Raw genomic sequence first — 51,883 nt, 5'->3', positions numbered from 1 at the left:
GACCACCTCCAACCCCGTGGAGTCGATGATCTCGATCGCCCGAACCACCAACCGCAACGTGTCCCGCTGGCGCGACGGGCACATGGTGCTGCGCTGGACCGCGGCCGGCATGCTCAACGCCGAACGATCCTTCCGCCGCATCAAGGGCTACAAACACATGCCACAGCTCGTCGCCGCCCTCCACCGACACACCCACCCCGACACCACCGACCACACAGAAACTGTCGGTGCCGTCGCCTAGAGTTCACCGTGGATCGTCACCCAAGTTCCACACAACTCGGGACATGCTCGGACCGGGGTACGGGAGTGGCTTGATAGTCGTCGTTGGTTAGGTTCAAGCCATGCGGATTGTTGCGGTGCTGGCCGTTGAGGGTGCGGTCGGGTTGGAGTTGGCTGGGGCTTGCCAGGTGTTCGCGGCGGCGTACGATCCGATCAGTGGCGAGCCGTTGTACGACGTGCGCGTGTGCGGCAGCTCAGCCGGTACTACGGTGCGCGCGCATCGGCTGGAGATCTTCCGTGCGCAGGCGCCGTACCGATTCGAGGACGCGTTGGACGCCGACACCCTGATCGTGCCGGCGTCGTACACGGCATCGGCCGAGGTGCTCGCCACCGTGCGCGAGGCGCATCGCCGGGGCATCCGGATCGCGGCGATCTGCACAGGTGCCTTCACGCTTGCCGCCGCCGGGTTGCTCGACGGTCGCCCGGCCGCGACGCATTGGGCGCATGCGGAGGAACTGGCTCGCCGCTACCCCAAGGTCGAGGTGGCCACCGACGTGCTCTACCTCGACGACGGCGACTTGCTCACCTCCGCCGGAGTGACCGCCGGGCTGGATCTCTGCCTCCATCTGGTCCGTCAGGATCACGGTTCCGCGGTCGCGGCCACTGTCGCGCGCCGGCTCGTGATGGCGCCTCATCGCGACGGCGGGCAGGCGCAGTTCCTGACCGCGCCCGCCATCGCCGGCGAGGGTTCGCTGGAGCCCGTGATGCGCTGGATGCAAGAGCACCTCACCGAACCCCTGACCCTCGCCTCGATCGCCGGCCACGCCTCGATGAGCACCCGCACCCTCAGCCGCCAGTTCCGTGCCCAGACCGGCAGCACGCCACTGCAATGGGTCATCCGCCTGCGCATCAGCCGCGCCCAGGAGCTTCTGGAGACCACCGATCTCACCATCGACCAGATAGCAACAGCCAGCGGCTTCGGCAGCCCCCTCCTCCTCCGCCAGCACTTCACCAAAGCGCTGGCCACCACCCCGACGGCGTACCGGAGAACCTTCGCCCCGATTGGCTGACCCTGTCGGGAAAAGCTAGGCGCTCTTGAGGATTCCGCCGTCGATCAGATAGTCGGCACCCATGATGCTGCCCGCGCGGGGTGAACAGAGTTGCACGACCAGGTCGGCGACCTCGCCGGCCTCGATCAGGCGACCCGTCAGCATCCCCACCTGCCCGGGCAACGCCGCCAGCAACTGCTCCTGCGGTACGCCGAACTTTCGCGCGAGCTGGCCGCCGTACCCCTCCGGGTGCTCCCAGAGTGCCGTGCGCACCGGCCCCGGTGAGACAGTGTTGACCCGCACGCCCTGCGGTCCGAACTCCTCAGCCAAGGCCTTGCCGAGGGCGGTCAGCGCGGCCTTCGCCGTCGTGTAGGCGACCGGCCCGCTGGACGGGATCCGCGCGCCGTTCGACGAGATGTTGACGATCGCGCCGCGCTGCCGGATCAGGCTCGGCAGCGCCGCCCGGGTGGTCTTCACGGTCGCGAAGAAGTTCACCCCGAAGATCTGCCGCCAGACCTCGTCGTCGACCCCGAGGAACCCGGCCGTCGCGTCACCGTCACCACCCCCGACGTTGTTCACCAGCAGGTCGAGCTCGCCAAATTCCTGGCCGGCCGCCGCGACCAAGCGCTCCGGTCCGTCCGGCTCGGTCAGGTCCACCGGTACTACGAACGCGCCCGTCTCCTTCAGCGCCGGAGTACTGGTCCGGGCCGCGGCGACGACCCGGACGCCTTCCTCGACGAGCCGCTCGACCACAGCCAGGCCGATCCCCCGGCTGGCACCGGTGACGAGCGCGGTCTTGTCCTTCAACTGGAGATCCATCAGCGATAAGCCTCTTACTAGTTGCATCTACTCTGACCCTCAAACCGTACTATCGGCATCACTGATGTTGCAAGTAGTGGAAAATGAGCGACGGTGGAGTAATCTTTGAGCCATGAACGACGTCAGCATCCGTCCCCTGCGCGCGGACGCCGAGCGGACCGTGCGGACGATCCTGGAAGCGGCCGAGCGGACCCTCGCCCGCAATCCGGCGGCCACGATGGAGGAGATCGCCGCGGCGGCCGGGGTGGCCCGGACCACCGTGCACCGGCGCTTCACCACTCGCGAAGCGCTGATCACCTCGCTCGCGGTCTGGGCCAGCCGGCAACTCGAAGCCGCCGTCGACGAGGCCCGGCCCGACACCACGCCACCTCTGGTCGCGCTCTACCAGGCGACCGCGAACGTGCTCCGGGTGAAGATCTCCTGGGGCTTCTCGATGAACACGACGCTTGCCAAGGGCAACGAAGTCGACGAGATCCAGACCCGGGTGGTCGCCTCTTGCGACCGGCTCTTCCGCCGCCTGCAGGAGACCGGCGTACTGCGCGCCGACGTCGACCCAGTCTGGGCCCGCCGGGTGTACTACGCCCTGATCCACGAGGCCTGCCAGGACGTCAGCGCCGGCCGGCTGACCGAGTCCGGCACCGATACGATCGCCACCGTGCTGATCGACACGCTGCTCCGCGGCGTCGGCACCTCGGCCGCCCAGCTCTGAGCTCTGAGGTGACGGCGACCCGCTGGGACGAGGAGCGAAGGGTTACCTAAGCCGCATAGGGTCGGGGGCATGACGGAGCCGGTGCTGGAGATCCCGTTCGCCGATGCGTTCCAGTTCGATCCATCGCCGACTTTCGCGGAGTTGCGCGAAGGGCGGCCGGTGGCGCGGGTGCGGACGTTGGCGGGGGCCGAGGTCTGGTTGGTGACCCGGTACGACGACGTGCGGATGGTGCTCGCCGATCCGCGGTTCTCGCGGGCCGCCGTGGTGAAGCAAGGGGCGCCGCGGGTCGCGCTGGCCAAGCCGATGCCGAACAGCCTGACCACGACCGACCCGCCCGAGCACACCCGGCTGCGCAAGCTGGTGTCGTCGACGTTCGCGCACCGGCGGATCGAGCGGACCCGGCCGTGGGTCGCGGAGCTGTCGGCGCAACTGGCCGACGACGTCGCGAAGGCCGGCGACGGCGCCGACATCCGCGAACTCGTCGCGCTGCCGCTGCCGATCCAGGTGATCTGCCAACTGCTCGGCGTCCCGTACGCCGATCGCGAGCAGTTCCGCGAGTGGACCGAACTCGGTTACAGCATGCGGATGGCGGAGAAGGATCTCGTCGAGCAAGCGATGACCGACCTGACGGCGTACATCGACGCGCTCGTCACCCGCAAGCTGGCCGACAGCAGCAAGCCCGCCGAGGACTTGCTGGACGAACTCGTCCGGGCCCGCGAGGAAGGCGACCGGCTCAGCCATGACGAGCTGATCTCGTTCGGCGTCAACCTGCTGGTGGCCGGCCACGAGACCTCGGCGAACCAGATCTCCAGCTGCGTCGCGACCTTGCTGCGCTGGCCGGAGAACTGGGCCCGGCTGGTCGACAACCACGACCTGGTGCCGCCGGCGATCGAGGAGCTGCTGCGCTTCAACCGTTTCAGCGAGGTCGGTCAGTTGCGGGTCGCGGTCGAGGACATCGAGCTGCACGGCGTACAGATCAAGGCGGGTGAGGGCGTGATGGCCGCGCTGAACTCCGCGAACCGCGATCCGCGCGAGTACGAGAACCCCGACGAGCTGCAGCTCGATCGCAAGGACAACAAACATCTGTCCTTCGGGTTCGGCCCGCACTTCTGCCTCGGCGCGCAGCTCGCCCGCATCGAATTGCAGGAGTCACTGCTCGCCCTGCTGCGCCGCTTCCCGAAGCTGAGCCTCGCCAAGCCCGCCGAGGAACTCCAGTGGCGCCGCGTCCTGGTGAGCGGCCTCGCCGAGCTCCCGGTCATCCTCGGCTAGGCATGACCCTAACCATTGTGTTCATTCGCCCCCTTTTCACCCTCGGCGGCAGCTCTTCAGCGAGCCGCCGCAGTCGAAGAGGGTGAAAAGGGGGCGAATGAGCACGGGGAATGGGTCAGCTTTGCGAGTTGGCGACCAGGGTGAGGTTGCTGGTGCCGTGCTCTGCGTCGTACTCCGCCAGCAGGCGCGCGGCGTCGGTCTCGTTCGACGCGATCGCAGAGGCTAGCGTGGCGGCTGTCCGCGGACGGTCTTCCGGCCAGTCGGAGAGCAGCGCCCAAGCACGCATGCGCTTCTTCTCCAGGTCGCCGCTACTGCCGTTCGACGACTTCGGCCTCGGCGCCGGACGCGAAGGCGCCGGCGCTGTCCGCGCAGTGACCTCGCGAGCGACGACGGTCGGCTCCTCGACCTTGATGGGTTCCGTCGTCACGACGGGCTCCTCGACGACCGGCACCGGCGCAGCTGACTGCGGCACGGACTTGCGCACGGTCTTCGGCTTGCTCGTCGCAGCGGGCTTCGACGCAGCCGGCTTCGGCGCTGCAGGGGCCGGCTTGGCCACAGCAGGCTTCGGCTGTACTACGCGCCGCTGGTCGACAGCCGGCGGCGCCTCGTCCACCGGGTGCTGGACGAACGGCGAGTCAGGACGGGGCTTGGCCACAACCGGCTGCTGGGCAGCTGCTTCGGCCGCGGCAGTCTCGACGTCGACAACCTCGGCCTCGTCCGCTTCTTCCGTACTGCGGTCGTAGGGCAGGTAGTCGACCGCCATCAGCTCGCCGGTCATCGCCTCGCCCCACTGCTCGTCGTCGCGCAGCGGAACGCCACCCGTCGGACGAACCTGCTGGGCCGGCAACTGCTGGACGGGGATGTGCTGCACCGGCGGCGGTGTCGTGCCCTCGACGACCCAGACCGCGGCGCGCAGATCCGTCCGCTCCTCCTTCGCCGGCTCCGGCTCGGGCGGCGGCGGTGGGGAGATCGCGAGCGTCAGCTTGTTGGTGATGACCTCGTAGTTGATCCGGTCCTCGAGCATCCCGGCCAGCCGGTCCGCGTCGTACGTCGTCTCGGCGATCTTCGCGAGCCGCTCGTCCTGGTGCTCGGAACGGATGTACTCGGCAACGGTTCCGGCGATCGCGTCGCGTCGGGCGTTGTTGCGCCGTTGCACGCGAGCCGCGCGAAGGCTCTCGTACAGGCCGAGGCCGTGCTCGAGCGCGATCCCCCGCGCTGCCCAAGTGACCTTGGGCTCGCGGGCCCATTGCACGACGCCGTACACAGGTCCGGTCGTTGCCATCTGACCAGCATTGCGCAGCGCGTCGCGGCGACGGGCCGAGCTGTGGATCAGCCAGAGTACATAGGCGAACGCGGACAGGCCGCCGAAGCCGAAGGCCAGGAAGCGCTCCTCCGGCCGCCAGTGGCCGACCACGTTGAAGACGACCGCGACGACGGCCGCGAACAGTGACATGGCCCGGTAGGCGTAGGCCTGCTCGCCCTTGCGCCGGCGCAGGTCGGCAAGGGCCGCGGTGGCGACGCCACCGAGCTCGATGACAGCCACCGCGGGCGTGACCAGGGCGACCTTGAGAAGCGGCGAGAAGCCTTCCTCCGGCCACGGGATGTGAGTGGCGCCGGCCCAGACCTGACCGACGAGTGCGGCGGCGGCCGCGGTTGCGTAGAAGGCGTAAGCGACTTTGTCAGCACCCGTGAGGGGTACGTTGGCGAGCTCGCCAGTACTGGTGCTGGTGGTGTTCTCCTGCAAGACGTGGTCTCCTGACCGGTTTGGGCTCTCCGGCAGTTCGTCGGTGGTGGTCATGCGATGCCATCCAGGTGGCTGGATGAGGCTACCGGTTCCCGGGCCCTTCAGGGGAGGCGATACCGGAAACGAATCTCTACCGCTCCCCCTACCTCCCCATCAAGCCCTCGCTTCACACCTGCTATTGCAAAATCTGTGGGCCACCGCAGAGAGAACGAAGTAGCGTCGCGCCGGTGATCCCGACCCTCCGCTCACTGCCCGATCCGCGAGCCCTGCGCGACCACCTCACCGAGGTCTACCCCCTCGCCTTCACCGGCTGCACCCTGCTGCGATCGCTGGTCAACGACGTGTACGAACTGACCACCGCCGACGCCCGCTTCATCCTCAAGCTCTACCGCGCGGACGGCCGGCAACCCGCCGAAATCCGTTGGGAGACAGGGCTTTCGACCCAGCTGACCCACCCGTCGACGGCGAGTTGTACCACTCTTTCGGCGAGCTGGTCGCCACCTTCCACGACGCCACCGACGACTTCACCTCACCACCTGCGCGCCGCGGATCAAATCTGGATGAACAGCTCGCTCAGGTTCTTCCCCTCCTTGCGCCCGCGGAGGAAAACCTGCTCCGGGTCCTCGCCGACGCAGTACGGAACAACCTCGCGCAGTACTCCGATGCGTTGAGCAAGGGGATCTGCCATGGCGATGTCAGCCTCGACAATCTCCTCATCACTCGCGACGGCCTCTCGATCCACGACTTCGACCTGTCGGGCGTCGGCTACCGCGCCGCCGACTTCACCGGCGTCGCCAGTACGCCGTACTGGGCCGACTTCCGCGCCGGCTACACGAGTCGCCGCGAACTCCCCGACGCAGACCTCGCCGCCATCCCGTACCTCGCCGTCGTCGCGAGCATCTTCAACCTGCGCTTCCACCTGATCGACAAACCACTGATCCGCGGCACCGAGTCGATCCACGAAGGCTGGGCACAGCGCGAACTCGACAATCTCCGCAAGGCCGCCAACGAACTCCTCTGACGGGGCTGATCGACTTCGTTCGAAAACCGGGTCAGGGCGGAGGGGCGGCGCTAGCTTTCGGGGAGCCGGCGTCGTTGAGGCACCGAACCCTGACAAGGAGCCGCCCATGCGTACTGGCTCTTCGTGCGCTGAGCCTTGCCCGAAAAGACGAGCTGAGAGGACGCCGGGGGCGGCGTCCTCTCAGCTTGCTGTAGTCCAGGGCGCGCCGAGTTCGCTGAACAGCGAGGCGCGGAGCTCCGGCCCATCAATCGCCCCCGTCGAGCGGGCTTCGCAGGCTCCCCCTGACGGTGGGGACGGGGCTTTGATGGGCTGGAGCTCCGGGAAGGCCGGCTGGGCTTCAGCGGCCGGGGAGGTTCTGGTGGACGAAGACCGCCAGCTGGGTTCGGTCCCTGAGGTTGAGCTGCCCCAGGATGCTGGAGATGTGACTCTTGACCGTCCCTTCGGAGATCACCAGGTCCCGGGCGATCTCGCGGTTGCTGGCGCCGACCGCGACCAACTGTAGAACCTCGCGCTCGCGATCGGTGAGGCGCGCGAGCTCGGCGGGCGGCGCCGTCGGCGGTGACTTGTGGGCGGCCGAAGAAAGCGCGGCCACTACCTTGGCCGCGGCCGCCGGCGCCAATTGCAGGACACCACGGCTGGCCAGCCGGACCGCTTCCGCGAGATCCTGGGCCGGCAGATTCTTCAGCAGGTAGCCGGTGGCGCCCACCTGCAACGCCTGGGTGACATGATCATCGTCATCGAAGGTGGAGAGCATCACCACCTTGACGGCCGGCCAGGTACGGACGATCTCCGCCGTCGCCTGGACCCCGTCCAGAACCGGCATCCGGACGTCCATCAACACCACGTCGGGGGCGAGTTCTTCCACCAGGCGCAGTGCCTCGGCGCCGTCAGCGGCAGCGGCCACCACCTCGATGCCGGGCTGCCGCTCCAGAATGGCGGCCAGCCCGTCCCGCATCAGTTCCTGGTCATCGACGATCAGCAACCGGATACTCCCGCTGGTCTCCACTCGGCTCAAGCCTTCCTTGCCTGCGTCCGGGGAATCGTGACCGACATCCGGGTACCTCCTCCTGGTGCTGTCGTCAGCACCAGCCGGCCGCTGACGAGCTCCAACCGCTCCCGGACCCCGCGCAGACCGACTCCAGGACCGGCCGGCGGACCGACACCGTCATCCTCCACCGTCACCGAGGCGGCCTCCTCGGTCAGTTCGACCACCACCCGCGCCTGGCTGGCCCGGGCGTGGCGCTGCACGTTCGTCAGGCCTTCCTGGACGGCCCGGTACAGGGCCAGCAGCTGCTGACGCGAATAGTGTTGCTCATCGCCGGTGACCCGCAGACTGAGGTTGAGCGGCAGGACACGCAGATCGGCCACCATGCCGCGCAGAGTCGGCTCCAGCAGGAAAGGAGCCTCATCCTTCCGCAACGCGCCGACTGAGTGCCGGACGTCGGAGAGGGCCTGATCGGCGAGCCGCTTCGCGTTGGCGACCGCCGCGGACGCGGCCACGGGATCTTCGGCGACCAGCAACTGGGCCTTCTCCAGCTGGACACTGATCACAGTGAGGTGGTGGCCGAGGCTGTCATGGATGTCGCGAGCCAGCCGGTTGCGTTCCTCGATCGTAGCCAGCTCGGCGACGCGCCCCTGGGACTCGACCAGTTGACGATGGGAAGCACCGAGGTCACGCAGCAAGCGCTCGGCCCGCTCCCTGCTGGTTCGCTCGCGCCGAACCAACAGGGCAGTGGCGGTGACCAGCACAACGGCGATCGCGAAGAGCAAGTAGCTGTGCAGCATGTCCGGATCTGTCCGCCACTGAGGCTTGGCGGCGGGGAACCTGACCGTGAACAAGGTCAGGACGACAGCGCTGACCGCGAGACCGGCACGAGATCCCAGCCAGAACACTGCCGGAAACGGCAGCGCGAGATAGAGCATCGAGGCGATGCTCAGACCGTCCAGCTGCGAGACCACCTCGATCATGCCGAGTTGGCCGACGACGGCACCCGCCGCGAGGGCCAGCGGCGGCCGATCGCCGTACCGCCGGCCGATCAGCAACTGCATGATCAGCAGTCCGACCGGGGTGACCACCAGTAGGACGGTTGCCCAGGTCAACGGACCGAGGCTGCGGCTGGTCGCCATCAGCAGGCAGCCGACCCCGACCAGCACGGTCATCCAGGTGGAGGCAGGCAGCAACTGCCGGTGGGTCGACTGACCACCGGCCGACAGGCCGTTCGCCGCTTGCGAGAGCACTTCCCCAGTGGAGCACACCGCTGCCGAGGCCGTCATCAGACATCAGGCCCCACCGGATCCGACTTCCGACCTAGCCCGGAGGTCGTAGTACGGGCGGACGACCGACAGGGCAAGACCGGCCGTTCAGCAGATGCCGGTCCCGTGCCACGGTTCCTAGGCTGCAGGAGTTGGCCGGCCGACAACAGGGCCGGAACCGAGCGGAGGCCTGAGCAAGATGACTGACGACCAGAAAGTGACAGCCGAGACAGCCGAAACCGGCAGACCAGCCCGACGGTACGGCCGGCGGGCCGTGGTCGGCGCGGCGGCGAGCGGTGCCCTGGTGGCCGGCGCCGCAGGCGCCATCGGCGGCCGGCTCACCGCGGATACCGGCCCGCGGATGACCGCGGCCCCGGCGGACGGCGCGAGGTTCGCCGGCAAGGTGGTCCTGATCACCGGCGCCACCTCGGGCATCGGGGCCGCGACCGCGCTCGCCTTCGCGGCCGAGGGCGCCAAGGTCGGGTTCTGCGGGCGGAGGGAGGAGCGCGGCCGCCAGGTGGAGCAGCAGATCCGGGCAGCGGGCCACGAAGCGACCTACCTGCGGGCCGACGTCAGGGTGGAAGACCAGGTACGCCGCTTCGCCGACAGCGTCGCGGAACGCTACGGCCGGCTGGACGTGGTCTTCAGCAATGCTGGTATCCACCAGATCAAACGGCTCCACGAAGTCGCCACAGCCGATTGGGACGACATCCAGAACACCAATGTCCGGGGTGCGTTCTTCACCCTCAAGCACTCGATCCCGCACCTGCTCACAGCAGGCGGAGGCACTGTGGTGGTCACCTCGTCCATCAACGGGCTGGCCGTCCGGCAGGGGTTCGCCGCGTACGGCGCCAGCAAGCACGGTTTGATCGGCCTGGTGCAGGCCGCGGCCCTCGACTACGGCGCCGACGGCATCCGGGTCAATGCCGTCCTGCCTGGCTTCGTCGACACGGAGATGGTCCGCAAGCTCTCCGGCACCGAGAGGCTCCCCGACACCGCCTACCGCGCGGCCGTCGCCGCCGCCGCTCGCTCACGGGCACCTGCCGCCGGCCGGGCCGGCAAACCCGAGGAGATCGCCGCTTTCGTCCTCGACCTCGCCTCCGACCGCTACCCCTTCATGACGGGATCAGCCCAGGTGATCGACGGCGGCGCCTCAGCCTCGCTCCCCTGACCCGGCAACGAACCTCCAGCCCATCAAACGCCCGTGTCGACCGGAGCTCACACGCTCACCCCCTCGCGGTCGCGGCCGGCTTTGATGGGCTGGGGCTCCGGATGGCTGCCGTGACCTGGATGGACCGGTCGACGGCGTGGTTGCAACCGAGGTACTGCGTCATCTATCGAAGCTCCGGCTCTGTTCTCTGCCGATTGGTCCAGGGCGCGCCGAGTTCGCCGAACAGCAACTGCTCCTCGGCGGCCCGCTCGATCCACTTCTCCACTCCGGGCACGACCGGGTGCCGCTCGTCCCCTTCGCCGACCCAATCGGCCTCGATCGCCTGCGGCACCGGGGCTGACCGGATGGCGTCGAGCACACGCGTGAAGGCACCGGTGGAGTCCAAGGGTGCGAGCAACGGCACGCCGTCGAGTCGATGGTCGAGGAGATTGTCCAGCAATTCATCCCGCCCGTACTGCGTACTGGTGGTGCCGTCTGCCGTCGTGAGCTCGAGTTCGTCCGTGGTGTAACTCAGGACGGCGCGACCGGCCGAGCCGTAGACGGTCACTCGGGGCGGTGAGGTCTCGGCCGCGCAGAGCGTGAAGGCGGCGAGGATGGTGGTGCCGCGCGTCGTACGGATCCGGACCGTGGAGGTGTCGTCGGCCTCGATCGGGTTGGCGTGGAAGAGCTCGGTCTCCACGGACTCCACCTGGTTGGCGCGGCCGGAGCCGTCCACCAGCAGAGCCGCCGCGACGGAGTGGGCGAACGGATTCGTCACCGCGCCGTCCACCACCGCGACGCCGTCGAGCATCCGCCGGCCGGCCCACTTCGCTCGCTGCCAGTACGACTGAGTCCGCACCCAGCTGCCCGTTGCGCCGATCCCGCGGATCTCGCCCAAGGTGCCGTCGGCAACGATCGAGGCGAGCGCCAGTACGGCGCCCGAACCGTGTGCCTGAAACCCGATCTGGCAACTCCGCCCAGTCTCGGCGACCACTGCCGTCAGTTGCTCAAACTCAGCCATCGAAGGCGTGGGCGGCTTCTCCAGCAGCACATCAGCCCCCGCCCGCAACACCAACTCCGCCAACGGCACGTGAGTATGAATCGGCGTACAGATGACGACGACATCCACCGCCTCAGCAGCCAGCAGAGCCGGCAGGTCCGAGTAGACGGCAACCTCGGGATGGGTCCAGGTGGTGGGGAGCTGGTCGGGGGCCGGCGGGCGAGGGTCGGCGACGGCGACGAGCTGGCAGCGGCCGGCAATCGTCAGCCGGACGGCCGCCCGCACATGCGAGGCGCCATGGCCATGCACGCCAACAACCGCCACCCGCGGCAGCACGCCGGTTCCTTCAGAGCGGAGGGCACCCCCGGGCGCCGGTTCGGCGCCCGGGGTACTCCCGGTCATCGGCAATCAGTTGCCATCAGCAACACTATTTGATCTCCCCGTTGACCTCGTCGATGAAGGCTTTGGCTGCCTGGTCGGGTTTCTGCCGGCCGAACAGCACCTCGGTGGTGTAGCGCTGGATGATCTTCTCCACCTGGCCACCACCGACCGGCGGGGGCGGCGACGGCTCGCCGAGTTCCTTGACGATCTCCTGGATGAACGCGTGCGACGCGGCGTCGGCCGGCTTCAGCTTCGGTGCGACCTCGGCGCGGATCTCGGTGTTCGGCGGCACGCCACGCTCGGCGAGCAACAGGTTGCCGGCGGCGGTGCTGTTCGCCAGGTAGTTGACGAACTCGGCCGCCTCCTTCGGGTGCTTCGACCGCGACGAGATCGACCAGAACATCGACCCCTTGTAGTACGCGCCGTTCTCAGTCGCCTTGCCGCTGACGCTCGGCAGCCGCAGCAACTTCAACTGCTGCCCGGAAGCCTTGCTCAGGGCGTTCAGCTGGTTGCTCCAGCTGTAGCTCATCGCCAGCTTCCCGGTCGCCATCCCGCCCTGGTCGAGCGGCGCGTTCATATCCTGCGACGTGAACTCCGCCGTCGGCGTCGCCTTGGCATCCCGCATCTTCAGCAGGTTGGTGTAGAACTCGGTCACGCCTTCCGGCGTCACCCCGAGCTTGCCGTCCTTGGTGAACAGCGACTGGCCGTGCTGCCGCGCCCACATGTTCAGGCTCGCGTCGTTGGTTCCGTACGCCCCCGTGCCCCAGCCCTTACCGTTCAGCTTCGTCGTGATCTGGGCCGCGATCTGGGTGTACTGGTCCCAGGTCCAGGTCTTGTCGTCGGGCATCGGCACACCCGCCGCCTTGAAGACGGCCGGGTTCGCGACGATCGTGAACGCGTTGATCCCCGCGTTCAGCCCGTACAGCCCGCCGTCGAACTCGCCGGCGCCCAGGGTGTCCGGCTCGAACTTGTCCGTGCTGAGCCCGTCGGCCTTCTTCAGATCCAGCAGCGCGCCGCGATCGGCGTACTCGCGCAGGTACTTCTCGTCCATCTGGATGATGTCCGGCGCGTCGTTGGCGGCGACCGTGGTGGCGAGCTTGTCCCAGTAGCCGGACCATTCGCCGTACTCACCCTTGATCTTGATCTTCGGGTGTTCCTTCTGGAACGAGTCGATCACCTCCTGGGTGATCTTGTGCCGGGTGTCCGAGCCCCACCAGTTGAACCGGAGGGTGACCTCGCCGTCGGCGTTCGCGCCGCCGCCCGAGTCGCCGCCACAGGCACTGGCGGCTAACAGGCTGGCGGCGATCGCAATGGCGGCCACCGCCCGGAATCGCCGGCGCGACCCCCTACTTGACACTGTTCGAATGAGCGGCCTCATGGTGTGCACCTTTCAGGGGTTACTTGATGCCGGTGGTGGCGATGCCCTTGACCAGGAAGCGCTGGCCGAGCAGGAAGGCGAGGAAGACCGGGACCAGGGAGACGACCGACATCGCGAACATCGAGCCCCAGTTGGTGCTCGCGGTGGCGTCGACGAACGATCGCAGCGCGACCGGCACGGTGTACATCTTCGGATCGGTCAGGTAGATCAGCTGGCTGAAGAAGTCGTTCCAGGTCCAGATGAACGTGAAGATCGTGGTGGTCGCGAGGGCCGGCACCATCAGCGGCAGGATCACCCGCAGGAAGATCCCGGTCTTGCTGCAGCCGTCGATCCGCGCCGCCTCGTCGAGTTCGCGCGGGATGCCGCGGATGAACTGCACCATCAAGAAGACGAAGAACGCGTCGGTGGCCAGCAGCTTCGGCACGACCAGCGGCAGGAACGTGTTGATCCAGCCCGCCTGCGAGAACAGGATGTACTGCGGCACGATCACCACGTGGATCGGCAGCATGATCGTCACGAGCATGATCGCGAACCAGAACTTCTTGCCGGCGAACTCCAGCCGGGCGAACGCGTACGCCGCCATCGAGCAGGACACCAGGTTGCCCAGGATCGCGCCGAACACCACCGCCGCGGAGTTCAGCAGATAGCGCGTGAACGGTTCGGTCAGCGCGTTCCAGCCGACCCGGTAGTTGCTGATCTGCAGGTCGCGGATCAGGATGCCGGGCTCGCGGAAGATCTCGTCGCCGGGCCGCAGCGAGCTGACCACCATCCAGATCACCGGGTAGAGCATCACCAGCGCGGCGGCCGCCAGGGCACCATGGATGAGCAGTGGCTTCACCCGCTTCCACCCGTACGCCGTACTGCGGCTGGCCGGGAGCGTGCGGCCGATGGTTTCAGTCGTCATAGAACACCCAGTACTTCGAGGCGACGAAGTTCGCCGCGGTGAGGACGGCGATGATCACCAGCAGGAACCACGCCATCGCCGACGCGTAGCCCATGTCGAAGTTGCCGAAGCCGCGGTCGTACAGATAGAGCGTGTAGAACATCGTCGAGTCGGACGGCCCGCCGGTGCCGCCGGAGACGACGAAGGCCTGGGTGAACGACTGGAACGCGTGGATGATCTGCAGCACCAGGTTGAAGAAGATGATCGGCGTCAGCATCGGCAGTGTGATGCTGCGGAACCGGCGCCACGACCCGGCGCCGTCGACCGCTGCCGCCTCGTAGTACATGGCGGGGATCTGCCGCAGGCCGGCCAGGAAGATCACCATCGGGGCGCCGAAGGTCCAGACGTTCAGCGCGACCAGCGTGCCGAGCGCGGTACTCGGGTCGGAGATCCAGCCCTTGCCCTCGATGCCGACCTGCGCGAGCAGCTGGTTGAGCAGGCCCTCGGTGCCGAACACCTGCTTCCACAGGATCGCGATCGCGACGCTGGAGCCGAGCAGGGACGGCAAGTAGAAGATCGAGCGGTAGAACGCCATTCCGCGGACGCCGCGGTCCAGCACGACGGCCAGCAGCAGAGCGAGCGCGAGCTGCAGGGGCACCGAGACCAGGACATAGGTGAAGGTGACGCGCAGCGAGTTGTGCAGCCGCTCGTCGGACAGCATCCGGGTGAAGTTCTCCAGGCCGATCCACTCCGGCGCCTGGATCAGGTTGTAGTCCGTGAAGGCCAGGTAGAGCGACGCGAGCATCGGCCCGATCGTGATCACGAACAAGCCGATCAGCCAGGGTGTCAGGAAGAGATAAGCAGCCAGATTGTCTTTAGTGGCTTTTTTTCCGGCGCCACCGCCTGGACCGCGCTTGTGCCCAGGCGGTTTTTTCCGCCGGAGCGTGCCCAGTTCACTCAGCGCGCTCATAGTACTTTCCTCCAGAAACTCTCGAGGCCGGCGGACCAGGTCAATGGAAAGCGTTTGCCCAGGCGGTTAAGTTACGGCAGCTAACCGGTTCAGACAAGACCTTTCCAGCAATTACCACGTCCGATTCCGGACACTTGCAAAGTCTTGACAAAGCCCCCTGCCGCCGGAACAGTACTGGGCATTTGGCAACCGCTTTCCCTGCCTGTGGAGGCCTCTATGCAGCGTCGGACGTTCCTTGCCGGATCCCTCGGAGCCCTCTCCGCCGGCGCCCTGCCGGCCGGGTCGGCGGCGGCTGCGACAGCCGGGGCGGCGACAGCGGCCACCAGTGTCGACGAGGCATTTCTCAGCCTCCTGACGAAAAGGAACGAGGCTCAGATACCGCTCGTTCTGGACACCTACAAGAACGCCGGCGACAGCGTTCGCGCGACCGCCCGGAAAGCCAGGCGAATGGTGTCCGGCTTTGTCTGGGAACGGTCCGCCCGTCATCACGACAACAGCCTGCTCGAACCGCTGACCTTCCTGGTCGAGCGGCTCGCGACGCTGCAGCACGACGACGGCACCTACGACGTCGGCAACCTGCACTCGCCGCCTGACAGTGCCTTCGCGCTGCAGGACCTCTGCCTGATCCTGGACCTGCTCGATGCTGACGGTCAGCCCGCGACCGAGCCGACCCGAGCCGTCCTCGAACGGATCATCCGCAAGGCCGGACCCGCGCTTGCCACCGGCGGGGTGCACACACCCAACCACCGCTGGGAGGTGTCGGCGGCCCTTGCCCGCATCCACCACCTCTTCCCCGACCGCCGGTACGCCGCCCGCATCGACGACTGGCTCGACGAGGGCATCGACGCGACCCCGGACGGGATCTACAGCGAGCGGAGCTCCACATACGCCTCGGAGGTGACGAATCCGTCGTTGCTGACGATCGCCTGGTTGCGCCGCAAGCCGGAACTGCTGCCCGTCGTCAGCCGGAACCTGGCCGCCACCTTGTTCCTCCTGGAGCCGAACGGCGAGGTGGACTCGACCGCCTCTCGCCGGCAGGACCAGAACCGGATCCGCGAGGTCTGGTGGTACCTGACCCAGTTCCGCGAGCTGGCCCTGCACGACCGCGACGGCCGGTTCGCGACCGTTGCCAAGGACATCGAACGCCGCGGTACCGGCGAGCTGGGCGACTTCCTCGCCGAGGTCCTCGAGCGCCCCGACCTCGCGGCTCCGCTCCCGGCCGCCGCGCCGGCGCCGGAGGACTTCAGCCAGGACTTCCCGGCGCATCAGCTCGCTCGCATCCGCCGCGGCGCCCGTACTGCGACGCTCTTCGGCGGCACCGACTTCCACGACATCCCGGTGATCGCGTCCGGGCTGTCGACCAGTCCCACCTTCTTCAAGTTCCGCAGCGGTGCCGCGATCCTCGACTCCGTCCGGTTGTCGCCGCAGTTCTTCAGTACCGGGCACTTCCGCAGCGACGGCCTGCGCCGTACCGGTCAGTGGTCCTTCCAGCTCGGCGATGAGGTCAAGGTCCCGTACCACCTGCCGTTGCCGAAGCGCTACCGGCGCAGCGACGGCTCCTACGCGCTGACCAACGAAGGCCGCTTCTACGCCAAGATGGAATTCCCGCACCGGCCGAAGCAGTACCGGACTCTCAGCACCGCCGTCGCGGTGACCGAGGTCAGCAACGGCTTCGACCTGGCCATCGAGCTGTCCGGCTCCGAAGTACCGTTCGCGATCGAGCTGTGCTTCCGGCCGGGTGGCACGCTGAGCGGCGTCGAACAACTCGATGCTGCTGGCAACTACCAGCTCGTCGAAGGCACTGGCGCCTACACAGTCGGCACGGACCGGATCGAGTTCGGCCCCGGCAACGGCCCGACCCGGGTGACCATGGACCCAGGCGAGCGCTACACCCACCTCAACGGCAGCCTCACCCCAGAAGGCCTCCGCGTCTACCTCACCGGCCGCTCGCCGGCGCGGTACACGCTTCACCTCCGGGCCTCCTGAACGGTCAGTGCCGGTTTCGGCGAGGAGGCGGTCGACGGTGGCGACCGAGGGGATGACGAGCTTTCGGGCGATCTCAGGGACGGGGAGGCCGTTGGCCCGCAGGGATACCGCGTAGGCGCTTCATCTCATGGACCCGTGAAGATCACCCGCTGGCGGGGGACTGTCTTCTTGTCGTCGGGTCAGCCACAATCCGCCCGATATTCGGCGAGTACTACGGCGCCCCCGGGCCATGCTGACGCGCGTCACGGACTCCTTGGACGGGGGCTGGGGCAGCGGTAACACATGCTGATCACTGGTTGCCGCCGCTGTGCTTCCATCAGGATGCACGCCGAGCGGTTACCTCGGCATCGTCGGGCCCGTCATGATCATGACGGAACTCGCGTAAGGAAGGTAACGAAATGACCGGATCAGGTCCGCACGAAGCACTAGCGGGAACGTTCGAGCAGCAGCGCGAGCGCCTGGTGGCGGTCGCCTACCGGATGCTCGGATCGCGGGTGGACGCCGAGGACGCGGTGCAGGAGGCGTGGATCCGGCTGGCGCGACAGGACGCGGCCGCGATCGACAACCTGGCCGGCTGGCTGACCACCGTGGTCGGCCGGGTCTGCATCGATGTGCTGCGCTCGCGCAAGACCCGGGCCGAACTGTCGTACGACGACCGGCTGCCCGAGCTGGTGGTGACCGTGGACGGCGGGGCGGCACCCGAGGACGACGCGATGCTCGCCGAATCGGTCGGGTTGGCACTGCTGGTGGTACTCGACACCCTCACGCCCACCGAGCGGCTGGCGTTCGTACTGCATGACATGTTCGCCGTGCCCTTCGCCGAGATCGGCGAGATCATCGGGCGGTCCACCGACGCGACCAAGATGCTCGCCAGCCGGGCTCGCCGGAAGGTGCAGAGCACATCGCTGCCGGAGGAGGAGCCGCGGCGGCAGCGCGCAGTGGTCGACGCATTTCTTGCCGCGGCGCGGAACGGGGACTTCGAAGGGCTCGTACGGCTGCTCGATCCGAAGGTGACCTGGCGCACGTACCACCCGCAGGGCGTGATGACCACGGTCGGGGCGGCCGAGGTGGCCGGTCCGATCCTGCGCGGCATCCGGTCGATGACCTCGGCGCTCCCGGTCCTGGTCAACGGCGATCCCGGGTTCTTGGCCTGGGGTGCGAAAGGCAAGGTGCTCGGCGTGGTGGCGTGCACCGTGGTCGACGGCCGGATCGTCGAGCTCCTGACCGTGAGCGACCGCAAGCGCCTCGACGCCATGGATCTGCCCGTGCGACCCGAGTAGCGCGGATCGAAGCGCAGTGTGGTTGTTACGTCTTTGCGGGGTGCTTCGTCGTAGTGGTGCAAGCATCCGAAGACGAAGGAGATCGAGATGGAAACCCGGATCAACCCCATGCGCAACGAGGTCGGGGCGAAGTGGGCCAAGTACATCATCTCGTCGAACAAAGCCATCACCGACTCGGCGCTGCCGAAGCTGGTGCAGGAGCTGGTGAAGATCCGCGCCAGCCAGCTCAACGGTTGCGGCGGCTGCCTTGACATGCACACCAAGGACGCCGCGGCGGCCGGCGAGAGCGTGGTGCGGATCAACCTGGTCGGGGCATGGCGGGAGACAACCGTCTATACCGAGGCGGAGCGGGCGGCCCTGGAAATCACCGAGCAGGGCACCCGCCTCGCCGACTCCAGCGGTGTCACCGATGAGGCGTGGGCGAACGCGGCGAAGCACTTCGACGAGGACCAGCTCATGGCCCTGGTGGCCCTGATCTGCGTGATCAACGCCTTCAACCGGCTGAACGTGATCACCCGGACGCCCGGCGGCGAGTACCAGCCCGGTCAGTTCGGCTGACGCGGACATTCCCCCTCAGGCTCGCGGGCGGACCCGGGACCCGGGTCCGCCCGCGGCCGCCACCCCAGACATTGCGCCAAGGACAGGACTCATGAACATCGCACTGTGGATCATCACCGGCCTGCTGACCGCCGTCTACCTGTTCTCCGGCTTCGGGAAGCTGTTCGTCCCACGGGAGAAGATGGCCGGGATGGCCGACGCCGCGCGCTGGGTCCTCGACTTCAAGCCCGGCACCCTCAAGGCCATCGGAGCACTCGAGATCCTCGGTGCCCTGGGCCTGCTCCTGCCCGCCTTGCTCGGCATCGGGCCGATTCTGGTACCGCTGGCGGCTAGCGGCCTGGCGCTGATCATGACCGGCGCCCTGATCATGCGGATCCGCCGTGGCGAGACCAAAGCCGCGCTAGGGGACGGGGGCTACCTTGCCCTGACCGCCTTCGTGGCGATCGGCCGCTTCGCACTGGAACCCTTCACCGGTTGACCCCAAAGCCAGTAAGTTAAGGGGGTTCGGGGAGGTGCCTTGTCGTGTCGACTCGAACGGAATCAGTTGGTCGGCGCCGTCAGGGCCTGCTGGCTGGAACAGGGACTCGGTCTGGTCGGCCTCGACCTGCACCGCCGAATCAAAGCAGGTCTTCGATCCGGCCAACCTGCTCAATCCGGCAAGGTGCTACCCGACGGCGCCGGCCGAGATCGTCCTGGACCACGGCGTGAAGGATTTTTGCCGCTCCGTGGCAGAAATCCTTCACGCGGGTCAGCTGTCACTTCTCGGCTTGCTCGACCATGCGTCCGCCGTGGCGAAGGCGTGGGACGGCTGCGCACGCACGACCTCGCACCGATGCCCCGACACGCCGGGGGAAGCGTTTGCTGACCGAAGAGGGGTCTGCACGGACGTCCGCGCCCTCCCAGCCTTGGGCCCCAGGGAGTCTCGCCATCGGCAACCCGCCCCGACGTTGCACCTCGCCGGGCCCGGCGACCGGACACCTGTCCATGACGAGGCCACGCTCCACCTGACTGAACGGCATTGGGGTTCACCCCAAAGCCGGTTGGATCGGGGCACCCCCCTCAGCGGGATGGTTGTCCCGACCGACAGGACATAGTGCTCGTATTGGGGCCGGCTGCCGCTCCCGTGAGCGTGGCGCCCGGTCGAACGGCCGACTATGTCCTGTCGATCGGGACAACACAAGCCCCCGCCGCGGGTCAGATGTCCGTTCGGTTCCTTGACAGCGCCACGCACGCCTTAACTAACCGGCTTTGCGGTTGACCCGTCACCCGGGATCGGCTGACCCCAACGGAGTACCGGTGACTGTCAGGAAGGTCCGGCGGTCCATCTAGCCCTCCGTCCGGACGGTCGTCTCGAGGTGGCCGCCGTGGGGGATCCGTAGGACGTGGATTCGGCGGCGTTGGTCGCGGAGGTAGGTGCGGGTGGAGGTTGAGAGTGAGGCCGGGCGGGTGGCCGTCCAGGTAATGGTGATCATGGTGGGGCCGCGGCGGATGGTTAGGGCGTCTGCCGTGGCTGTGCGGCTTTCGTTGTAGGGCACTGTGGTGCCGTCGGAGAAGGTGACCTCGTCGCCTGGTTGGAGGACGAGTGGGAGCTGCTCGGTCGCGGCAGAGGTAGCAGACACGCGACGGGTGACGTGGGAGCGGCCGACGATCAGCTCGGTGGCGACGGAATTGTCGGGCGTGCGGTAATGGACGAGGTCCTTCGACTTGTACTCCGCGATCAGGTTGCTGTCGGAGTCCGCCTTGCCTGCGCGGACTGTGCCCCAGCAGCCGGTCGCGGTCTGCTGCGAGTGGATGATCGTGCCGGCCTGCGGGTGCCAGAGGAAGCCGGTGCCGGCCTTGACCACGCTGCCTGGGCGGGTTCCGAAGAAGGCGCCGAGGTAGAGGCCGGGGCGGCGGATGTAGAGGTAGTCCTGGTTCTCCACCTCGTCGCGGCGGAGCTCGGTGAAGCTGTCGCGCCTGAGGTAGGGGATGCGTTCGATCGCGGCTCTTTTGGCACCGCGGCTCGGCAGGCGTTCGCCGTACGGGGCGTGGGCGATGATCCGCGGCGAGGTGTTCTGCTTGGCCAGCGAAGGGACTGGTGCGGGATCGGCGGCCCAGGCGGCTCGGGTGGCGGCGCGGTCCTCGCGAGTGGTGAAGAAGGCTGCCAGCTCTGGTACGGCGGGGACGAAGAGCGAGCCGAGATTGGTGCGATCCGGGTCGGGGACGACGTCGTCGTAGTACGCGGTGGCGGTCCGGTCGGAGACCGCGTAGTACGTGAGCCAGCCGGAGCCGTCCGGTTCGCGGAGCAGGTTGTAGCCGAACCAGTCGGTGAACTTCCGCGTCATCGAGACGAGCGCCGGATTCTTGGTGAGCAGGTGCAGCTCGGCCATCTCGGGCAGCATCACCTCGAAGTTGTAGTTGATGTCCATGCCGCGCGGGTCGTAGAAGAAGCCGGCCGGGCTCTGCGACCAGCGGGCGACGTACCGGATGCGTTCCTGTAGTCGTTGCCACATCGCGCGATCGGGCAACAAAGTGAGGGATAGGGCCGAGCCGGCGACACCGGCGACCGCCTGGTTCGTGTACTGGAACGGGTCGTCCCACACGACGGTGTTCGCGGGGTCGAGGTACCAGGCAACTCCCTTGCTCAGGGCAACTTCCAGCTGGCGTCGCCGGGTTGGGAGGGCGTTGGCCTGGCGGAGGTTGGCGAGCGTCTTCGCGAGATAGCCGAGACCGAAGCCGCTGGAGGCCTTGCCGCGTTCGCCTGGTGCGTATTCGGGCCAGGAGCCGTCTGGGTTCTGGAGATTCAGGTAGTGCTGGAGGGCCGCGTCGAGGCGGGCCAGCAACGCGGGGTCGCGGTAGTACGGGTTCCAGGGGCGGCGGTTGGCGTAGTACCAGCTGAGGGTGAAGACGTGTTCCTGGATGCGGGAGTTGAACGGCTGGGCGGGAGTGCGCCACCAGCCGCCGGCCATGAACCCGTACGTCGGACCGTCGGTGTCGACGATGTCGTTGGTCATCGGGGCGAGGATCGCGAGGTACGGCGCGAATCGTTGCTCGAGTGGGGTGAAAAGGCGACGGTCGGGCGCTCCGGGTGGTAGCGGCTGGAGCAGCGGGAGGTTGCCTGTTGCCTGTGCGGGCCGGGTGATGAGAGCCGGGGCGAGCGTGGCGGCCGCCGTTCCTGCCAGCAGAGTTCGGCGATTCAGCAGCATGAGGGTCTCCCTGGGGGTGGGTAAGCGGTTGCCCTGGTCGAGGAGTTTTGTGTCCCTGACTTGATCACGTCAAGGGGATGTCAGTGCTAATTCGTATTACTAGCGTGATGTGGTCTTGACGGCCGGGAAACCGTGGGTCTACCGTTCCGGATCAAGTGACTGGCAATACGTATTACTCAAGGGACGTGGATGGATGAGCGAGCGACTGACGCAGCGTGACATCGCCCGGCTGGCGAGGGTGAGCCAGACGACCGTCTCCCTGGTGCTGAACAACCGCACCGCCGCGTCGGCGCGGATCCCGGCCGAAACACGGGACCGCGTACTGAAGGTGATCCGGGAGACCGGGTATGTCGCCGATCCTCTCGCGCGCCGCCTGTTGCAGCAGCGGAACCAGATCCTCGGGGTGTTCACCTACGAGCCGGTGTTCCCGAGTGCGAGCGCCGACTTCTACCACCCGTTCCTGAGTGGGATCGAGGAGAGCGCGGAGGAACTCGGCTGCGACCTGCTGCTGTTCACCAGCGCCCCGGTCACCGACGGACGGCGGCTGGTCTTCCACGACAACAACCGCCTCCGCATCGCCGACGGCTCACTACTCCTCGGCCGCCGGATCCCCGCCGAAGAACTCAGCCGCCTGGTCACCGAGAAGTACCCCTTCGTCTCTGTCGGCCGCCGCGACAACCCAGACGGCATCCTCGTCCCGTACGTCGGCGCCGACTACACCACCGCAACCGCCACCGTCACAGCACGCGCTCTAGAACTCGGCCACTCCCAAGTCGCCTTCGTAGGCCCAGGCGAAGGAGCAGAGTCCTCAGCCGACCGCCTCCGCGGCTTCCGTCAGGTAGCTCCGCGGGGTTTGCATCTGAAGCCGGAGCGGGAGGTGCTTGATGGGTTGTTGGCGGTCGGGGTGACGGCGGTGTTCGTGGAGGATCTCGCTGACGCGGCTGCTCTGGCTGAGGCGGCGCGACAGCGCGGGCTCGACGTGCCTGGGGATCTGTCGGTGGTCGCATTGGGTGACGCGAGCCGGCCGGTCGAGGGCGATGACGACTACTCGGGGTTTCACATTCCCCGAAAGGAGATGGGGCGGCGGGCGGTCGGATTGCTCGACGCGGTTCTGTCCGGGGAAGAAGTCGACCTCCAGCAACTGCTGCCCTGTGAGCTCGTCGACGGAAGCACACTCAGCAAGCCGAAAGGTTCTTAGATGCATACGGATGTCCTGGTCATCGGCGGCGGGCTCGGCGGGATCGCCGCGGCTTTGTCGGCCCTGCGTGCCGGTCGCTCGGTGGTGATGACCGAGGAGTACGACTGGCTCGGGGGTCAGCTGACCAGCCAGGCTGTACCGCCCGACGAGCACACCTGGGTGGAGCAGTTCGGAGTCAGCGCTTCCTACCGCGCGCTGCGGGAGGGGATCCGCGACTACTACCGCCGCTACTACCCGCTCACTGCAGAGTCTCGGGCAGCAGCAGACCTCAACCCCGGCGCCGGCTACGTCTCGAGGCTCTGCCACGAACCACGAGTAGCTGTAACGGTCCTGGAGTCCATGCTCGCGCCGTACCGCGCCAGCCGCCGCCTGCAAGTGCTCCAGCCGTACAAGCCCGTCTCGGCCGGCACCGACGGCGACCGGGTGACCTCTGTCGTAGTACGGCATCGGGACAGCGGCGACCAACTCACGCTGACAGCGCCGTACGTGCTGGACGCAACCGAAACAGGCGAACTCCTCCCGCTGACAGGCACGGAGTACGTGACCGGCTTCGAATCCCAGGCGATGACCGGCGAGCCGAGTGCTCCCGAAGAGGCGCAACCGCTCAACATGCAGGCGGTGTCCTTCTGCTTCGCCGTGGACCACGTCGACGGCAACCAGGTCGGGGACAAGCCGCCGAACTACGCGTTCTGGCGCAACTACCAGCCGTCGTTCTGGGGCGACCGGATGCTCTCCTGGAATGCCCCCGATCCGCGCACCCTCGCCACCTCGCCGCGGACCTTCACCCCCAACCCGGACGACGATCCACTCGCGGTGATCGCCGACCAGCGGCGTACCGGCGGTGACACCAACCTCTGGACGTTCCGGCGGATCGCTGCCCGCCAGCACTTCCTGCCGGGCGCGTACGAGTCGGACATCTGCCTCGTGAACTGGCCGATGATCGACTACCTCGAAGGACCAGTCTTCGACGTACCGGACGCCGCGAAGCACCTTGCCGGAGCACGCGAGTTGTCGCAGGCGGTCTTCTACTGGCTGCAGACCGAGGCGCCCCGACCCGACGGCGGCACAGGCTTCTCGGGGCTACGGCTTCGCGGTGACTTGCTGGGCTCTGCCGATGGCCTGGCCCAGGCGCCCTACATCCGGGAGTCGCGGCGCATCGCAGCGGAGTACACGGTCGTCGAGCAGGATCTGTCGGTCGCAGTACGAGGGGCGAAGGGCGCAGCGGAGTACGGCGACAGTGTGGGCGTCGGCATGTACCGGATCGACCTGCACCCGTCCACTGGCGGCGACAACTACATCGACGTGGCCAGCAGCCCGTTCCGGATCCCGCTCGGGGCACTGATCCCGCAGCGGGTCGAGAACCTGCTGCCCGCGAGTAAGAACCTCGGCACCACGCACATCACCAACGGCTGCTACCGGCTGCACCCGGTCGAGTGGAACATCGGCGAGGCCGCAGGGCTGCTCGCCGCGTTCTGCCTGGACCGTGGCGTCAGCCCGCGCGCGGTCCGCAACACCCCTGCTCTGCTCAGCGACTTCCAGGCACGGCTGGTCGCCCAGGGCGTCGAACTGAGCTGGCCGGCCATCGCCGGCTACTGATGGAGGACTGACACCCATGAAACTCCGACTCCTGACCGCGGCCGCGACGGCTGCGGCACTGCTGGCCGCGGCCGGCTGCGGCGGCGGTTCCGACGACCCGACCTCGTCCGGTCCGGTCGACCTACGGATGACGATCTGGAGCGCGAACGCCAAGCACACCGCGCTGTTCGACCAGATCGCGGCCGCCTACCAGAAGGACCATCCCGAGATCGGCAAGATCAGCTTCGAGTCGATCCCGTTCGACAGCTACACGACCGCGCTGACCACCCAGATCGGCGGCGGCAACGCGCCCGACCTGGCCTGGATCCTGGAGAGTACGGCGCCGGACTTCGTCACGTCGGGCGCACTGGAACCGATCGACAAGGACGCGGATCTGTTGCCGAGCGCAACCAAGACCTGGGAGCAGGACGGCAAGCTGTTCGCGTACCCGTTCTCGACTTCTCCGCTGGGGGTCTTCGTCAACACCGACCTGGTGACGGCGGCTGGACGACCGACCCCCGCACAGCAGATCGCGGCCGGCACCTGGAACTGGGATCAGGCGGTCGCCACCGGCGCCGCCGTCCAGGCGAAGACCGGCAAGGGCGGCATCGTCGTCGGCGACTTCGACTTCAAGGGCTGGGACGCGCTGAACTCGATCTGGGCCGGCTGGGGCGCGCGGCCGTGGAGCGAGGACGGCAAGAGTTGCGGCTTCGACCAGCAGCCGATGGTCGACGCGATGACGTTCGTCCACAAGATGGTGTTCACCGACAAGGCGATGCCCGGCCCCGGCCGGACGACGGACTTCTTCGCCGGCGACGCGTCGATGGTGCTGACCCAGATCAGCCGCGCGGCCCTGCTGGAGAAGGCGAAGTTCAAGTGGGATCTCGTCCCGCTGCCAAAGGGACCCGCCGGCGAGTACTCCGTCGTCGGGCAGGCCGGCATCGGCGTCATGAAGCGCGGCAAACACGCCGACGAAGCGAAGAAGTTCCTTGCCTACTTCACCAATCAGGAGAACTCGGCCAAGCTGGCGCAGTTCTTCCCGCCGCCACGCAAGTCGCAGCTGACCACGGATCTGCTGGCCAAGGCGAACCCGCTGCTCAAGCCGGCCCAGTTGCAGAGCGTCGTGATCGACGGGATCGAACGCGGTGACATCAAGACCAGCCACACCGGGTACGCCGAGCTGCAGCAGACCGTCCGCGCCGCGCTCGATCCGCTCTGGAAGCCGGACGCCGACGTGAAGGCCGTGCTGTCTGGCGTATGTTCGAAGATCAATCCCCTGCTGAGCAAATGACTCCACGATTGCTGACCCCACCCCACCACCCCGGTCAGGTCCTTTTGGAGAAGCAAGTGACGGAGCCGCCGGTCGCCGCGCGGGCGCCGTACTGGACGATGCGGCGGCGGGACGAGCTGGCCGGCTGGCTGTTCGTCGCGCCGCAGCTCGCCGGGATCGTTGCCTTCGTCATCGTTCCGCTCGGGCTGGTGGCCTGGTACAGCCTGCACGAATGGAACGTGCTGGCCGGCACCTTCGATTTCGTTGGCGGCAGCAACTACCGGGCACTGACCGACGATCCACGACTGGGTCCGGCGTTGCGGGCGACCGGGTTCTTCTCGCTCGGCCTGGTGGTGCTGAACCTCAGCCTGGCGCTGTTCCTCGCAGTACTGCTGAACCAGAAGCTGCGCGGGACGGTCGTCTTCCGGACGCTGTTCTTCTCCCCCGTCGTGGTGACGCTGGTCGCCTGGACGATCGTGTGGGGGTTCCTGCTGCAGGACAACGGCGGGATCAATGCCTTCATTGATGTACTCGGTCTCAACACCCTAGGAATCGACGGCCCCAACTGGCTGCGAGGTGACGCGACCGCGATGATCTCGGTGATCATCGTGCAGCTCTTCAAAGGCGTCGGGCTGAACATGGTGCTGTTTCTTGCTGCCCTGCAAGGGGTTCCGGCCGAGCTCTACGAGGCGGCGAGGATCGACGGCGCCTCGGCCTGGGCGCGGTTCCGGCGAGTGACGGTGCCGTTGATCAGTCCGACGATCCTGCTGACCTCGATCCTGACGGTAGTGGGATCGCTGCAGGTGTTCGCGCAGATCGCAGTACTGACGCAAGGCGGGCCTGGTACGTCGACGACTGTGCTCGTCTATTACCTGTACCAGCAGGCGTTCCAGTTCCATCACTTCGGCTACGGCGCCACGATCTCCCTGCTGCTCTTCGTCATCGTGCTCGCATTGACGGTGCTGCAGTGGCGGATGCGGCGGAGGTGGGTCTTCCATGAGTCGTAAAGGCAAGCTCCTCCTGTACGGCGTACTGCTGGTCTGCTGCGTGCCCTTCGTCTTCCCCACCTGGTGGATGGCGACGGCGTCGCTGAAGCCGGTGAACGAGATCTTCGCGTTCCCGCCGTCGCTGATCCCGCAGTCGGTGACGCTGGACGCGTACCGCCAGGTCTTCGAGCTGCAACCGTTCGGCCAGCAGTATCTGAACAGTTGCTACATCGCCGTGATCGTCACCCTCGGGACGCTGGTGATCTCGTCGCTGGCGGGCTACGCGTTCGCCCGGATCACCTTCCGCGGCGCCGGCGTCGTCTTCATGATCGTGCTGGCCGGACTGCTGGTGCCGAACGAGGTGACGATCATCCCGCTGTACCGGATGTTCGACTCGCTCGGCCTGGTGAACACGCACTGGCCGCTGATCCTGATCCCGATGCTTGGCGCGCCCAGCGTGCTGGCGACGTTCATCATGCGGCAGTTCTTCATCACGCTGCCCCGCGAGCTGGAAGAGGCCGGCCGCGTCGACGGGCTCGGCCGGCTCGGGTTGTTCTGGCAGGTGTCGCTCCCGCTGGCCCGCCCGGCGATCGGCGCGGTCGCGATCTTCACCTTCCTGCACAGCTGGAACCTGTACCTGGAACCGATCGTCTTCCTGTCCAGCAAGGAGAAGTTCACCATCCCGCAGGCCCTCACCCAGTACGTCGACGCATACGGCGGCGCGATGTGGAACGTCCAGCTCGCGGCCGCGACCATGAGCGCCCTCCCGGTCCTGATCATCTTCGTCCTGGCCCAACGCCAGTTCGTCGAAGGCCTGGCCCAATCCGGTCTCAAGGGCTGACGGGAATACCCCCGGTACGCCGGAAGCTGTCACCAGGCATGACCAAGATCCTGGTAACCGGTGCCACCGGCAACGTCGGCCGGGAGCTGATCAAACAGCTCCCGGCCGCTGACGTCCGTCTCCTGTCCCGCCACCCGGCGGCTGTCCCTGAGGCGATGGCCGGGGATGTGGTGGCCGGCGATGTGGTGGCCGGCGATCTCGGGCGGCCGGAGAGCCTGGTGCCGGCGCTGGACGGGGTGGGCGTCGTGTTCCTGATCTGGCCGTTCCTGACCGCGGACGCGGCGCCCGCAGTACTGGAGCAGGTGGGAGGCAGGCGGGTCGTCTATCTGTCGTCGTCCGGGTTGTCGGAGGGGCACGACGATCCGATCAACCGGATGCATGCGGAACTGGAGCGGCTGGTCGAGAGGCAGGCGGGCGGCTGGACGATTCTCCGGTCGAACACGATCGCTTCCAACGCCCGCGGGTGGGCGGGGCAGATTCGCAGTACGGGGGTGGTGCGGGGACCTGACATCCCGGCCACCGCCGTCGTGCACGAGCGCGACCTCGCCTCGGTTGCTGCCCGCGCCTTGAGGTCCGACGAGCTCGCCGGTCAGCGGTTGGTGCTCACCGGGCCTCAGGTCTTGACCCGAGCGGAACAAGTCGCGGCGCTCGGGGCGGCGCTTGGCCGGGAGTTGCGGTTCGAGGCGGTCCCGGCCGAGGACGCTCGTGCGCAGATGCTCGCCGACGGTCGGCCGAGCGTGCTCGTGGAGGCATTGCTCAGCAATGTCGGACGGCCTCCGTCCGGGCTGATCACGTCGACGATCGCGGAACTGACCGGTTCACCCGCACGCAGTTTGGCCGACTGGGCGCAGGAGCACGTCGGGGAGTTCCGCTGAGACTGTGGCCGTTCGCCGGGTTGTCGGTCGCAGGCTGTACAAAAGGAGGGTGACGTTTCATGCCGCGGTTTTCATTGCGACCAGCCTTGACGGATTCATCGCCCGCGCCGACGGGTCGATCGACTGGCTCTCCGAGCGGGGTGAGCAGGCCGGAGACACCGGGTACGACGAGTTCATCGCCGCGGTCGACACCGTCGTCCTGGGCCGCAGCACCTACGAGAAGGTGCTCACCTTCGGCTTCTGGCCCTACGAGGGCAAGCAGGTCGAGGTGCTCAGCACCACCCTGGCCGCCGACGCCGACGAGCGCGTGATCGTGCACCGCACCGTCGACGGGCTGGTCCAGACCCTCGAAGACCGCGGCGCCAAGCGGGTCTACGCCGACGGCGGCCGCGTCATCCAGACCTTCCTGCGGGCCGGCCTGCTGAACGAGCTGACCATCACGGTCGTCCCCGTCCTGCTCGGCACCGGCATCCCGCTCTTCGGCGAGCTCGACGCCGACGTCTCCCTCACCCACAACGCCACCCGCACCCTCGGCGCCGGCCTGATCCAGTCCGACTACACCGTCCAGCGCTGACTGGCTGTCCCGACCGACAGGACATAGTCGGCCGTTCGGCCGGGCGCCACGCTCACGCGAGCGGTGGCCGGCCGCAGTACGGGGACTATGTCCTGTCGGTCGGGACATAGTCCGGGGCGGTACGGCGTATTCCAGTTGATCCGGCTGCACCGGACGGACGAGAATCGATCCTTGTGCCTGGACCCCGGAGCTTGTTCGCCGATGTGACGCCGCTGCGGGAGTCGGTGGAGTTCCGCTGGTTGTGGGCCGGGCAGTCGCTGTCGTCGATCGGCAGCTTCATGACCGGCGTCGCGGTGGCGATCCAGACCTATGAACTGACCCATTCGTCGGTCGCGGTCGGCGCGATCAGCCTGGCCACGCTGCTGCCGACGCTGGTACTCGGGTTGTTCGGCGGATCGATCGCCGACGCCGTGGATCGCCGGCGGCTGGTGTTGCTGACCGGGAGCGGCTTGATGGTCGTGTCGCTCGTGTTCGCCCTGCAGGCGTTGCTCGACTGGCGACAGGTCTGGCTGTTGTTCTTGCTCACGGCAATCGCTGCTGCCCTGGCCGCGGTCGACACACCTGCCCGCCGGACGTTCATCCCGCGCGTCCTGCCGCTCGAACGTCTTTCCGCCGCAGCTGCGCTCTCACAGTTGTCCTTCCAGGTCGCGATCATCGCCGCGCCCGTGCTGGCCGGAGTACTGATCGCGACGGTCGGCCTCGAAGCGGCGTACGGGGTGGATGCGGTGACCTTCCTGGCGGTGCTGGTGAGCGTCCGGCGGCTGCCGCCGATGCCACCCGAGGGCGGCGGCTCGTCGATCGGCCTGCGGTCGGTGGTGGAGGGCCTGAAGTACGCCGTGAACCACAAGCTGATCGGGATGATCTTCCTGATCGACCTCAACGCCACCGTGCTGGCAATGCCGACCGCCCTCTTCCCCGCACTCGCCGACACCCACTTCGGCGGCGGCCCCCAGACAGTCGGCTACCTGTACGCCGCTGTCGGCGTCGGCGGCCTGATCGCGGCGATCCTCTCCGGCCCGCTGGCCCACCTCCGCCACCAAGGCCGCGCGATGCTCATCTCGGTAGCGATCTGGGGCGCCGGCATCGGCGCGGTCGGCCTCACCCACTCGGTCTGGCTCGCCGTCGTCTTCCTCGCCATCGCGGGCGCGGCCGATATCGTCACCACCGTCTTCCGCGCCACCATCCTGCAAACCAAAACCCCCGACGACCTCCGCGGCCGCCTCAACTCTCTGGACTTCATCATCGGCCTAGGCGGCCCCAACCTCGGCAACACCCGAGCAGGCGCCGTAGCCGGCCTCTTCGGCCCAGTCACCAGCATCGTGGCGGGCGGCGCGGCCTGCGTGCTGGGCATCTTGCTGCTGACCACCAACAAACCCTTCCGCACCTACAACGCGAAAGCCGACACCACAGCGGGTTAGCCGCGCGGGCGGACCAGACCGAGGTCGTAGGCGATGATCGTCGCCTGAACCCGGTCCCTCGCCCCGATCTTGGTGAGCAACGCGTTGACGTGGGTCTTCACCGTCCCGACGGCCACGCCGAGCTTGCCGCCGATCTCCGCGTTGGTCAGCCCCGCCGCGATCAGCGTCAGTACCTCCAGCTCGCGTGGCGTCAGCTTGTCCAGTACTTCGCTCGTCCCGACCGCCGGTGCTCCCTTCGCGAAGGCCTGGATCAACCGCCGGGTCACCGCGGGCGCGAGCATGCCCTCGCCGGCCGCGATCACCCGGATCGCGGTCAGCAGATCCTCGGGCCGGGCGTCCTTGAGCAGGAACCCGGACGCGCCGGACCGCAACGCCTCGTACACGTACTCGTTGAGGTCGAAGGTGGTGAGCACCAGAACCCGCGGCCGCTCACTCAGCCCGGTGAGCAGCCGGGTGGCCGAAAGCCCATCCAGGCCGGGCATCCGGATGTCCATCAGTACGACATCGGGTTCCAGCTCAGCGGCCAGCGACACAGCCTCCGCCCCGTCCCCCGCCTGCCCGACAACGACCAGATCCTGCTCGGCATCGACGATCGCGGCGAACCCGGCCCGAACCACCGCCTGATCATCGACAACCAGCACCCGGACAACCATCAGAACAACTCCTTCTCGCGGGACTGCGGGGCGCTGGACTGCGAGGTGGTGAGGTGCGGAGTACGAGGGGCCGTAGTACCGGGCTCGTCCAGGGTTTCCAGCAGTTCGCGCATTGCGGTCAACGCGGATCTTGCCTCGGCGGTGACGCCTTCCAATTGACCGGCTTCCGCGAGGGCGATCAACCGGCCAGTCCGGGTCAGGACACTGCGGTGCAGCCCAGTGGCGATCCGCTGCCGCTCGCTGTGTACTTCGGCCTCGGCGGCCTGCACCAGTTCGGCAAGAGCCCGGCCGCCGCGATCCAACCGCCGGCTCCTTCTCTTGCGGACAAGAACTCCGGCCACCCAGCAACCCAGCAGCGGAACCGCCATAGCAACGGCGACCACGACCATGAAGAAGCTGGCGGGCCCCGGACCGGACAGCTCCTCTTCCATCGGTGTCACCAGCATCAACACGCCTGCCGCCGCGCCAAAGCCACCCGCGGCAGCAGGTACCGACGCCCAGGTGAGGTCAGCCTCCCCGCCGTAGGCCGCAACGGCATAGACCGCCGCCAGCGGGGCACCGACGCACATCACCAACGCCGGCGCGAGTGAATCAGGCAGCCAGCCAAGCCCGATCGCAAGCGGCCATAGCCAGGCTGAGGCTGCGACACCAGCCAACACGATCCAGGGACGATCCCGGCGTCCGAACAGCACCAGCCCAGGAATCAACGCCAGCAGCACAGCAAACCCGACCACCGCCGATTCATCCGCCGGCAGCTCCTCAACGGCCAGCGCAGCCGTCCCACTGACCGTCGGCACCGTGACAGCGACCACGACCCCGAACTCAGCCACCCACCGATCCCGCCACCTCCCGACCGGCACCAGTACCTTCGGCTTTTCCAAGGACAACGGCGGCGCCACGGGATACCTGCCCCCACCCCACATACCCGCCGGCGCCTCCGGACCAACACCCCGGGCCGACTGCGCCGGAGCGCTGACACCGGGCGAAGCTCCGGCGCCGGCCGGCCGCGAGCGGCTGGTCAGTGACGAGACGGCGGGTGACGAGGGGGTGAGAGGCGAACTGGTGAGAGGCGAAGTGGTGAGGGGCGAAGTGGTGAGGGGCGAAGTGGTGAGGGGCGGATCAAGGGGTGACGACGCAGCGGGTGATGGCAGGCTGGCTCGGACTTGCCAGTTGCCGTCTGGGCCGGGGGCTGCGGTGAGGGTGCCGCCGATGGCTTCGGCGCGGGCTTGCATGCCGGCGATTCCCCGTCCGCTTCCCTGGCCGGCCGATGGGGTGGCAGCGGGCCGGCCGTTCTCCACCAGGAGGTGGATGTGATCGCCTGCACGCGTTACGAGCACCCGTACTGCGGCGCCGGGAGCGTGCCGCAGGGTGTTGGTGAGCGACTCCCGGACAATCCCGAAGACAGCTTCCGCTGCCTGCCCGGACAACTCGGGCGTGACATCGACCAGGACCTGATGCCCCAACCGGGTAAAGGCCTCGGCCAACTCCGCGATCCGCCCACCGAGCGGCTCGTCCTGGTCGCGTTCGCCCGTCTCCAGGACCGCCACCAGCCGGCGCAAGGACACCAGCGTTTCCCGGCCTGTCCGCGCGGCGTACTCCAGTGCTTCGTCGGCGAGTTCGGGCCGGCGATCGATCAACCGTTCCGCGGCACCGCAGCTGACGACGATCGAGGTGAGGTGGTGAGCGCTGACGTCATGCAGCTCGCGTGCGAGCCGGTGACGCTCGGCCGCCGCCGCGTTCCGCCTGCGCTCCTCGGCATCGCGCAACTCCTGGGCGGCCTGCTCGCGGACAGCCAGCCGACGTTGGCGATTATGCCCGCCACCCAGGATGACGACGTACAGAACAAGGTTGCCCACGGCCTCCAAAGCGAAGTCCGACCCGAGACCGAAGACGCCAAGGGAAGTCAGGGTCTTCACGACAACAAGCACGGCGACCGCCCGCCACCCGACCACCGGGCTGCAGCGCACCGCGACGGAGTACAGGGCAACCAGTTCGGCCGGCAGCACGCCCACCCCGTCCTGCGATGTCGCGAACTGGCCAAGGACTGTCACGACAGTCACCACGCCGAGCGTCGCGAGCGGCGTACGCCGGCGAAACCCCAACGCGACCGCGGCCACCACGGACGCGGCGCCCGCGACGACGAGTTGCTCCCTGGTCGGTGTGCCAGCCCAGGCCTCGAGGCTGGGCGACAACCCCACCCACCCGACACCGAGGACGGCGGGCAGCAGCCAGTTGCGGACGTGTTCCATCAGAGCCGAAGCATAAGCGCCTCTACCCAGCGATAGAGGGACCAGTCGTGCCGCAGACTGACGCCCCGGCAGCCTCCCGCCGACATGCTGGAGACATGACAATCGAGAAGACGGCAGTGCCCGTCGCAGCTGCGCGGGCGGCAGAACCGGTCTCCTACGCACGGCTCGCACGAGTCACCGGCCGGCACAACTGGTGGCGGCCGATCGTCGGGACCTTCACCATGCTCGGCCTGGCGCTGGTCGGAGGATTGCTGATCATCGGGCCGGCGATGATCATCGCCGAGATCCTCGACCTACCGACGGACGCCGACGACTGGCCGGAGTTCGGCGAGATCCCCGACACCGCGCTGCTGCTCGTCGCCACCGCGGCGGCGCTGCCCGCGACCGCCCTCGCCGCGCGCTGGGTGCAGAAGCGCCGCTGGGGTTCGCTGTCATCGGTCGTCGGCCACCTACGCCTCGCATGGTTGCGAACCTGCCTGGCCGTCGCCGCAGTACCGATCACCCTGCTCCTGACCGTCTCCTTCATGATCGAGCCAGAGAACGGCCCCTGGGTCGGCTGGGGAACATTCCTCGCCGGACTCGCCATGATCATCTGCCTGGTCCCCTTCCAGGCAGCCGCCGAGGAGTACGTCTTCCGCGGCTGGTTGCTGCAGGCAGCAGGTAGCTTCCTGCGCTCCCCCGCCCTGGTGGTGATCCCGCAAGCGCTTCTGTTCGCGGCAGCCCACGGCTGGGGTACGCCGTGGGGATTCGCCACCCTCACCGTCTTCGGCCTGGCAGCCGGCTGGCTGACCATCCGCACCGGCGGCATCGAGGCCGCCGTCGCCCTCCACGTCATGAACAACGTCCTCGCCTTCGCCACAGCAGCCGCCTACACCGGCGCCCTCTCCTCCGACGAAACCGCCGCCGACCTCCCCTGGGCCCTGGCCCTCTTCGACGCCACCTTGACCCTTATCGCCACCGCCGTGATCCTGCGCCTAGCCAAACGCCGCAACCTGACCACACACCTCACCCCGCCGGCCTCGGCCCCCATCCCGGGCCCATCCCCCATCCCGGCCCGCTGGCCGCACTCAGGTTCCGGTCACCACAAGACCTCCAACTGATCCAGCCACTGACGGAACCGGCGGCGCCCCCCTTCCCGACCACCGGCATCTCAGGGGTTAACCCCCCAGGCAGGGCGGGCGGCCATCACTATCCAACCTCACGAGCAAACGCTTCCCCTCGGCGTGTCGAGGCGTCGGGGCCGGGTTGGGTAGTGGTGGCGGTCCGCGGCTGTCTCGGTGGTTACTGAGCTACTCGCCGAAGAGGGGGTCTGATTCGATTTTGCGGCGGAAGTAGACCGGGTCGGTGAAGGCGATCGGGGCCTTGCCGAGGCCTTTGATGGTGGTGGTCGGGCCGGTGGCGTGCGATACGGCGTACAGGTAGCCGGACTTGGTTTCCTTGTCGATGCCCAGGAGCAGGGTGCTCTGGCTGCCGCAGCCCTGGGCCAGCAGCCAGTCGAAGGACTGCCAGGTGGAGGTGCGGACGCGCTTCACGATCGGCTTCATCGGTGAACTGCTGGGGATGCGGATCGTGTAGAGGGCGCCGCCGCGGGTGTTGGCCAGGAAGGTGTCGTAGGTGAAGGTCCGGCTGATCAGCGCCATCGTCTTGACGGACGCGAAGCCGGGGTACGAGTCCCTGTTGGTCCACCAGTTGCCGCCGCGCGGGCTCCAGCGGAAGAGCACTCCGTCGGCGCGCAGGCCGTACTGGTTGGCGCGGAAGTTCGGGCCGGTGCCGGAGGGCGGCGTGTAGTAGGACGTGTCGATGAAGGTGAAGTCGTTCCAGCCCCCGCCGACCTTCACGAGTTGCGGGTTGACCGCCTGGTCACCGTTGATCTCGTAACCGCTGCCGTACAGCGAGGAGCCCATCACCACCCAGCCGGAGGCACCGGTGTCGGGGCTGAGCTCGATCGACGTACTGAGCTTGACCTGGCCGTCAGGGTAGATGTTGGAGAACGTCCGGCCGAAGGACGCGCTCACGGGCGACGTCGCGTTGATCGTGATCTCGCGATGATCGCCGCCTGCCGTGACCGCTCCGGGCCTGATCCCGCAAGTCACCGCGCTGGCTGCCACCACGCTTTGAACCGGCAGCAAGGCCGCTGTCAGCCCGAGCGCCCCCAACAAGACCGCCGTACGCCGAGCAATGCGCACCATGTCGCGCCACCTCTCCCACAGTCCCGACCGCATCCCCAGGACCGGAGCGACGACGCTCCACGCGGTTCATCAATCACGATGCAACCGCGGGCCAGAAAGTTACCGGAGCAGGTGGACGGCCTCGGCGGCCCAGTACGAGAGGATCATGTCGGCGCCGGCCCGGCGGATCGAGGTGAGCGTCTCCAGGATGGCGCGCTCGCGGTCGATCCAGCCGTTGGCGGCCGCGGCCTCGACCATCGCGTACTCACCGGAGATGTTGTACGCCGCGACCGGGACGTTCACGTGGTCGCGGACCTGGCGGATGATGTCGAGGTAGGCCAGGGCCGGCTTCACCATGACGATGTCGGCGCCTTCGGCAACGTCCAGGTCGACCTCGCGGATCGCGTCGCGCGCGTTCGACGGGTCCTGCTGGTAGGTCTTGCGGTCGCCTGTCAGCGACGAGCCGACGGCTTCCCGGAAGGGACCGAAGAAGGCCGACGCGTACTTCACCGCGTACGCGAGGATCACCGTGTCCTGGAAGCCGGCGCCATCCAGAGCCGTGCGGACCGCCCCGACCTGGCCGTCCATCATCCCGGACGGGCCGACGATGTGAGCGCCCGCGGAAGCCTGGGCAACGCCCATCTCCGCATAGATCGCCAGCGTCGCGTCGTTGTCGACGCGACCAGCGGAGTCCAGTACGCCGCAGTGCCCGTGCGAGGTGAACTCGTCCAGGCAGAGATCCGACATGACCAGCAGGTCGTCTCCGGCCTCGGACACCGCGTCCCGGATCGCCACGTTGAGAATGCCGTCCGGATCGAGAGCACCCGAGCCCTCAGGATCCTTCGACGTCGGCACCCCGAAGAGCATCACGCCGCCAAGGCCCAGCTGAGCGGCCTCGGCGACGGCCTTGCGGGCGGTGTCGCGGGTGTGCTGGTAGACGCCCGGCATCGAACTGATCGCGATCGGCTCGCGCGCGCCTTCCCGGATGAACATCGGCAGGATCAGCTGACGAGGTTCGAGCGTGGTCTCGGCGACCAGCCTGCGCATCGCCGCGGACGACCGGAGCCGCCGCGGCCTCACACCCGGGAAACCAGACATCGGAAAACCTAGCTCTTCCTGCGTGAGCCCGAGCGGCGCTCGGACGGGCGGGTGACCGGTTCACCGGCCTCTAGCATCGTGTCACGCCGCTCGGCGCCGAAGCGAGCAAGTGCGTCGGCCAATTCCTCGGCGGACGGCGACTCGGCCATCGCGTCGACCCGCAGGCCGTGCTCCTCGGCGGTCTTCAGCGTCGCCGGCCCGATCACCGCGATCACCGTCGACGCGTGCGGCTTGCCGGCGATGCCGACCAGGTTGCGCACGGTCGAGGACGAGGTGAAGACGACCGCGTCGAACTTGCCCGACTTGATCGCCTCGCGGGTCGGCGCGGGCGGCGGCGCCGCCCGGACGGTCCGGTACGCCGTGACGTCGTCGACCTCCCAGCCGAGATCGGTCAGGCCGGCCACCAGGGTCTCGGTGGCGATGTCCGCCCGCGGCAGGAAGACCCGGTTGATCGGGTCGAGCACCTCGTCGAACGGCGGCCAGTCCTCGACCAGGCCGGCGGCGGACTGCTCACCCGAGGGCAGCAGGTCCGGCCGGATGCCCCAGGCACCGATCGCCTCGGCGGTCTTCTCGCCGACCGCCGCGATCTTCAGCCCGGAGAACGCGCGCGCGTCCAGCCCGTACTCGTCGAACTTCTCCCGGACCGCCTTGACCGCGTTCACCGAGGTGAAGGCGACCCATTCGTAGCGGCCCTCGACCAGGCCACGGATGGCCTTGTCCATCTGCTGCGGGTTGCGCGGCGGCTCGACGGAGATCGTCGGTACCTCTTCCGGCATCGCGCCGTAGCGGCGCAGCCGGTCCATCAGCGGGCCGGCCTGGTCCTTGGTGCGCGGCACCAGGATCCGCCAGCCGAACAGCGGCTTGGTCTCGAACCAGCTGAGCGTCTCGCGCTGCTCGACCACCGAGCCGACCACGATCACGGCTTCGCCGACCAGCTTGGCGGCGCGCAGGTCGGCCACGATCGTGCCGAGCGTGCCGACCACGCTGGCCTGCGCGGTCGTCGTGCCACCGACGGTCGCGGCGACCGGCGTACCGGCGTCGAAGCCGGCTTCGATCAGCGCGGCGGTGGTGTCCTTGAGCACGTCCACGGCGTTCAGCAGCACCAGCGTCTGCTTCGGGTGCAGCCGGCTGAAGTCGAGCTTGGCCTCGGCCAGGTCGAGCACCGTGACCTCTCGGTCGCTCTTCATCGTCAGCGGGATCCCCGCGTACGCCGGTACGGCGCTGACCTCGCTGACCCCGGGGATCACGTTGAAGCCGATCCCGGCCTTGCGGCAGGCGGCGGCCTCCTCGGCTCCACTGGAGAAGGTGAACGGGTCGCCGGTGAGCAGGCGGACCACGTTCGCCGAGGCCTTGGCGGTCTTCACCACCAGGCGGGCGCGGGCGGCGACGCGCAGCGCCCGGCTGCCCTCGGCGCCGGATCCGTCGACGATCTCCACCCCTGGCTTGCAGTACGCCAGGAACGCGTCGTGCTCAGGACCCTCGACCACGACGGCGTCGGCGTTCGCCAGCACGTCGCGGCCGGCGATCGTCAGCAGGGCTGGGTCGCCCGGGCCGACGCCGACGAATGAGACATGGCCGAGCGGTCTGGCCTGCTTGACGGTCGTGGTGCTGGCTGCGATCTTCGCCGGCACCTTCTGGGGTGCCTTGGTGGCCGCTGTCTTCGCGCTGCTCACGTCTGCTGTCGCCTTTGCCCTTGTCCTGCTCGTCTTCGTACTCGTACTCGTACCCGTACTCGCTTGCGTCGTTCCCCGTGCCGGTGTCATGTCTGCTCCAGCAACTCGTTCGCGAGCGCCCGTCCCAGAGCCCGTGGGTCGTCTACCGGCCCGTTCGCCGACAGCCGCCGTACGCCGCCCTCCTGGCCCAGCGCTCCCCGGAGCCACAGCTCCGGCCCGTCCTCACCTTCGACCACCTCGGCCAGCGCACCGACCGGAGCCGTGCACCCTGCCTCCAACGTGGCCAGCATCTGCCGTTCGGCCGTCACCGCGGCGCGTACCGCGGGATCCTCGAGCGGCGCGAGAGCCTGGAGCACCGCGGCGTCGTCGGCGCGGCATTCGATGCCCAGAGCACCTTGTCCCGGTGCCGGCAGCACCTGGATCGGATCCAGCGTCTCGGTGACCTCCGAAAGCCGGCCCAACCTGGCCAACCCTGCCCTTGCGAGCACCACCGCGTCCAATTTGCCTTCGGCGACCATCCCGATCCGGGTGTCCACATTGCCGCGGATCCCGGTCATCTCCAGGCCCAGTCCGAGGGCTTCCAGCTGCGCCACCCGGCGCGGTGAACCCGTCCCGACCAGTGCTCCGGTCTGCAGTTCGCCGAGACTCAGGCCGTCGCGGGCGACCAGCACGTCGCGCGGGTCCTCCCGCTGCGGGATGGCACCGAGTGTCAGCCCCTCCTCGGGCGTCGTCGGCAGGTCCTTCAGCGAGTGCACGGCGATGTCGATGTCGCCGGCCAGCAACGCGTCCCGCAGCGCGCTGACGAAAACGCCGGTGCCGCCGATCTGCTCCAGCGGCGCGCGATTCTTGTCGCCGACGGTGGTGATCAGCACCAGCTCGACCTCGTGCCCGAGGGAACGGAGGGCGTCGGCGATCTGGTTCGCCTGGGCTGTCGCGAGCGCCGACCTGCGCGTTCCGAGCCTGATCATGCGGGATCACCTCCGGTTGCCTGCGATGCCTTGGGAGCGGTGACCGCGTCCACGGTGGCCGGATCGAGCGCGAACAGCGCCCGCAGCGCATCGGCGTACGTCGGACCGCCCGGATCGGCAGCCAGTTCCTTCACCCGCACGGTCGGGGTGTGCAGCACCTTGTCGACCACCCGCCGGATCGTCCGGGCCACCTCGGCGCGCTGGACGTCGTCGAGCCCGGGCAGCCTGCGCTCCAGCCGGGCCAGCTCGGCGTCGGCCAGGTCGCTGGCCATCGCCCGCAGCGCGACCACGGTCGGCGTGACGGACGCGGCGCGCCGGGTCGCCTCGAAGGCACCGGTCTCCTCGCCGACGATTCGCCGTACCTCGTCGATGTCGTGCTCGCTGCCGCCCGCGGTACCGGCCAGGTCGGCCAGGGTAACCAGCTTGACGCCCGGAATGCGGGCCGCGGCCGGATCGACATCCCTGGGCAGAGCGACATCCAGTACGCCGAACGGCCGTCCGTCCGCAGCGTCGCGGACCATCTTTTCTGTCAGTACTACGCCTCGCGCGCCGGTGCACGAGACGACCAGGTCGGCCTCGCCCAGCGCCGAGGGGACGTCGGCGAGCTTGATCGCGGTACCGCCGACCCGATCCGTCAGCGCGACGGCACGGTCGTAGTTGCGGTTGGCGATCGTCACGCTGGCGGCGCCGCCGTTCAGCAGGGTCTGGGCGGCCAGCGATGCCATCGAGCCGGCTCCGACGACGAGTGCGCGGCGGCCCTCGAAGCCGCCGACCGCTTCGAGCCCGGCAGAGACGACCGAGCGACCGGCCGAGTCGATGCCGGTCTCGGCGCGGGCCCGCTTGCCGACCCGCAAAGCGTGCTGGAACAGGGCATTCAGGCCGGTACCGATCGTCTCCAGGTCCTGGCCGACGCGCAGCGACTCCTTCACCTGGCCGACGATCTGGCTCTCGCCGACGATCATCGAGTCGAGCCCGACGGCGACCTGGAACAGGTGCGCTACGGCGCCTTCCTCGAAGTGCACGTAGAGGTGCTCGGCCAGGTCGAGCAGCGGTACGCCGGTGATGTCGGACAGGATCGCGGTGACCTCGTCCATGCCGGCGTGGAAGCGATCGACGTTGGCGTAGACCTCGGTGCGGTTGCAGGTGGCCAGCACGGCCGACTCGGAGACCGCGGGAGTGAGCTGGACCGTGAGCGCGAGCTTGGTCGCCGCCTCCGGATCGAGCGCGACCCGCTCCAGCACAGTGATGTCAGCAGACCGGTGTGAGATACCGACGACCAAATAGCTCATGCGCCCACACCTCCACCCACGCTGGGCAGGTCGGGGACGACGCCGTTCATCGCTGGCAGTTCGGGCACCTCGGGGAGCGCCGCCTCTCCGGACTTTCGTTGTTCGTGGTACGCCAGGATCTGCAACTCGATCGAGAGGTCCACCTTGCGGATGTCGACACCGTCGGGCACGGACAGCACTACCGGTGCGAAGTTGAGGATGCTCGTCACCCCGGCTGATACAAGCCGGTCGCAGACCTCCTGGGCCGGCCCGGCGGGCGTGGTGATGACGCCGATCGAGACCCGGTCCGCGGCGACGATCTCCTCGAGCTCGGCGAAGTCGCGGACGACCATGTCGCCGATCCGCTCGCCGACCAGCGTCGGGTCGGCGTCCAGCAGGGCGACGATCCGGAAGCCGCGGGTGCCGAAGCCGGAGTAGTTGGCCAGCGCGTGCCCCAGGTTTCCGATCCCGACGATGACGACGGCCCAGTCCTGGGTGACGCCGATCTCGCGGGCGATCTGGTAGCGCAGGTACTCCACGTCGTAGCCGACGCCGCGGGTGCCGTAGGAGCCCAGATACGACAGGTCCTTGCGGAGCTTGGCCGAGTTGACGCCGGCCGCGGTCGCGAGATCCTCGCTCGACGCGGTGGCGATGCCACTGTCCGACAAGGCGGTCAGCGCCCGCAGATACACCGGCAAGCGCGCGACAGTGGCCTCGGGAATGCCGCGTTCGGTTCTCGTCGGCGCGCCGGGGCGACGGCTGCGGGCAGGCGTCACAATTCTCCTGGAAAGGTGGTTCGCGAGTCACCGCCTCACGGCTGGCGACTACCCCACTCTAGGAGCTTGTGAACGTGAGAACAAAATCGAGAAGCTTGTCCGTGACGGATGGCACTAAGTTGTCAAGGCCTTCCTGAGCCTGACCGGGTCCACCCGCCAGAAGTCGTGCTGGCGGCCGTCCACGAAGGTGACCGGGATCTGTTCGCCGTACTCCTTGAAGAGCTGCTCGTCCTGGGTGATGTCGATCTCGTTCCAGCCGACCCCGAGCTCGGCGCAGACCTGCGCCACGATCACCCGGGCGTCGTCGCAGAGATGACAGCCCGGTTTGCCGTAGAGAGTGACCCTGTCGCTCACTTGTCCGCCTCACGCAGCCGGCCCTTGGCGACCTTGCCGGTGACCGAGTGCGGCAGGTGGTCCACCACCTCGATCTCGACCGGGCACTTGAACCGCGCCAGCCGCGTCTCGGCGTACTCGCGAACCTCGGCCGGATCAGGCGCCGACCCCGTCTGCGGTACGACGAACGCCTTCACCGCCTCGCCGGTCTCCTCGGACGGTACGCCGATCACTGCCGCCTCCCGCACCCCCGGAGCCTGGACGAGGACCTCCTCGACCTCGCTCGGGAACACGTTGAACCCGGACACGATGATCAGCTCGCGGAGCCGGTCGACCAGGAACAGGTCGCCATCGGCATCGAGGAAGCCGACATCGCCGGTGCGGTACCAGCCCTCGTCGTCCGGGCCGTCCACGCCGTCCGGCCAGTAGCCGGAGAACAGGTTGCGGCCGCGGATCAGGATCTCGCCCGGGTCGTCGCCCTCGACGTCCTCACCCAGCTCGTCGGCGATCCGCAGCTCCACGCCTGGCAGCGCCCGGCCGACGGAGCCCGGCTTCGGATCGTGCTCGCCGAGCGTGGTGGTGACGCCGGGCGAGGCCTCGGTCAGCCCGTAGCCCTGGTGCACGAACAGTCCGCTGGCCTGCTCGAACCGGTCCGCGAGCGCGCGATCCAGGGTCGACGCGCCGGTGAGTACGACCTTGACCGTCTGCAGCGCTTCCTTAAGGTCCGGCCGGGCGATGAACGCGGTCAGCGCCGGCGGTGCGAGCGGCAGCCGCGTTACGCCGTACTGGCGGACCAGGTCGATCGTGCCGGTGGAGTCGAACCGCCGGTCGATGACGAGCGCCGCGCCGGTCGCGACGGCCCAGCCGAGGACCGCGTTCAGGCCGAAGGCGTGGAACATCGGCAGGACGGCGAGCACGACGTCGTCCGGGCCCATCCGGTCCTCGCCGAGGTCGGCCAGGTTCCGCACATTGGCGCCGAGGGCCCGGTGGGTCAGCATCGCCGCGCGCGGATCGCCGCTCGTACCGGACGTGTAGAGCAGGACGGCGAGTGCCTCAGGGTCGGTCTGTGGCGTAAGCGGAGCGTCACCGGTGAGCTCGCCGGGCCAGACCACTCTGATCCCCTCGACCCGGTCCGCGAGGTCCCCGTCGGCGACCGCGAGGCGGGCTCCGGAGTGCGCGATCACGGTACCGATCTCGGGCTTGGTGAGGCCGGTGTTCAGCGGTACGGCGACCAGCCCGGCGCGAAGACATCCCAGGTAGGAGGTGACGAACTCGACGCTGTTCGCCATCAGCAGCACCACCCGGTACCCCGGCACCAGACCCGCCGCCGAGTACCCGCGGGCAGCCGCGTCAACGGCCGCGTCGAGCTGGCTCCAGGTCAGCCGCCGGTCCCCGTCGACCAGCGCCGGACGTTCGCCGTGACGTTGCGCTGTGTCACGAAGAACATCCGCGAAGTTGAAGTTCACCAGGCGAGTCTGTCACGACACCGCTAGGGTCATCCTGTGACTCGACCAACGACGCGTGATCTGCGCGCCCGGTCGGTGCTGGCCGGTGAGGCCAGTGCGGCCGCAGCCGAGCTCGAGGCGGCGCTGCAGACACCGCCGGTGACCCACGCCGCCGCGTTCTTCGACGTGGACAACACGCAGCAGCACCTGGACGCCGGTGAGCGGGTCTGGCTGGTGACCGCCGCGCCGGTCGAGGTGGCCAGGTTGCTGGCCCGCCGGCTCGGTCTGACCGGTGCACTGGGAACGATTGCAGAATCGCGTGACGGCGTCTATACAGGTCACTTGGTGGGCGATATTCTGCATGGCCCGGCGAAGGCGGAGGCAGTCCGCGCACTGGCTGCGCACGAGGGGCTTGACCTGGCCCTTTGTGCGGCCTACTCGGATTCGGTCAACGATCTGCCGATGCTCGGGTTGGTGGGCAATCCCTGCGCGATCAACCCCGATGCCAGGCTGCGCCGGCACGCCGAAGTGGCCGGCTGGCGGGTCCGTGATTATCGGACCGGAAGGAAGGCGGCACGCCGCGCGCTGTTGACAGCGGGTGCTTCAGGCGTAACGCTCGGTGCTGTCTCAGCCGCTGTGGCTATCCGCGGCAGTATCAGACGCAGACGTGTCAGTTGAACGGGGAGAGAACTTGACGACGCCGGAGCCAAGCCCGGACGGGATGAGACGCGCAGAGCTCGTCGATCGCGCCCAGGCAGGGGACGTCGGTGCGTTCGGCGAGCTGTACGACGAGTACTCGCTGACCGTGTATCGCTACATCTACGCGCGAGTGTCGTCGTCGGCGCTCGCGGAGGACCTGACCAGTGAGACGTTCGTCCGGGCGCTGCGCGCGCTGGACTCGTTCCGCTGGCAGGGCCGGGATTTCGGCGCCTGGCTGGTGACGATCGCCCGGAACCTGATCACCGACCACTACAAGTCGGGCCGGGTCCGGCTCGAGGTGGTCACCGACGAGATCGAGACGCACGACCGGCAGACCGAGGGCCCGGAGGTGGACGTGCTGGCCGCGGCCACCGCCGAAGTACTCCGGGACGCCGTGGCCGCGCTGCCGGAAGAGCAGCGCGACTGCCTGACGATGCGATTCTTCGCCGGTCTGTCGATCGCGGAGACGGCCAAGGCGCTGGAGAAATCAGAGGGCGCCGTCAAGCAACTGCAACTGAGGGCCGTCCGGCACTTGGCGAAGGTTATCCCCAAGGACTTGAGATGAGGCGGATGACAACGAATGTCTTTCGTAACCCGTCAGGGAGTTTCCTCGTTTGCCTGTGTGAGGACCTTTCGGTGACCCCGATCGGCCATTGAGGAGAACGAGAACTCATGAGTGACCTACACAGGGCTCGAGCGCGCGCGGAGACCTTCGCGCACGCCGTCGATCACGGGCCCCGTCACTCTTCGCGACTGAGCGATGACCCTGAGCTGATGGACGCTGTGGAGCTGGTCGGACGGCTGAGGACCGCCGGCGCAGTGACACCGCGACCGGAGTTCAATGCCGAGCTGAGGCACCGCCTCCTCGAGCAGGCCGCGGCACGCGCCGCGACCACGACTCCGACCGTGGTACCCAGTGTTCCGGACAGTTCGGACGAGCCGCCTCCGCGCGAGGACGACGACGCGTCCGTGACAGATATCCGCCATCGTCACGGCCGGCGTATCCGGCTGGTGGCCAGTACCGCCGCGCTGGTCCTGCTCGGAGGTGGCATCGGTTCTGCCGCCGCCGCTCAGCAGGCGATGCCCGGCGACGCGCTCTACGGGATGAAGCGCGGCATCGAGAACGTCTCGACCAACGTCAGCGTCGGGGACGGTTCCCGGGGCCGGCGCGAGCTCGACCATGCCAAGACCCGGCTGTCCGAGATCCGCGCGCTGGTGAACAACGGTGGCGACGTGGCCACCATCAACAGCACGCTGGCCGATTTCTCCGACCAGACCCGCAAGGGTGTCACCAGGCTCGTCGCGTCGTACCAGCAAGACGGCGACCCGGCCTCGATCACGGCAGTCGCCGCGTTCCTCACCAGCGCCCGCCAGGCCATTGGTGAGCTCGCCCCGAAGCTGCCGCCCGAATCGCTCAAGGCCGCAGTCGAGGCCCTGTCGACGATCGAGGAGATGGCTCAGCAGGCCGCTGCAGCCTGCCCGAAGTGCGAGAAGCCCAAACCGGCCAAGAACGCGGGCCCGCCACCGGCGATCAACCCCGGCACCGAGCCCACCACGCCGATCAAGGCGGAGACGGCCCCGACCAAGAAGCCGACGAAGGCCCCATCGACCAAGCCGAGCACGGTGGTCGAGACGCCGCCCCAGACGGTGGACACCACCATCGTCCAGGAGCCGAACCCCTCCAAGCCGACCGACCTGAAGACGCCACCCCCGCCATCGTCGAGCAAGCCGACCACGACACCGGCGGGACCAGCCGTCCCGACTCTGCCAACCCCCGGCACCCCGAGCTGGCCCTGGCCATTCCCGAGCTTGAGCCTGCCGCTGCCGACGATCAACCTCCCAGGCGTGATCCAAACGCTCCTCCCACCCTGGAAGTAAGCACCCCATTGCGAAGGGCCCGGCCTCCCTCACGGGAGCCCGGGCCCTTTTCGCGATCCCCTTACCCCGCACTTTGAGCACCCGCCAGCCACGAACCCGGCCGGACCCCGCCCAACCGGTGCCCAAGGTCGCGCCCTTCCTCCACCTTGTGCACCGGCTAGGCGTTCTACTGTCGGGTAGGTGCCTTCCCCGTGCACAGAGTGGATGGGGTTGGGCCAGCATCGGCGCCTCGCGCCGCGCGCGGTACCGGCATGCGGTCCACCTACCTCGCCCGGTACGTCGTGCCGACGCGGCCCGCCGCGTACGTCGTATCGGCACGTGCTCGCCGATCTCACCCCGGTACGGCGTACCGGCACGCGCCCCACCAACCCATCCCGCATGCGGTGCGCGGCCCGCCTGCCGGCGATCTGGCGGGCGCCGGGCACGTTGTCTTACCCCCGCGTACGGCGTACCGGCACGTGCTCGCCGATCTCACCCGGGTACGGCGTACCGGCACGCGCCCCGCTGCCCGCGCCCGTGCGGCGGCCCGCTGCCCGCCCCCCAATCCACTTTGGGCACCGGCTAGGCGTTCTACTGTCGGGTAGGTGCCTTCTCGGTGCTCAAGGTCGCCTTGCGGCGAACGGCCGAGGGAGATTGGCGCCGGCGCGCGGTGGGGTGGGGTCAGAAGAAGACGCTGCGGCGTTGCATGAGGAGGGTGTAGAGGGTTTGCTGGATGGTTTCGCGGACCTGGTCGGTGACGTTGAAGACCAGCATCGGGTCGTCCGCGGCGCCTTCGGGGAAGTCGTCGGTGCGGATCGGTTCGCCGAACTCGATCAGCCACTTCGACGGGAGCGGGATCAGCCCGAGCGGGCCGAGCAGCGGGAAGAACGGAGTGACCGGGATGTACGGCACGCCGACCAGCCGGGCGAGTGACGCCATGTTGCCGACGAGTGGGTAGATCTCCTCGGCGCCGACGATCGAGCACGGCACGATCGGTACGCCGGTCCGCATGGCCGCGCTGACGAATCCGCCCCGGCCGAACCGCTGCAGCTTGTACCGCTCGCTGAACGGCTTGCCGAGTCCCTTGAACCCTTCCGGCCAGACGCCGACCAGGTTGCCCTGGCGGAGCAGGCGTTCGGCGTCGTCGTTGCTGGCCAGGGTCGCGCCACCCTTGCGGGCCAGTTCGCCGACGAAGGGCGTCTTGAACACCAGGTCTGCCGCGAGTGTGCGCAGCGGCCGGTTCGTGTGGTCCGCGATGATCAGCTGGGTGATCAGCCCGTCGAGCGGCATCGTGCCGGAGTGGTTCGCGACGATCAGCGCGCTGCCGGTGTCGGGGATGTTCTCGACGCCGCGGACCTCGACCCGGAACCACTTCTCCGCGAGCGGCCGCAGCAGCGACAACAGCACCTGATCCGTGAGGTCGGAGTCATAGCCGAACTCGTCGACCTCATACTCCCCCGTCAGCCGGCGACGCAGGAACGCCAGAAACTCAGCAACCTTCTGCTCCCCGTCGGCACCGAGCGTCTCCCGCACAATCTTCTCGAACGCCGCAAAGTCCCGCCCCGAGGCAGTTTCACCAACCTCAACACCACTAGGCCCTCCGGCGTCGGGGACACTACTCAGCCCACCGAGGTCCGGGGCGAGCTGGCTCGGGGCGCCGCCTGTCGGTGACTCGGCCGAGCCGTCGCCAGACCGGGGAGCCTGCGCCGACTTGCCTCCACGGGTCTTCCCCGCCGGAGCCTCGCTGGCCCTGCCCTTGCCGCGGCTCTTCGCCTTGCCTGCGCCGGCCTCTGCGTCGTCCGCCCGTGGGGCGGCACCGTTCTTGGCGGCGCGGGCTTGGGTCGCGCGGGCTCGCTCTGCCCTGTTCTTGGCTGCTTCCGGCCCGGCGAGGGCGCGTGCGGCGGCCGATGGCGTCGTACGGCGTCCGCTGCCGCGGCCCGGGCGTCCACCCGAACCGATCGGGATGACGTCGGCGTCAGCCACGCAATGCCCCCAGTCCCGCGCCGAGCAGACGCGACGCCTGCGTGACGGCGCCAGTCCCGAGCCGCGCCCGGAAGTCGTCGAAGGCGCTAGCAGTCGTGTACGCCGGTTCGAATGCGAATTCGGTCCGCATCCGGGTGGTGTCCACCGCGCGGCCGTAGGTTAGGAAGGTGATCTGGTCCGGCGAGAAGTCAGCCAACCGCGCCCGGCGGACGACTGCCGCAGTACTGGACGCGGTGAAGGACGGCAGCCGGAAAGCGGGCCGGCCGAGCCGGCGGATCGCCTGGGAAAGGGAGAGAACTCCGTCGCCGGCCAGGTTGAAGGTGCCGGGGAGGTCGTTCATCGTCGCGTGGTGGATCGCCTCGACGCCGTCGTCCTCGTGCAGGAACTGCAGCCGGGCATCGAAGCCGAAAACGGTCGGCACCACCGGCATCGCGAAGTACCGGGTGATCGGGGAGTCGGTCTGCGGGCCAATCCAGTTGGCCATCCGCAGGGTGCTGACGCAGACATCGGGCCGGCGGCGGGCGAACCCACGCACGTACCCCTCGACCTCGACCGCGTCCTTGCTCAAACCGGTCTGATGGATCGCCCGGGGCGCCATCTCCTCGGTGAACATGGCGGGGTCGCGCGGACCCGCGCCGTACACGGTGGTCGACGACTTGACCACCAGCTTGCGGACGCCGGGCGCCTTCTGGCACGCGGCGAGCAGTTGCATGGTGCCGATGACGTTGATTTCCTTCATCGACGAGCGGCCACCGGCGCTGCCAGGGGTCGCCACGACGCCCGTGTGGACGACAGTGTCGACGTCCTCACCGGCGATGACCTTCGCGATGACCGGGTTACGAATGTCCGCCCGGACGAACCGGACCCGGCCCAGCTCGGCCCGTGGCGGCACCACGTCGATGCCGATCACGGTCTCTATTCCGGGATCGGCGGCCAGGCGGCGGGCACAACGAGCACCGGCGTCCCGGGAGACGCCGGTAACCATCACTACCTGTGCCACGAGTACCCCCAGCCAGACAGCAACTCCAACGACGTCGCCCTAATGTGCAGGGCGACGGGAACTGCTTACTTGCCGAGCTTGCGGCGCTGCACCCGCGTCTTCTTCAGCAGCTTGCGGTGCTTCTTCTTCGCCATACGCTTACGGCGCTTCTTGATAACGGAACCCACAGTGGACCTTCCAAACTTAAAGAGAGCGTCGGCAAAGCCTACCTGTAGGTCACCTTCCTGACCTAAGTGAGGGCTAACGCCCGCCTGGATAGGGTGGTGATCCGTCCACTGGGGAGGCTCGGATGACCGCTCGCTACAACGGATTGGCCGACTGGTACTACGCCCGTTTCGTGACCGGCGCACCTCGCCACCAGCCCGGTCTGCTGGGCTGCTCGGGCCTGGTTCGGGCCCGCGCCTCGACCTCGGCTGCGGTACCGGCCGCAACTTCGACACCATCCGCGACTCCGGCCGCATGCGGCAACTCACTTTGCCCGACCTGCTCAATGCTTTCCTGCGTCCGGAGTTGACTCTCGAACACGTCGAGGAGCCGGGTGACATGCCGGTTCCGCACGCACTCGCCGTCAAGACTCGGAGGAACTGACATGGTCCAGCTCGTGCCCTGGTCGGCGGACGACTTCTGGTTGCTGGAGCGTTGCAACAGCTCGGAGATGACCGCGTACCTCGGTGGTCCGGAGAGCGCGGAGAAGCTCGCGAGCCGGCATGACCGGTACGTCGCCAACGCGTTCCCCGGCCGGATGTATGTGATCGTCACGGATGAGGGCGAGGTGGCCGGGTCGATCGGCTATTGGGAGCATGAGGAAGCTGACGAGACGGTCTGGGAGACCGGCTGGGCGATCCTGCCGGAGCAGCAGGGCAAGGGGCTCGCGACGGCCGCGATCGCCGAGGTGGCGAAGGTGGTCGCGGGTGAAGGTGGCCATCGGAGTCTGCACGCTTACCCGGGTGTCGACAATGCGGCCTCCAACGCGCTGTGCCGCAAAGCCGGGTTTACCTTCCAAGCCGAGAGAGACTTCGAGTATCCGAAAGGACACTGGATGCGCTGCAACGACTGGGCGCTGAAGCTGTAGCAGGTCGCGGCGGCTTATCGTGCTGCTACGGGGGCCGAGGAGGTGTCAGTGCAGAGCGATCCGTCGCCGCGAGAGCCGATCGATCCAGATGTCGACCTGCGCCACCCGACCACCAGAGTCGAGACCAGTGCAGCGGCGAGTGGGCGTGGTGGAGCAGTCGTTCTGCTTGCGATCGCGGGCGGCGGGGCAGTGGGCGCTTCCGCGCGGTACCTGATCGGTCTCGGCTGGCCGGCCCCGGCAGGATCGTTGCCCTGGGCCACGATGGTGATCAACCTCGTGGGCTGTGCGCTGATCGGCGTGCTGATGGTGCTCGTGTCGGAGGTCTGGGTCGGGCAGCGGTTGCTGCGGCCGTTCCTGGGGACCGGGGTTCTGGGCGGCTTCACCACCTTCTCGACGTACGCCGTCGACCTCCAGCAACTGATCGCCGACCGGCACCCGATCACCGCGGTGACCTACCTGCTGGCGACCGTGATCGGCGCGATCGCCGCCGTCTGGGCCGCCACCCACGCAACCCGCGCACTAGTCCGCCGACGCCGCAACCGTAGGGATCGCCGATGAAGCTTCTTCTGGTGATCGCGGGCGCTGCCGTCGGTGCTCCCCTGCGTTATCTGACCGATCGCGCCGTCCAAGCCCGCCACGACAGCGCGTTCCCCTGGGGCACCTTCATCGTCAACGTCGTCGGCTCGGCGATCCTTGGCTTTGTCACCGGTGCGACCATGGCCGGCGATGCCCCGCATTGGGTCCAGTTGCTCGTCGGTACCGGCTTCTGCGGCGCCCTCACCACCTACTCGACCTTCTCCTACGAAACCCTGCGCCTGTACGAACAGAACGCCAAGCTCCCCGCCCTGGCCAACGTGATCGCCAGCGTCCTGGCCGCCCTCGGCGCAGCCATTCTCGGCGTTGCCGTCAGCCAGTCGATCTGGAGCTGATCAGCTGTTGTGCAGCCTGACGGGCATCAGGATGTAGCGGAAGTTCGTCAGCGGATCCTCCTCCAGGTCGGTGGCTCCCGTCAGCTCGGCGGGTTTGGTCGGCAGCGTGAACGCAAGTTGCGCCACCGGCGTCCCGATCGCATTCAGCCCATCCAGCAGGTACGTCGGATTGAACCCCACCGTGACGGCCTCACCCGTCAACTGACTCTCGATCGTCTCGGAGGCCTGAGCCTCATCGCCACTCCCCGCATCGAGAGTCGCGCCGTCGTCAGTGAAGGTGATCCGGACGGGCGCGTTGCGCTCAGCGACCAGGGCGACCCGTTTGACCGCCTCGACCAGCGTGGCAGTGCCGACCCGAACCCGAGTCTGGATCGCCGCCCCCTCGGGCATCAGGTTGCGCACCTTGGGGAAACTCCCGTCCAGCATCCTGGTCGTCGTCCACCTCTCGCCCCCAGACACCTCTCCCGCGAACCCAGCCAGGCCGTCACCGCCGGCCGCGTCCTGGTCGAGGGACAGCGTGATGGTCGAGCCGGTCATCGCCTTGGCTGTGTCGGAGAGGACGCGGGCGGGGATCAGCGTGGTGGCGGACACCTCCGGCTCGTCCGGCTCCCACTCCAGCTCGCGCACCGCAAGCCTGTACCGATCGGTGGCGAGCAGTGTGATGGTCGATCCTTCGATCTCCATCCGCACTCCGGTGAACACCGGCATCGTGTCGTCGCGACTGGCCGAGCCGGCCACTTGCGAGACCGCCTGGGCGAACACGTCGCTGCGGATCGTGCCGCTTCCCGGTGGCTGGGCGGGCAGCTCCGGATAGTCGTCCACCGGAAGCGTCTGCAGCGTGAACCGCGCCCCGCCGCACACCAGCAAGACCTTCGCCCCGTCGACGGTGAAGTCGATCGCCTGGTGCGGCAGGCTTTTCACGATGTCGGCCACCAGCCTGCCGGACACCAGACAGCGCCCGGCGTCGGCCACCTGGGCGGGCAAGGTCACCCGATGCGACGTCTCGTAGTCGAACCCGGACAGCGTCAGCTGCCCCTCCGACGCTTCCATCAGCAACCCCGCGAGAATCGGCACGCTCGGCCGGCTGGGCAGACTCTTCCCCACCCAGGCCACCGACTCCA

General features: G+C 68.1%; 48 protein-coding genes and 1 pseudogene (1 of these 49 cut by a window edge). 25 read left to right on the top strand and 24 right to left on the bottom strand.

Going from position 1 to position 51,883, the window contains the following annotated elements:
- Positions 1 to 241 (top strand): annotated as a pseudogene (locus tag A3ES_RS0117110) (IS256 family transposase); the annotation flags it as partial.
- Between the two features lie 100 nt (positions 242 to 341).
- Entirely contained in the window at positions 342 to 1,289 is a 948-nt protein-coding gene (locus A3ES_RS0117105; RefSeq protein ID WP_020388063.1) for a GlxA family transcriptional regulator, read from the top strand.
- Between the two features lie 15 nt (positions 1,290 to 1,304).
- Here the strand turns inward: A3ES_RS0117105 and A3ES_RS0117100 are convergent, their stop codons facing one another.
- Positions 1,305 to 2,087 (bottom strand): SDR family NAD(P)-dependent oxidoreductase, encoded by a 783-nt coding sequence (locus A3ES_RS0117100; protein WP_020388062.1) that lies wholly within the window; start codon positions 2,085 to 2,087, stop codon positions 1,305 to 1,307.
- Positions 2,088 to 2,199: 112 nt separating this feature from the next.
- Between A3ES_RS0117100 and A3ES_RS0117095 the strand changes: the two genes are divergently transcribed.
- A complete protein-coding gene (locus A3ES_RS0117095; protein WP_020388061.1) occupies positions 2,200 to 2,796 on the top strand; it encodes a TetR/AcrR family transcriptional regulator in 597 nt (198 codons plus the stop codon).
- A gap of 69 nt (positions 2,797 to 2,865) precedes the next feature.
- The gene (locus tag A3ES_RS0117090) at positions 2,866 to 4,065 is read left to right on the top strand and encodes a cytochrome P450 (protein ID WP_020388060.1); all 1,200 of its coding nucleotides are present in this window, start codon (positions 2,866 to 2,868) and stop codon (positions 4,063 to 4,065) included.
- Positions 4,066 to 4,180: 115 nt separating this feature from the next.
- Here A3ES_RS0117090 and A3ES_RS51300 read toward each other — a convergent pair whose 3' ends face one another.
- Positions 4,181 to 5,863 carry a hypothetical protein gene (locus tag A3ES_RS51300; RefSeq protein WP_051084734.1) on the bottom strand — a complete coding sequence of 561 codons (1,683 nt, stop codon included), beginning with the start codon at positions 5,861 to 5,863 and terminating at the stop codon, positions 4,181 to 4,183.
- Between the two features lie 367 nt (positions 5,864 to 6,230).
- Between A3ES_RS51300 and A3ES_RS47455 the strand changes: the two genes are divergently transcribed.
- Positions 6,231 to 6,830, top strand: coding sequence for a phosphotransferase (locus A3ES_RS47455; RefSeq protein WP_020388058.1), 600 nt, complete (start codon positions 6,231 to 6,233; stop codon positions 6,828 to 6,830).
- A 337-nt stretch (positions 6,831 to 7,167) separates the two neighbouring features.
- Here A3ES_RS47455 and A3ES_RS0117075 read toward each other — a convergent pair whose 3' ends face one another.
- A complete protein-coding gene (locus tag A3ES_RS0117075; protein WP_020388057.1) occupies positions 7,168 to 7,836 on the bottom strand; it encodes a response regulator in 669 nt (222 codons plus the stop codon).
- 5 nt (positions 7,837 to 7,841) lie between these two features.
- Positions 7,842 to 9,068 (bottom strand): sensor histidine kinase, encoded by a 1,227-nt coding sequence (locus tag A3ES_RS51295; protein WP_051084733.1) that lies wholly within the window; start codon positions 9,066 to 9,068, stop codon positions 7,842 to 7,844.
- Positions 9,069 to 9,282: 214 nt separating this feature from the next.
- Here A3ES_RS51295 and A3ES_RS0117065 point away from each other — a divergent pair, with 214 nt between their 5' ends.
- Positions 9,283 to 10,254: an SDR family NAD(P)-dependent oxidoreductase gene (locus A3ES_RS0117065; protein ID WP_020388055.1), complete on the top strand. Its 972-nt coding sequence runs from the start codon at positions 9,283 to 9,285 to the stop codon at positions 10,252 to 10,254.
- 163 nt (positions 10,255 to 10,417) lie between these two features.
- Here A3ES_RS0117065 and A3ES_RS0117060 read toward each other — a convergent pair whose 3' ends face one another.
- From A3ES_RS0117060 to A3ES_RS0117045, 4 genes are all read right to left on the bottom strand, one after another.
- Complete coding sequence (locus tag A3ES_RS0117060) at positions 10,418 to 11,569, bottom strand: Gfo/Idh/MocA family protein (protein ID WP_020388054.1); 1,152 nt, start codon at positions 11,567 to 11,569, stop codon at positions 10,418 to 10,420.
- Between the two features lie 91 nt (positions 11,570 to 11,660).
- Entirely contained in the window at positions 11,661 to 12,935 is a 1,275-nt protein-coding gene (locus A3ES_RS0117055; protein ID WP_020388053.1) for an ABC transporter substrate-binding protein, read from the bottom strand.
- A gap of 76 nt (positions 12,936 to 13,011) precedes the next feature.
- Positions 13,012 to 13,896, bottom strand: a complete 885-nt coding sequence (locus A3ES_RS0117050) for a carbohydrate ABC transporter permease (RefSeq protein ID WP_020388052.1) — start codon at positions 13,894 to 13,896, stop codon at positions 13,012 to 13,014.
- Positions 13,886 to 14,845 carry a carbohydrate ABC transporter permease gene (locus tag A3ES_RS0117045; RefSeq protein ID WP_020388051.1) on the bottom strand — a complete coding sequence of 320 codons (960 nt, stop codon included), beginning with the start codon at positions 14,843 to 14,845 and terminating at the stop codon, positions 13,886 to 13,888. Before A3ES_RS0117045 ends, A3ES_RS0117050 begins: the two co-directional genes overlap by 11 nt.
- 216 nt (positions 14,846 to 15,061) lie before the next feature.
- Between A3ES_RS0117045 and A3ES_RS47445 the strand changes: the two genes are divergently transcribed.
- The 4 genes from A3ES_RS47445 (at position 15,062) to A3ES_RS0117025 (ending at position 19,147) form a co-directional block, all read left to right on the top strand.
- Positions 15,062 to 16,831, top strand: a complete 1,770-nt coding sequence (locus A3ES_RS47445; protein ID WP_020388050.1) for a hypothetical protein — start codon at positions 15,062 to 15,064, stop codon at positions 16,829 to 16,831.
- Positions 16,832 to 17,229: 398 nt separating this feature from the next.
- The gene (locus tag A3ES_RS0117035) at positions 17,230 to 18,111 is read left to right on the top strand and encodes a sigma-70 family RNA polymerase sigma factor (RefSeq protein WP_020388049.1); all 882 of its coding nucleotides are present in this window, start codon (positions 17,230 to 17,232) and stop codon (positions 18,109 to 18,111) included.
- Between the two features lie 87 nt (positions 18,112 to 18,198).
- Entirely contained in the window at positions 18,199 to 18,669 is a 471-nt protein-coding gene (locus tag A3ES_RS0117030) for a carboxymuconolactone decarboxylase family protein (RefSeq protein ID WP_020388048.1), read from the top strand.
- Positions 18,670 to 18,760: 91 nt separating this feature from the next.
- The gene (locus A3ES_RS0117025; protein WP_020388047.1) at positions 18,761 to 19,147 is read left to right on the top strand and encodes a DoxX family protein; all 387 of its coding nucleotides are present in this window, start codon (positions 18,761 to 18,763) and stop codon (positions 19,145 to 19,147) included.
- An 847-nt stretch (positions 19,148 to 19,994) separates the two neighbouring features.
- On the opposite strand, the gene A3ES_RS0117020 is transcribed toward A3ES_RS0117025, so the two are convergent.
- A complete protein-coding gene (locus tag A3ES_RS0117020; protein ID WP_020388046.1) occupies positions 19,995 to 21,854 on the bottom strand; it encodes a hypothetical protein in 1,860 nt (619 codons plus the stop codon).
- A 193-nt stretch (positions 21,855 to 22,047) separates the two neighbouring features.
- Here A3ES_RS0117020 and A3ES_RS0117015 point away from each other — a divergent pair, with 193 nt between their 5' ends.
- From A3ES_RS0117015 to A3ES_RS0116980, 8 genes are all read left to right on the top strand, one after another.
- A complete protein-coding gene (locus A3ES_RS0117015) occupies positions 22,048 to 23,052 on the top strand; it encodes a LacI family DNA-binding transcriptional regulator (RefSeq protein WP_020388045.1) in 1,005 nt (334 codons plus the stop codon).
- Entirely contained in the window at positions 23,053 to 24,648 is a 1,596-nt protein-coding gene (locus tag A3ES_RS0117010; RefSeq protein WP_020388044.1) for an FAD-dependent oxidoreductase, read from the top strand.
- Positions 24,649 to 24,664: 16 nt separating this feature from the next.
- Positions 24,665 to 25,918, top strand: coding sequence for an ABC transporter substrate-binding protein (locus A3ES_RS0117005; RefSeq protein WP_020388043.1), 1,254 nt, complete (start codon positions 24,665 to 24,667; stop codon positions 25,916 to 25,918).
- A 56-nt stretch (positions 25,919 to 25,974) separates the two neighbouring features.
- Positions 25,975 to 26,904: a carbohydrate ABC transporter permease gene (locus tag A3ES_RS0117000; RefSeq protein ID WP_020388042.1), complete on the top strand. Its 930-nt coding sequence runs from the start codon at positions 25,975 to 25,977 to the stop codon at positions 26,902 to 26,904.
- A complete protein-coding gene (locus A3ES_RS0116995) occupies positions 26,894 to 27,724 on the top strand; it encodes a carbohydrate ABC transporter permease (RefSeq protein ID WP_020388041.1) in 831 nt (276 codons plus the stop codon). Before A3ES_RS0117000 ends, A3ES_RS0116995 begins: the two co-directional genes overlap by 11 nt.
- Before the next feature lie 38 nt (positions 27,725 to 27,762).
- Entirely contained in the window at positions 27,763 to 28,599 is an 837-nt protein-coding gene (locus A3ES_RS0116990; protein ID WP_020388040.1) for an NAD(P)H-binding protein, read from the top strand.
- Between the two features lie 49 nt (positions 28,600 to 28,648).
- The gene (locus A3ES_RS0116985) at positions 28,649 to 29,173 is read left to right on the top strand and encodes a dihydrofolate reductase family protein (RefSeq protein ID WP_020388039.1); all 525 of its coding nucleotides are present in this window, start codon (positions 28,649 to 28,651) and stop codon (positions 29,171 to 29,173) included.
- Between the two features lie 173 nt (positions 29,174 to 29,346).
- Positions 29,347 to 30,591, top strand: a complete 1,245-nt coding sequence (locus tag A3ES_RS0116980) for an MFS transporter (RefSeq protein ID WP_157630569.1) — start codon at positions 29,347 to 29,349, stop codon at positions 30,589 to 30,591.
- On the opposite strand, the gene A3ES_RS0116975 is transcribed toward A3ES_RS0116980, so the two are convergent.
- Positions 30,588 to 31,244 carry a response regulator gene (locus A3ES_RS0116975; RefSeq protein ID WP_020388037.1) on the bottom strand — a complete coding sequence of 219 codons (657 nt, stop codon included), beginning with the start codon at positions 31,242 to 31,244 and terminating at the stop codon, positions 30,588 to 30,590. The two genes, A3ES_RS0116980 and A3ES_RS0116975, sit on opposite strands and share 4 nt — an antisense overlap.
- Positions 31,244 to 33,493, bottom strand: a complete 2,250-nt coding sequence (locus tag A3ES_RS51290) for a histidine kinase (RefSeq protein WP_020388036.1) — start codon at positions 33,491 to 33,493, stop codon at positions 31,244 to 31,246. Before A3ES_RS51290 ends, A3ES_RS0116975 begins: the two co-directional genes overlap by 1 nt.
- Positions 33,494 to 33,588: 95 nt before the next feature.
- Here A3ES_RS51290 and A3ES_RS0116955 point away from each other — a divergent pair, with 95 nt between their 5' ends.
- Positions 33,589 to 34,593, top strand: a complete 1,005-nt coding sequence (locus tag A3ES_RS0116955) for a CPBP family intramembrane glutamic endopeptidase (RefSeq protein ID WP_020388035.1) — start codon at positions 33,589 to 33,591, stop codon at positions 34,591 to 34,593.
- A 189-nt stretch (positions 34,594 to 34,782) separates the two neighbouring features.
- Here the strand turns inward: A3ES_RS0116955 and A3ES_RS0116950 are convergent, their stop codons facing one another.
- The 8 genes from A3ES_RS0116950 to A3ES_RS0116915 form a co-directional block, all read right to left on the bottom strand.
- Entirely contained in the window at positions 34,783 to 35,682 is a 900-nt protein-coding gene (locus tag A3ES_RS0116950; protein ID WP_020388034.1) for a hypothetical protein, read from the bottom strand.
- A 99-nt stretch (positions 35,683 to 35,781) separates the two neighbouring features.
- Positions 35,782 to 36,759, bottom strand: a complete 978-nt coding sequence (gene hemB, locus A3ES_RS0116945) for a porphobilinogen synthase (RefSeq protein ID WP_026162941.1) — start codon at positions 36,757 to 36,759, stop codon at positions 35,782 to 35,784.
- 8 nt (positions 36,760 to 36,767) lie between these two features.
- On the bottom strand, positions 36,768 to 38,522 hold the full coding sequence (locus A3ES_RS0116940) for a bifunctional uroporphyrinogen-III C-methyltransferase/uroporphyrinogen-III synthase (RefSeq protein WP_026162940.1): 1,755 nt from the start codon (positions 38,520 to 38,522) through the stop codon (positions 36,768 to 36,770).
- The gene (gene hemC, locus A3ES_RS47440; protein WP_020388031.1) at positions 38,519 to 39,400 is read right to left on the bottom strand and encodes a hydroxymethylbilane synthase; all 882 of its coding nucleotides are present in this window, start codon (positions 39,398 to 39,400) and stop codon (positions 38,519 to 38,521) included. The genes A3ES_RS0116940 and hemC overlap by 4 nt, the downstream gene beginning before the upstream one ends.
- The gene (locus tag A3ES_RS0116930; protein WP_020388030.1) at positions 39,397 to 40,689 is read right to left on the bottom strand and encodes a glutamyl-tRNA reductase; all 1,293 of its coding nucleotides are present in this window, start codon (positions 40,687 to 40,689) and stop codon (positions 39,397 to 39,399) included. The genes hemC and A3ES_RS0116930 overlap by 4 nt, the downstream gene beginning before the upstream one ends.
- Positions 40,686 to 41,444 (bottom strand): redox-sensing transcriptional repressor Rex, encoded by a 759-nt coding sequence (locus A3ES_RS0116925; protein WP_020388029.1) that lies wholly within the window; start codon positions 41,442 to 41,444, stop codon positions 40,686 to 40,688. The genes A3ES_RS0116930 and A3ES_RS0116925 overlap by 4 nt, the downstream gene beginning before the upstream one ends.
- A gap of 114 nt (positions 41,445 to 41,558) precedes the next feature.
- The gene (locus tag A3ES_RS0116920; RefSeq protein ID WP_020388028.1) at positions 41,559 to 41,798 is read right to left on the bottom strand and encodes a glutaredoxin family protein; all 240 of its coding nucleotides are present in this window, start codon (positions 41,796 to 41,798) and stop codon (positions 41,559 to 41,561) included.
- Positions 41,795 to 43,243 carry a class I adenylate-forming enzyme family protein gene (locus tag A3ES_RS0116915; RefSeq protein ID WP_020388027.1) on the bottom strand — a complete coding sequence of 483 codons (1,449 nt, stop codon included), beginning with the start codon at positions 43,241 to 43,243 and terminating at the stop codon, positions 41,795 to 41,797. Before A3ES_RS0116915 ends, A3ES_RS0116920 begins: the two co-directional genes overlap by 4 nt.
- Before the next feature lie 36 nt (positions 43,244 to 43,279).
- On the opposite strand from A3ES_RS0116915, the gene A3ES_RS0116910 reads away from it, so the two are divergent.
- The 3 genes from A3ES_RS0116910 (at position 43,280) to A3ES_RS0116900 (ending at position 45,799) form a co-directional block, all read left to right on the top strand.
- On the top strand, positions 43,280 to 43,900 hold the full coding sequence (locus tag A3ES_RS0116910) for an HAD family hydrolase (RefSeq protein ID WP_026162939.1): 621 nt from the start codon (positions 43,280 to 43,282) through the stop codon (positions 43,898 to 43,900).
- A gap of 43 nt (positions 43,901 to 43,943) precedes the next feature.
- Entirely contained in the window at positions 43,944 to 44,486 is a 543-nt protein-coding gene (locus A3ES_RS0116905) for a sigma-70 family RNA polymerase sigma factor (protein WP_020388025.1), read from the top strand.
- 209 nt (positions 44,487 to 44,695) lie between these two features.
- A complete protein-coding gene (locus tag A3ES_RS0116900; RefSeq protein WP_020388024.1) occupies positions 44,696 to 45,799 on the top strand; it encodes a DUF5667 domain-containing protein in 1,104 nt (367 codons plus the stop codon).
- Positions 45,800 to 46,459: 660 nt separating this feature from the next.
- On the opposite strand, the gene A3ES_RS52630 is transcribed toward A3ES_RS0116900, so the two are convergent.
- From A3ES_RS52630 to A3ES_RS0116880, 4 genes are all read right to left on the bottom strand, one after another.
- The gene (locus A3ES_RS52630; RefSeq protein ID WP_020388023.1) at positions 46,460 to 47,761 is read right to left on the bottom strand and encodes a lysophospholipid acyltransferase family protein; all 1,302 of its coding nucleotides are present in this window, start codon (positions 47,759 to 47,761) and stop codon (positions 46,460 to 46,462) included.
- Positions 47,754 to 48,761: an NAD-dependent epimerase/dehydratase family protein gene (locus A3ES_RS47435; RefSeq protein ID WP_237744978.1), complete on the bottom strand. Its 1,008-nt coding sequence runs from the start codon at positions 48,759 to 48,761 to the stop codon at positions 47,754 to 47,756. Before A3ES_RS47435 ends, A3ES_RS52630 begins: the two co-directional genes overlap by 8 nt.
- A gap of 65 nt (positions 48,762 to 48,826) precedes the next feature.
- Complete coding sequence (locus A3ES_RS52625) at positions 48,827 to 48,928, bottom strand: 30S ribosomal protein bS22 (RefSeq protein ID WP_008356322.1); 102 nt, start codon at positions 48,926 to 48,928, stop codon at positions 48,827 to 48,829.
- Positions 48,929 to 49,085: 157 nt separating this feature from the next.
- Positions 49,086 to 49,352 (bottom strand): hypothetical protein, encoded by a 267-nt coding sequence (locus tag A3ES_RS0116880; protein WP_020388021.1) that lies wholly within the window; start codon positions 49,350 to 49,352, stop codon positions 49,086 to 49,088.
- Here A3ES_RS0116880 and A3ES_RS0116875 point away from each other — a divergent pair.
- Genes A3ES_RS0116875 through crcB (A3ES_RS0116865) form a run of 3 tightly spaced genes read left to right on the top strand, consistent with a single transcriptional unit; the run spans position 49,351 to position 50,762 of the window.
- Entirely contained in the window at positions 49,351 to 49,833 is a 483-nt protein-coding gene (locus tag A3ES_RS0116875; protein ID WP_020388020.1) for a GNAT family N-acetyltransferase, read from the top strand. The genes A3ES_RS0116880 and A3ES_RS0116875 overlap by 2 nt on opposite strands.
- 48 nt (positions 49,834 to 49,881) lie before the next feature.
- On the top strand, positions 49,882 to 50,391 hold the full coding sequence (crcB, locus tag A3ES_RS0116870; RefSeq protein ID WP_020388019.1) for a fluoride efflux transporter CrcB: 510 nt from the start codon (positions 49,882 to 49,884) through the stop codon (positions 50,389 to 50,391).
- A complete protein-coding gene (gene crcB, locus A3ES_RS0116865; RefSeq protein ID WP_020388018.1) occupies positions 50,388 to 50,762 on the top strand; it encodes a fluoride efflux transporter CrcB in 375 nt (124 codons plus the stop codon). Before crcB (A3ES_RS0116870) ends, crcB (A3ES_RS0116865) begins: the two co-directional genes overlap by 4 nt.
- Here the strand turns inward: crcB (A3ES_RS0116865) and dnaN are convergent, their stop codons facing one another.
- A protein-coding gene (gene dnaN / locus A3ES_RS0116860; RefSeq protein ID WP_020388017.1) for a DNA polymerase III subunit beta crosses the window boundary here: on the bottom strand, positions 50,763 to 51,883 show its 3' portion. It continues 31 nt past the right edge of the window; the window shows 1,121 of its 1,152 coding nt (coding positions 32-1,152); its start codon lies off the right edge, out of view; its stop codon occupies positions 50,763 to 50,765.

The sequence above is a fragment of the Kribbella catacumbae DSM 19601 genome (genome assembly GCF_000372465.1).
Taxonomy (GTDB): domain Bacteria; phylum Actinomycetota; class Actinomycetes; order Propionibacteriales; family Kribbellaceae; genus Kribbella; species Kribbella catacumbae.
The sequence above is the reverse complement of the archived record's forward strand: the minus strand, read 5'-3'. Positions and strand labels throughout refer to the sequence as shown.

Bases quoted from the DNA above. Each gene is read 5' to 3' on its own strand.
- A3ES_RS0117105 (WP_020388063.1), top strand. From the start codon at position 342: ATGCGGATTGTTGCGGTGCTGGCCGTTGAGGGTGCGGTCGGGTTGGAG.
- A3ES_RS0117100 (WP_020388062.1), bottom strand. From the start codon at position 2,087: ATGGATCTCCAGTTGAAGGACAAGACCGCGCTCGTCACCGGTGCCAGC.
- A3ES_RS0117095 (WP_020388061.1), top strand. From the start codon at position 2,200: ATGAACGACGTCAGCATCCGTCCCCTGCGCGCGGACGCCGAGCGGACC.
- A3ES_RS0117090 (WP_020388060.1), top strand. From the start codon at position 2,866: ATGACGGAGCCGGTGCTGGAGATCCCGTTCGCCGATGCGTTCCAGTTC.
- A3ES_RS51300 (WP_051084734.1), bottom strand. From the start codon at position 5,863: ATGACCACCACCGACGAACTGCCGGAGAGCCCAAACCGGTCAGGAGAC.
- A3ES_RS0117065 (WP_020388055.1), top strand. From the start codon at position 9,283: ATGACTGACGACCAGAAAGTGACAGCCGAGACAGCCGAAACCGGCAGA.
- A3ES_RS0117050 (WP_020388052.1), bottom strand. From the start codon at position 13,896: ATGACGACTGAAACCATCGGCCGCACGCTCCCGGCCAGCCGCAGTACG.
- A3ES_RS0117045 (WP_020388051.1), bottom strand. From the start codon at position 14,845: ATGAGCGCGCTGAGTGAACTGGGCACGCTCCGGCGGAAAAAACCGCCT.
- A3ES_RS47445 (WP_020388050.1), top strand. From the start codon at position 15,062: ATGCAGCGTCGGACGTTCCTTGCCGGATCCCTCGGAGCCCTCTCCGCC.
- A3ES_RS0117035 (WP_020388049.1), top strand. From the start codon at position 17,230: ATGACCGGATCAGGTCCGCACGAAGCACTAGCGGGAACGTTCGAGCAG.
- A3ES_RS0117030 (WP_020388048.1), top strand. From the start codon at position 18,199: ATGGAAACCCGGATCAACCCCATGCGCAACGAGGTCGGGGCGAAGTGG.
- A3ES_RS0117025 (WP_020388047.1), top strand. From the start codon at position 18,761: ATGAACATCGCACTGTGGATCATCACCGGCCTGCTGACCGCCGTCTAC.
- A3ES_RS0117020 (WP_020388046.1), bottom strand. From the start codon at position 21,854: ATGCTGCTGAATCGCCGAACTCTGCTGGCAGGAACGGCGGCCGCCACG.
- A3ES_RS0117015 (WP_020388045.1), top strand. From the start codon at position 22,048: ATGAGCGAGCGACTGACGCAGCGTGACATCGCCCGGCTGGCGAGGGTG.
- A3ES_RS0117010 (WP_020388044.1), top strand. From the start codon at position 23,053: ATGCATACGGATGTCCTGGTCATCGGCGGCGGGCTCGGCGGGATCGCC.
- A3ES_RS0117005 (WP_020388043.1), top strand. From the start codon at position 24,665: ATGAAACTCCGACTCCTGACCGCGGCCGCGACGGCTGCGGCACTGCTG.
- A3ES_RS0116995 (WP_020388041.1), top strand. From the start codon at position 26,894: ATGAGTCGTAAAGGCAAGCTCCTCCTGTACGGCGTACTGCTGGTCTGC.
- A3ES_RS0116990 (WP_020388040.1), top strand. From the start codon at position 27,763: ATGACCAAGATCCTGGTAACCGGTGCCACCGGCAACGTCGGCCGGGAG.
- A3ES_RS0116975 (WP_020388037.1), bottom strand. From the start codon at position 31,244: ATGGTTGTCCGGGTGCTGGTTGTCGATGATCAGGCGGTGGTTCGGGCC.
- A3ES_RS51290 (WP_020388036.1), bottom strand. From the start codon at position 33,493: ATGGAACACGTCCGCAACTGGCTGCTGCCCGCCGTCCTCGGTGTCGGG.
- A3ES_RS0116955 (WP_020388035.1), top strand. From the start codon at position 33,589: ATGACAATCGAGAAGACGGCAGTGCCCGTCGCAGCTGCGCGGGCGGCA.
- A3ES_RS0116950 (WP_020388034.1), bottom strand. From the start codon at position 35,682: ATGGTGCGCATTGCTCGGCGTACGGCGGTCTTGTTGGGGGCGCTCGGG.
- hemB (WP_026162941.1), bottom strand. From the start codon at position 36,759: ATGTCTGGTTTCCCGGGTGTGAGGCCGCGGCGGCTCCGGTCGTCCGCG.
- A3ES_RS0116940 (WP_026162940.1), bottom strand. From the start codon at position 38,522: ATGACACCGGCACGGGGAACGACGCAAGCGAGTACGGGTACGAGTACG.
- hemC (WP_020388031.1), bottom strand. From the start codon at position 39,400: ATGATCAGGCTCGGAACGCGCAGGTCGGCGCTCGCGACAGCCCAGGCG.
- A3ES_RS0116930 (WP_020388030.1), bottom strand. From the start codon at position 40,689: ATGAGCTATTTGGTCGTCGGTATCTCACACCGGTCTGCTGACATCACT.
- A3ES_RS0116905 (WP_020388025.1), top strand. From the start codon at position 43,944: ATGAGACGCGCAGAGCTCGTCGATCGCGCCCAGGCAGGGGACGTCGGT.
- A3ES_RS0116900 (WP_020388024.1), top strand. From the start codon at position 44,696: ATGGACGCTGTGGAGCTGGTCGGACGGCTGAGGACCGCCGGCGCAGTG.
- A3ES_RS0116875 (WP_020388020.1), top strand. From the start codon at position 49,351: ATGGTCCAGCTCGTGCCCTGGTCGGCGGACGACTTCTGGTTGCTGGAG.
- A3ES_RS0116880 (WP_020388021.1), bottom strand. From the start codon at position 49,352: ATGTCAGTTCCTCCGAGTCTTGACGGCGAGTGCGTGCGGAACCGGCAT.
- crcB (WP_020388018.1), top strand. From the start codon at position 50,388: ATGAAGCTTCTTCTGGTGATCGCGGGCGCTGCCGTCGGTGCTCCCCTG.